General features: G+C 64.6%; 41 protein-coding genes, 1 tRNA gene and 1 pseudogene (1 of these 43 running past the window's edge). 16 read left to right on the top strand and 27 right to left on the bottom strand.

Going from position 1 to position 57,671, the window contains the following annotated elements; genetic code table 11:
- On the bottom strand, positions 1 to 561 hold the 5' end (the start) of the coding sequence (locus tag BLV04_RS11935; RefSeq protein WP_093032044.1) for a sodium:solute symporter family protein. Its footprint begins 1,269 nt before the window's first position; the window shows 561 of its 1,830 coding nt (coding positions 1-561); the start codon lies at positions 559 to 561; its stop codon lies off the left edge, out of view.
- Positions 562 to 731: 170 nt separating this feature from the next.
- Between BLV04_RS11935 and BLV04_RS11930 the strand changes: the two genes are divergently transcribed.
- A complete protein-coding gene (locus tag BLV04_RS11930) occupies positions 732 to 1,097 on the top strand; it encodes an acyl-CoA thioesterase (RefSeq protein WP_093032041.1) in 366 nt (121 codons plus the stop codon).
- 24 nt (positions 1,098 to 1,121) lie between these two features.
- Here BLV04_RS11930 and BLV04_RS11925 read toward each other — a convergent pair whose 3' ends face one another.
- Positions 1,122 to 1,553, bottom strand: coding sequence for an acyl-CoA thioesterase (locus BLV04_RS11925; RefSeq protein ID WP_093032038.1), 432 nt, complete (start codon positions 1,551 to 1,553; stop codon positions 1,122 to 1,124).
- A gap of 24 nt (positions 1,554 to 1,577) precedes the next feature.
- Here BLV04_RS11925 and BLV04_RS11920 point away from each other — a divergent pair, with 24 nt between their 5' ends.
- The 4 genes from BLV04_RS11920 to BLV04_RS11905 all read left to right on the top strand — a co-directional run bounded on the left by BLV04_RS11920 (position 1,578) and on the right by BLV04_RS11905 (position 8,326).
- A complete protein-coding gene (locus BLV04_RS11920; RefSeq protein WP_093032035.1) occupies positions 1,578 to 3,203 on the top strand; it encodes a serine hydrolase in 1,626 nt (541 codons plus the stop codon).
- 197 nt (positions 3,204 to 3,400) lie between these two features.
- Entirely contained in the window at positions 3,401 to 4,045 is a 645-nt protein-coding gene (locus tag BLV04_RS11915; protein WP_093032031.1) for a c-type cytochrome, read from the top strand.
- A complete protein-coding gene (locus tag BLV04_RS11910; RefSeq protein WP_245731862.1) occupies positions 4,042 to 4,752 on the top strand; it encodes a c-type cytochrome in 711 nt (236 codons plus the stop codon). Before BLV04_RS11915 ends, BLV04_RS11910 begins: the two co-directional genes overlap by 4 nt.
- A 127-nt stretch (positions 4,753 to 4,879) precedes the next feature.
- Entirely contained in the window at positions 4,880 to 8,326 is a 3,447-nt protein-coding gene (locus BLV04_RS11905; protein WP_093032028.1) for an acyl-[ACP]--phospholipid O-acyltransferase, read from the top strand.
- Positions 8,327 to 8,623: 297 nt separating this feature from the next.
- On the opposite strand, the gene BLV04_RS11900 is transcribed toward BLV04_RS11905, so the two are convergent.
- Positions 8,624 to 9,910, bottom strand: coding sequence for a Coenzyme F420 hydrogenase/dehydrogenase, beta subunit C-terminal domain (locus BLV04_RS11900; RefSeq protein ID WP_093032025.1), 1,287 nt, complete (start codon positions 9,908 to 9,910; stop codon positions 8,624 to 8,626).
- Between the two features lie 87 nt (positions 9,911 to 9,997).
- Here BLV04_RS11900 and BLV04_RS11895 point away from each other — a divergent pair, with 87 nt between their 5' ends.
- The 6 genes from BLV04_RS11895 (at position 9,998) to BLV04_RS11870 (ending at position 17,964) form a co-directional block, all read left to right on the top strand.
- On the top strand, positions 9,998 to 11,008 hold the full coding sequence (locus BLV04_RS11895; protein ID WP_093032022.1) for an alpha/beta fold hydrolase: 1,011 nt from the start codon (positions 9,998 to 10,000) through the stop codon (positions 11,006 to 11,008).
- A 216-nt stretch (positions 11,009 to 11,224) separates the two neighbouring features.
- Complete coding sequence (bchI, locus tag BLV04_RS11890) at positions 11,225 to 12,250, top strand: magnesium chelatase ATPase subunit I (protein WP_093032019.1); 1,026 nt, start codon at positions 11,225 to 11,227, stop codon at positions 12,248 to 12,250.
- A complete protein-coding gene (locus tag BLV04_RS11885; RefSeq protein WP_093032017.1) occupies positions 12,247 to 14,046 on the top strand; it encodes a magnesium chelatase subunit D in 1,800 nt (599 codons plus the stop codon). The genes bchI and BLV04_RS11885 overlap by 4 nt, the downstream gene beginning before the upstream one ends.
- Positions 14,047 to 14,190: 144 nt before the next feature.
- Positions 14,191 to 15,075, top strand: coding sequence for an alpha/beta fold hydrolase BchO (gene bchO / locus BLV04_RS11880; RefSeq protein ID WP_093032387.1), 885 nt, complete (start codon positions 14,191 to 14,193; stop codon positions 15,073 to 15,075).
- Between the two features lie 311 nt (positions 15,076 to 15,386).
- Positions 15,387 to 16,916: a phytoene desaturase gene (locus BLV04_RS11875; protein ID WP_093032015.1), complete on the top strand. Its 1,530-nt coding sequence runs from the start codon at positions 15,387 to 15,389 to the stop codon at positions 16,914 to 16,916.
- Positions 16,897 to 17,964 (top strand): phytoene/squalene synthase family protein, encoded by a 1,068-nt coding sequence (locus BLV04_RS11870; RefSeq protein WP_093032012.1) that lies wholly within the window; start codon positions 16,897 to 16,899, stop codon positions 17,962 to 17,964. The genes BLV04_RS11875 and BLV04_RS11870 overlap by 20 nt, the downstream gene beginning before the upstream one ends.
- Before the next feature lie 354 nt (positions 17,965 to 18,318).
- Here the strand turns inward: BLV04_RS11870 and BLV04_RS11865 are convergent, their stop codons facing one another.
- The 7 genes from BLV04_RS11865 to BLV04_RS11835 all read right to left on the bottom strand — a co-directional run bounded on the left by BLV04_RS11865 (position 18,319) and on the right by BLV04_RS11835 (position 26,367).
- Positions 18,319 to 19,119, bottom strand: coding sequence for a DUF4412 domain-containing protein (locus BLV04_RS11865; RefSeq protein WP_093032009.1), 801 nt, complete (start codon positions 19,117 to 19,119; stop codon positions 18,319 to 18,321).
- A gap of 106 nt (positions 19,120 to 19,225) precedes the next feature.
- A complete protein-coding gene (locus BLV04_RS11860; protein ID WP_093032006.1) occupies positions 19,226 to 20,569 on the bottom strand; it encodes a phenylacetate--CoA ligase family protein in 1,344 nt (447 codons plus the stop codon).
- Positions 20,570 to 20,741: 172 nt separating this feature from the next.
- Positions 20,742 to 21,182 (bottom strand): ACT domain-containing protein, encoded by a 441-nt coding sequence (locus tag BLV04_RS11855; RefSeq protein ID WP_093032003.1) that lies wholly within the window; start codon positions 21,180 to 21,182, stop codon positions 20,742 to 20,744.
- A 60-nt stretch (positions 21,183 to 21,242) separates the two neighbouring features.
- Positions 21,243 to 22,583, bottom strand: coding sequence for a phenylacetate--CoA ligase family protein (locus BLV04_RS11850; protein WP_093032000.1), 1,341 nt, complete (start codon positions 22,581 to 22,583; stop codon positions 21,243 to 21,245).
- A 201-nt stretch (positions 22,584 to 22,784) separates the two neighbouring features.
- Positions 22,785 to 23,285 (bottom strand): indolepyruvate oxidoreductase subunit beta, encoded by a 501-nt coding sequence (locus BLV04_RS11845; RefSeq protein ID WP_093031997.1) that lies wholly within the window; start codon positions 23,283 to 23,285, stop codon positions 22,785 to 22,787.
- 70 nt (positions 23,286 to 23,355) lie between these two features.
- Positions 23,356 to 24,987, bottom strand: a complete 1,632-nt coding sequence (locus BLV04_RS11840) for a thiamine pyrophosphate-dependent enzyme (protein ID WP_093031994.1) — start codon at positions 24,985 to 24,987, stop codon at positions 23,356 to 23,358.
- A gap of 78 nt (positions 24,988 to 25,065) precedes the next feature.
- Complete coding sequence (locus BLV04_RS11835; RefSeq protein WP_175534605.1) at positions 25,066 to 26,367, bottom strand: META domain-containing protein; 1,302 nt, start codon at positions 26,365 to 26,367, stop codon at positions 25,066 to 25,068.
- Positions 26,368 to 26,628: 261 nt separating this feature from the next.
- On the opposite strand from BLV04_RS11835, the gene BLV04_RS11830 reads away from it, so the two are divergent.
- On the top strand, positions 26,629 to 27,189 hold the full coding sequence (locus tag BLV04_RS11830; RefSeq protein ID WP_093032384.1) for a HugZ family pyridoxamine 5'-phosphate oxidase: 561 nt from the start codon (positions 26,629 to 26,631) through the stop codon (positions 27,187 to 27,189).
- Between the two features lie 36 nt (positions 27,190 to 27,225).
- On the opposite strand, the gene folP is transcribed toward BLV04_RS11830, so the two are convergent.
- Positions 27,226 to 28,065, bottom strand: a complete 840-nt coding sequence (folP, locus tag BLV04_RS11825) for a dihydropteroate synthase (RefSeq protein ID WP_093032382.1) — start codon at positions 28,063 to 28,065, stop codon at positions 27,226 to 27,228.
- Between the two features lie 301 nt (positions 28,066 to 28,366).
- Here folP and BLV04_RS11820 point away from each other — a divergent pair, with 301 nt between their 5' ends.
- The gene (locus BLV04_RS11820; RefSeq protein WP_245731861.1) at positions 28,367 to 28,621 is read left to right on the top strand and encodes a hypothetical protein; all 255 of its coding nucleotides are present in this window, start codon (positions 28,367 to 28,369) and stop codon (positions 28,619 to 28,621) included.
- 408 nt (positions 28,622 to 29,029) lie between these two features.
- On the opposite strand, the gene BLV04_RS25985 is transcribed toward BLV04_RS11820, so the two are convergent.
- Positions 29,030 to 29,773, bottom strand: a complete 744-nt coding sequence (locus BLV04_RS25985; RefSeq protein ID WP_175534604.1) for a pilin — start codon at positions 29,771 to 29,773, stop codon at positions 29,030 to 29,032.
- 440 nt (positions 29,774 to 30,213) lie between these two features.
- A complete protein-coding gene (locus BLV04_RS11810) occupies positions 30,214 to 30,996 on the bottom strand; it encodes an FAD:protein FMN transferase (protein WP_093031985.1) in 783 nt (260 codons plus the stop codon).
- Positions 30,997 to 31,410: 414 nt separating this feature from the next.
- On the opposite strand from BLV04_RS11810, the gene BLV04_RS11805 reads away from it, so the two are divergent.
- Positions 31,411 to 35,163: an efflux RND transporter permease subunit gene (locus BLV04_RS11805; RefSeq protein ID WP_093031982.1), complete on the top strand. Its 3,753-nt coding sequence runs from the start codon at positions 31,411 to 31,413 to the stop codon at positions 35,161 to 35,163.
- Between the two features lie 79 nt (positions 35,164 to 35,242).
- Here BLV04_RS11805 and ruvB read toward each other — a convergent pair whose 3' ends face one another.
- The gene (gene ruvB, locus BLV04_RS11800; RefSeq protein WP_093031979.1) at positions 35,243 to 36,298 is read right to left on the bottom strand and encodes a Holliday junction branch migration DNA helicase RuvB; all 1,056 of its coding nucleotides are present in this window, start codon (positions 36,296 to 36,298) and stop codon (positions 35,243 to 35,245) included.
- Positions 36,298 to 37,785, bottom strand: a complete 1,488-nt coding sequence (locus tag BLV04_RS11795) for an FAD-linked oxidase C-terminal domain-containing protein (protein ID WP_093031976.1) — start codon at positions 37,783 to 37,785, stop codon at positions 36,298 to 36,300. The genes ruvB and BLV04_RS11795 overlap by 1 nt, the downstream gene beginning before the upstream one ends.
- Positions 37,786 to 38,014: 229 nt before the next feature.
- On the opposite strand from BLV04_RS11795, the gene BLV04_RS11790 reads away from it, so the two are divergent.
- Both BLV04_RS11790 and BLV04_RS11785 read left to right on the top strand, forming a co-directional pair.
- A tRNA-Thr gene (locus tag BLV04_RS11790) sits at positions 38,015 to 38,090 on the top strand.
- A gap of 608 nt (positions 38,091 to 38,698) precedes the next feature.
- Positions 38,699 to 39,190 (top strand): Panacea domain-containing protein, encoded by a 492-nt coding sequence (locus tag BLV04_RS11785; RefSeq protein WP_093031972.1) that lies wholly within the window; start codon positions 38,699 to 38,701, stop codon positions 39,188 to 39,190.
- Positions 39,191 to 39,910: 720 nt separating this feature from the next.
- On the opposite strand, the gene BLV04_RS11780 is transcribed toward BLV04_RS11785, so the two are convergent.
- The 12 genes and pseudogenes from BLV04_RS11780 to BLV04_RS24940 all read right to left on the bottom strand — a co-directional run.
- Positions 39,911 to 40,561, bottom strand: a complete 651-nt coding sequence (locus tag BLV04_RS11780; RefSeq protein ID WP_175534603.1) for a hypothetical protein — start codon at positions 40,559 to 40,561, stop codon at positions 39,911 to 39,913.
- A gap of 161 nt (positions 40,562 to 40,722) precedes the next feature.
- Positions 40,723 to 41,310: a hypothetical protein gene (locus BLV04_RS11775; protein ID WP_093031955.1), complete on the bottom strand. Its 588-nt coding sequence runs from the start codon at positions 41,308 to 41,310 to the stop codon at positions 40,723 to 40,725.
- Positions 41,311 to 41,718: 408 nt separating this feature from the next.
- Positions 41,719 to 45,591, bottom strand: a complete 3,873-nt coding sequence (locus BLV04_RS11770) for a DEAD/DEAH box helicase (protein WP_093031952.1) — start codon at positions 45,589 to 45,591, stop codon at positions 41,719 to 41,721.
- Positions 45,592 to 45,602: 11 nt separating this feature from the next.
- On the bottom strand, positions 45,603 to 48,878 hold the full coding sequence (locus BLV04_RS11765) for a DUF1156 domain-containing protein (protein WP_093031949.1): 3,276 nt from the start codon (positions 48,876 to 48,878) through the stop codon (positions 45,603 to 45,605).
- Between the two features lie 130 nt (positions 48,879 to 49,008).
- Positions 49,009 to 49,455, bottom strand: coding sequence for a hypothetical protein (locus tag BLV04_RS11760; RefSeq protein WP_093031946.1), 447 nt, complete (start codon positions 49,453 to 49,455; stop codon positions 49,009 to 49,011).
- Positions 49,452 to 50,384, bottom strand: a complete 933-nt coding sequence (locus BLV04_RS11755; protein WP_139191916.1) for a hypothetical protein — start codon at positions 50,382 to 50,384, stop codon at positions 49,452 to 49,454. Before BLV04_RS11755 ends, BLV04_RS11760 begins: the two co-directional genes overlap by 4 nt.
- Before the next feature lie 22 nt (positions 50,385 to 50,406).
- Positions 50,407 to 51,090: a hypothetical protein gene (locus BLV04_RS11750; protein ID WP_093031940.1), complete on the bottom strand. Its 684-nt coding sequence runs from the start codon at positions 51,088 to 51,090 to the stop codon at positions 50,407 to 50,409.
- A 63-nt stretch (positions 51,091 to 51,153) separates the two neighbouring features.
- The gene (locus BLV04_RS11745; protein WP_093031937.1) at positions 51,154 to 51,771 is read right to left on the bottom strand and encodes a DUF7680 family protein; all 618 of its coding nucleotides are present in this window, start codon (positions 51,769 to 51,771) and stop codon (positions 51,154 to 51,156) included.
- Between the two features lie 7 nt (positions 51,772 to 51,778).
- A complete protein-coding gene (locus BLV04_RS11740) occupies positions 51,779 to 55,033 on the bottom strand; it encodes an ATP-binding protein (protein WP_093031934.1) in 3,255 nt (1,084 codons plus the stop codon).
- A gap of 616 nt (positions 55,034 to 55,649) precedes the next feature.
- Complete coding sequence (locus BLV04_RS11730) at positions 55,650 to 55,889, bottom strand: hypothetical protein (RefSeq protein ID WP_093031928.1); 240 nt, start codon at positions 55,887 to 55,889, stop codon at positions 55,650 to 55,652.
- 175 nt (positions 55,890 to 56,064) lie between these two features.
- Entirely contained in the window at positions 56,065 to 57,231 is a 1,167-nt protein-coding gene (locus BLV04_RS11725; protein ID WP_175534602.1) for an AAA family ATPase, read from the bottom strand.
- Positions 57,228 to 57,671 (bottom strand): annotated as a pseudogene (locus tag BLV04_RS24940) (primase-helicase zinc-binding domain-containing protein); the annotation flags it as partial. The gene BLV04_RS11725 and the pseudogene BLV04_RS24940, both read right to left, overlap by 4 nt.

Here is a 57,671-nt window from a genome sequence, read left to right as displayed (position 1 = left end):
ATACATCACCGCCTTGATCCCGCCTGGGATGACGTAGGCGGCGGTGATGAGCGCGAAGATCAGGAGCGCGACCTCGAAATCGATCCCGAACTGGGTGGCCGCGAAGATGCTGCCCCCGGTCATGACCGCGGCCGCATAGAGCGGCATGAAGAGAAAAATGAGCGCACCGGCGAAGATCTGGATCCCGCGACTCTGGTAACGTCGACCGAGCAGCTCCGGAAAGGTGTGGGCGCCGAGATGATGACCGAGTCGCCGCGTGGGCTCTCCCAGGAAGATAAAGGCGATCAGGATCCCGAACCCGATATTGAGCACGGTGAGCCACAGCAGACTCATGCCGAAGAGCCCGGCCACGCCGCCGAAGCCGACGATGGCGGCGGTCGAGATGAAGGTGGCCCCGTAGGAGACCGCCATGATGATCGGGTGGGCCGAACGCCCGCCGACCAGGAAGTCCGCTGCCGAGCGGGTGCCGCGATAGCCGAGCCAGCCGAGATAGCCGGTCGCGAAGAGGTAGGCCAGAATGACGACGATGTCGACCCAGCCTACGGAAGAATGCCCCGTCATGAATGCCCCTCAGGATCCCGAAGTAGTCGTTGTTGTCTTGTCAGGACGCGCGGGGGCGAAAAATAACCCGGACCTTCGTATTGTTATATAGATCCAGCGCAGTTAAACGGCCGTTTCTGACCCACTCATGACCAATCGATGACCTAGTCGATGACCAGGAGAGCCCGTTCGTGGAGAGTTTCAAAGTCGTTCGCCCCGAGTTTCTGAACCATTACGGCTATCTGTTCGGGGGGTTTTTGCTGAAGTGGGTCGACGAGATCGCCTGGATCGCGGCCAGTCGCGACCATCCCGGCTGCCGCTTCGTCACCATCGCGATGGACCGCGTGGAGTTTCATCGCAGCGTGAAGCAGGGCGCGGTGCTGCGCTTCGACGCGATCGAGAGCTGTCGAGGCAACACTTCGATCAGCTACTCGGTGCACGTCTTCGCCGATGATCTGACCACCGGCAACGAGGAGCCGATCTTCACCACCTGCATCACCTTCGTACGGGTCGACGAGCAGGGACGGAAGATCCCCTTGTCGCCGTCCGGTACCTGAAAGGTCTCGCGGGCGGCCGTCTCCTCACTGCGGGCGGTCCTCGTGCAGGTAGGGCAAGATGGCGTCCCGAATCTCGTCGGACAGGCCCGCAGCGGGCGAGCCGTCGCGATTGATCCGGAGATGGACCGTCTTCGCCGTTGCGGCGAGTGTGCCGTCGTGCGTTTCGAAGCGATAAGTCACGGCGAAGGAGCGGGCGCGGATCTCGTCGATCGCCAGCACGACCTGAACCCGATCACCCTGGCACAGCGGTCGGTGATAGTCTGCCTCGGCGTGCACCAGCGGCAGCAGGATCTCGCCCTCGCGGATGAGGCGATCGAGCGGGAGGCCGACGTGAGCCATGAAGGCCTCGTAGGCATCGTGCGCATGACGGAAGAGGTGGCCGAAAAAGAGCCGTCCGGCCGCGTCCGTGTCGTGCAGGCGGACGCTGAAGGCATAGGCGAAATGGCGTGGATCCATGTCTGACTCCGGAGGCTGGCGGCGATGATCGATCTTAACGTGGACCCGATGAAGGCGCGTCCGTTCGTGCTCGCGGCGCTGATGCTGCTCGCGCCGGTCGGCGTGCCGGCGAGCGAGAACGCGAGCCCGCCGGGCGTGAATCCGTTTGTCGAGTCCAGGCCAGCCGAACCCACCCACCTTGACCCCTCCGCCTTCTCGGATGTCCCGATCCCGGCGGGTCGGGTCGACGCCGCAGTGGCGCAGCTCGACGCGATGGCCGAGGCGGCGCTGGCGACGACCGGTGTGCCGGGTATGGCGATCGCGGTGGTCCATCGTGATCGCGTCGTCTACCTTAAAGGCTTCGGTCGACGCAGCCTGGACGGCGAGGCGCGCGTCGATGCCGAGACGGTCTTTCAACTGGCCTCCTTGTCGAAACCGGTTGCGGCGACGGTGGTCGCGGCCGCGGTCGATCGGTCCATGATTGCCTGGGACGACCCTATCGTCCGCCATCTGCCCGATTTCGCCTTGAGCGATCCGGCGATTACCTTGCGGGTGACTATCGCGGATCTCTTCGCCCACCGCAGCGGGCTTCCCGACCATGCCGGCGACCTCTTGGAGGACATGGGATACGGGCGCGCGGAGATCCTATCGCGCCTACGTTTTTATCCCTTGGCGCCTTTCAGGGCCAGCTATGCCTATACCAACTTCGGATTGACCGCCGCGGCCGAGGCGGTCGCGCGCGCTGCGGGCACGCCCTGGGATGACCTGAGCCGCGACCTGCTCTACGGTCCGCTCGGGATGACCTCGACCAGCTCGCGTTTCGCGGACTTCGCGGCAGCCCCCAATCATGCGATCGGACACATCCGCCGTGACGGCCTCTGGATGGTGACGCCCGAGGTCCGACAGCCCGATGCCCAGTCGCCCGCGGGCGGCGTGAGCAGCTCCGTGACCGATATGGCGCAGTGGATGCGGCTCCTTCTGGCTGAAGGGGCGCTCGACGGCAAGGCGGTCATCGGCTCGGAGGCGCTGGCACGGATCCACTCGCCGAATCTGATGAGCTCTCCTTTGCGCGGGCCGAGCAGCCGCCCGAGCTTCTACGGACTGGGTCTCGGGGTCGGTGTAGACAGTGCAGGCCGTGTCCGCTGGTCTCACTCCGGTGCCTTTCTGCTGGGTGCTGCGACAACGCTCGCCATGCTCCCCTCGGAGTCTCTCGGGATCCTGATCCTCACCAACGGGCAACCCGTCGGTGCGCCCGAGGGAATTGCCGCGAGCTTTCTCGAACTGGTGGAGACCGGCGAGGTCCGGCACGACTGGTCGGCGCTCTACCGCGGCGCGATGGCGGGGTTCTATCAGGTGCACACCCAGTTCGGCGAGGCCCCGGCCACACCCGCTCCGGCACGTCCGCTCGACGCCTATGTCGGCCACTACGCCAACGACCTCTACGGACCGGCTGTCGTGGAAGCGACCGAAGCCGGATTGGTCCTGCGGCTCGGCCCGAGTCCGACGGGGCTTTTGCTGAGCCATTTCGACGGCGACGCCTTCACCTTCCGGCCCATCGGCGAGAACGGGCTCGGTATCAGCGGCGCGGTCTTCGCGTTCGAGGGCGACCGGGCCGTGTTCCTGCAAGTCGAATATCTGGACGAGGAGGGGCTGGGGACGTTCAGGCGCTAAACCGCGTTTCGAGCGATTTGCCTTGTCGCGTATTGATCGTGGGGTTGGCGCAACCGGCGAACCTCCCGGGACGCGGTTGAGGTGACAGATCGTTCTTGTCGGTCGGCTTGGGCGGGTTGCGGGCGCACGATCTCCGACTTGCCGACGCGCGAGTGCCTGCGACATGATTGGAGCACGATCAGATTCGAGGAACCGCAGTGAGATTGGTCGTCATTCAATCGCTCGTCGTCCTGACCGGCTGCGTCGGAATCCTCTGTGCACCATCCCTGTTTGCTCAAACCAAGGGCGATCCGGAGATCGGTGCCGGAATCGCGGCGCGGGTCTGTGTGGCCTGTCATGCCCGGGATGGCACCAGCCCCATGCCCAATACGCCGCGGCTGGCCGGCCAACACGCGGCCTATCTCGTGAAGCAGATGAAGGACTATCGCGAGGGCCGGCGCACCAGCGAGGTGATGGGCAACTTCATCGGCGGACTGACCGACGAGGAGATCCCGCATGTCGCTGCTTACTATGCCGCTCAGGAGGTGATCCCGGGCGTGGTGACCGATCCTTCATTGCTGGAGTTCGGCAGACGCGTTTACGACGACGGCAATCCGGGCAGCGGCATACCGGCCTGCTCCGGGTGCCACGGCGACGAGGGCGAGGGCACGCGTCGCTTCCCGCGGCTCACCGGTCAGGACGTCGGCTACACCCTCGAGCAGATGCGCCGTTATGCCGCCGGCGAGCGGACCAACGACCGAGGACTCATGCAGACCGTGGCGGATCGCATGAGCGAGGCCGAAACACTGGCCGTGGCCCAATACATCGCTAGCCTGATGGTCCTCGACACGGAGGAGGAATGAACGACATGATCATCCGTCTCGTCTGCCTCGGAGCGCTCGCGCTGGCGGCCGGCAGTGCGTCCGCATCTCCGCCGGCGCAACCCCATGCCCCCGGTATCGAGTCGCCCGGCTATGTTTGGAACGCCCCCAACGAGGAGCAGATGATCGCATTGGCCCATCGCGGCGACTCCGAGAACGGCGAGGAGGCCTACGCCGTCTGTCGCGGCTGTCATCAGGCCGATGGCTCGGGTCGCGGCGACGCCATCTATCCGCAGTTGGCCGGCCAACATGCGAGTGTTCTCATCAAGCAGATGATCGACGTGCGCGCCGGGCGTCGCGACAACCCCAAGATGCACCCCTTCGTCGCCGAGTGGGTCGTGTCGTCCGAAGAGGTTGCCGACATCGCCGCCTATCTCTCGCAGCTGCCGATTCCGGCGACCAATCTCAAAGGCGACGGCACGGACCTGGCGCGCGGTGAGGCGCTCTACGAGAAGGACTGCGCGACCTGTCATGGCGCGCAGGGCGAGGGCGATGCCGCGGAGTTTTACCCCCGCGTCGCGCATCAGCACTACAGCTATCTCGACCATGAGTCCAAGCTGATTCGCGACGGCGGACGGCGAAACGCGAATCCCGAGATGGTGAAGGCGATCAAGGGGTACAGCGACGCGGATATCGCGGCGGTCAGCGACTACATGTCCCGCTTACCGATTGAATCGCGCCCGGAGTGATTGGTGGGTAGGGGCGACTTAAGTCGCCCCTCGTACCCTGCTGGTTGTCTTTGTCGTAATCGGATTTCGGACGAACACGATAACGACAACGACAACAATCTCGGTCGACGCCAGGGGGCGCATACGCATGGGTCAGCTCTTCCGCATCACCGGGTTCGTCGCCTATATCGGCATGATCTTTCTCAATGCCTTCGTGGACTTGGGTCATAAGATCATCATCCAGAACACACTCTTCAAGACCTATGACGGCGATGCCCAGATCCTACTCACGGCGATCGTCAATGCGCTGATTCTGCTCCCCTTCGTCCTGCTGTTTACGCCGTCCGGCTTCCTGGCGGACCGCTTCCCCAAACATCTGGTGATGCGCGCGAGCGCCTGGGTGGCGGTCGCGGTCACGCTCGCTATTACGCTTTTCTATTATCTGGGCTGGTTTTGGGCGGCCTTCGGCATGACCTTCCTGCTGGCGGTGCAGAGCGCCTTTTATTCGCCGGCCAAGTACGGCTATATCAAGGAGCTGGTCGGCAAGGAGGCGCTGGCCTCGGCCAACGGCTGGGTCCAGGCGACGACCACGACGGCGATCCTGGCGGGGATCTTCTTCTTTTCGGTCCTGTTCGAGGGCCGCCTGGCCGGCATGAGCTACACCACACCCGACGAGGTGATGGGGATGATGGCGCCGCTCGGCTGGGTGCTGGTCGCGGGATCGCTGATCGAGGTCGTGCTGGCCTACGGCCTGCCCGCGCGCGCGCCCGGTATTGAGATGCGCTTTGCCTTGCCGGATTACGCCAGCGGTCGCTATCTGCGAAACAATCTGCATGCCGCCTGGGACAACCAGGTGATCTGGCTCTCGATCGTGGGGCTTGCGATCTTTTGGTCGATCGCGCAGGTGATCCTCGCCGCCTTCCCGGCGTTTGCGAAGGAGACACTCGGCGAGACCAACACGGTCGTGATCCAGGGGGTCCTCGCCTGCTCGGGGATCGGCATCATCCTGGGCTCGGTCGTCGCCGGACGGATCTCGCGTCACCATATCGAGACCGGCCTGATCCCGGTCGGCGCGCTCGGCGTCTCCGCGGCGCTTTTCGTGTTGCCGGGGCTGGGGTCCGCCTGGGCGCATGGACTGAACTTCCTGCTGCTCGGCGTCCTCGGCGGCGTCTTTCTGGTGCCGCTCAATGCCCTGATCCAATTCAATGCCGGCGAGCAGGGTCTCGGGCGCGTGCTTGCGGCCAACAACTTCATCCAGAACATCGTGATGCTGAGCTTCCTCGGGCTTACGGTCCTGGCGGCCTATCTGCACATCGGTGGTCTGACGGTGATGCTCGCGCTCGCCGTCGTCGCGCTCTGCGGGGCCATCTACACCCTCTATCAGTTACCCCAGTCGATGGTGCGATTCCTGATGGCCCGCGCCATGTCGACCCATTATCGGCTCGACGTCATCGGTCTGAAGAACATGCCGGCCCAAGGCGGCGTGCTGATGCTCGGCAACCACATCAGTTGGGTCGACTGGGCGATGGTACAGATGGCGAGCCCGCGGCCGGTGCGCTTCGTGATGGAGCGGGTGATCTACGAACGCTGGTATCTGCGCTGGTTCCTGGACTTCTTCGGCGTGGTGCCCATCTCGGGCGGGCGCAGCCGCGAGGCGATCGAGACCGTCTCTCGGCTGCTCGACGCCGGCGAGGTGGTCTGCATCTTCCCGGAAGGCACCATCAGCAAGAACGGGCAGCTCTCCGAGTTCAAGCGCGGCTTCGAGAGATCCGCACGCGCCGCCACGTCCGGCGTCATCCTGCCCTTCTATCTGCGCGGTCTTTGGGGGAGCCGCTTCTCCTACGCCAAGGAGAAGCTCAAGGCCAGTCGCCGCGAGGGTCGAACCCGCGACGTGCTGGTCGCATTCGGCCAGCCGCTGGCGCGCGAGGCGAGCGCGGAGCAGGTCAAGCAGGCGGTCTTCGAGCTCTCCGTGACCTCTTGGCAGACCCATATTGCAACCCTCCCGACCCTGTCGGCGGCCTGGCTTTCGGCGGCGAAACGGCGTCTCGGCGAGGTGGCCGTGATCGATTCGGCGGGTACCCGGCTGACCAATCGGCGCCTGCTTACGGCTGTTCTGCTGTTCGCGCGCCGGATCAAGCGTCTCGTCCCCGAGCCGGCGGTCGGCATCCTGCTTCCGGCGAGCAGTGCTGCGGCGATCGCCAATCTGGCGGCGCTGCTCGTCGGCAAGCAGGTGGTCAACCTCAACTACACCGCAAGCAGCGAGGCGCTCTTGGCCGGGATGCGCAACGCCGGCGTGCGCCATGTGATCACCTCGGATCGCTTCCTCGCCAAGCTGCAACAGCGCGGGATCGACCTGGACGCGGCCTTCGCGGAGACGACGCTGCATCCAATGGAGAAGCTGCGCGCCGAGATCGGCAAGGCGGAGGCGCTTACGCTCCTGAGCATCGGCAGCCTCCTGCCCGCCGGCGTTTTGCTTTGGCTGTTCGGATGGCCCGGCCGACCCGACGATACCGCAGCCATCCTCTTCTCCAGCGGCAGCGAGGGCGCGCCCAAGGGTATCGAGCTCAGCCATCGCAACATCATGGCCAACGTCCGGCAAATCTCGGATGTGCTCAACACCGAGCCGGACGATCTCATCCTCGCCAACCTGCCGCCCTTCCATGCCTTCGGCCTCACGGTAACCACCTTCCTGCCGCTGCTCGAGGGCATCCCGATGGTCTGCCATCCCGACCCGACCGACGCGGTCGGCACCGCCAAGGCGATCGCCCGTTATCGTGCGACCGTGTTGTGCAGCACCTCGACCTTCCTGCGGCTCTATATCCGCAATCAGCGCGTTCATCCTCTGATGCTCCAGTCCGTGCGCGTGGTGGTAGCCGGTGCGGAACGCCTTGCCCCGGAGGTGCGCGACGCCTTCGCACTCAAGTTCAACAAGCCCATCTACGAGGGCTACGGTGCGACGGAAACCACGCCGGTCGCCAGCGTCAACGTCCCGGACGCGCTCGAGACCGAGACCTGGAAGATCCAGGCCGGCTCGCGTCCCGGCACCGTGGGCCTGCCGCTGCCCGGCACCAGCTTCCGCATCGTCGACCCCGCGACCCTGGAGACCCTGCCGCCCGGTGAGGACGGGCTCATCCTCATCGGCGGCGTCCAGGTGATGAAGGGTTATCTCAACGCCCCGGAAAAGACCGCGGACGTGGTGGTCGAGCTGGACGGCCAGCGCTGGTACAAGACCGGCGACAAGGGCCATCTGGATCCGGACGGCTTCCTCACCATCGTCGACCGCTACTCGCGCTTCGCCAAGCTGGGCGGAGAGATGATCAGCCTGGGCGCGGTCGAGGATCAGGTGCGCCGCATCCTCGGTCAGCCCGAGCTGGAGTTGGCCGCCGTCAACCTCCCCGACGAGCGCAAGGGCGAGCGCATCCTGCTCCTGGTCGCCGGCGAGATCGACGCCGATGGCCTACGCAAGCAGCTGCTCGATGCCGGGATGAATCCGCTGAACATCCCCGCCGAGGTGCTTCAGGTCGCGGCGATCCCCAAGCTCGGCAGCGGCAAGACGGATTTCGGTGCAGCGAAGCGGCTGGCGCTGGTGGCTTGAGTTGGCGAGCCCCCCCGGGATCGTCGACTTGCAGTCGACCTTTTCCGCCGACCTGAATGCCAGAGGTTCAAGCCGGCGCCGGCGCTGGTGGTCTTAGTCGCCAGCCCGCCTTCAGCGCCGTGCCAGCCTCCACCGTCATCCTGCGGCGGCAGGCATCTCATAACCCTTAACAAGTCCGGACTTTTCCGCATCGTTTGAACGGTCTCGTAACGGCGGAATCGTCGCGCTTCCTCGCCCTTGGAAAAAGGGTGCCGCAGCCTCCTGCACCGAACCCTCCGGCGGGCCGGGACGCCAAGCCTATCCTTCCGACGAAGGCTCCGTCGCCGTCCGTGCGAGCGGCCGGCCGAAGGTCTGCTCGTAAAGCTCGGCGTAGGGCGCAAGCGTCTCGTAGACGTGGTCGGGCACGACGCGCGACTCGAACTTGGGGAACTTGCTGCGGACGTAGTTGAGGTTGCGCAGCAGCTTCATCTCGATGACGGCCCGGGCGAACTCCAAGCCCTTGGGTCCACGGGTGCGCTGGAGCATGGCGACCAGCTTGCGGATCGGCATCGGCGGGCGTTTCTGTCCCGGCGGGTGGCTCAGGCGCTCCATGTAGCGCGGCATTCCGCGGTTGCGGTCGCCGGACTCGGTCAGCTCGCCGATCTCCAGCTCCGGGCGGAGCATCTCGAAGAGCTCCTCGCCCGTGGACGTGCGCACCATCACCCATTGCCAGCCGAGCGGGGCGCCCATGTAGCCGATGGTGATGTCGCTGAGTGTGTTGGCGTAGTCGAAGCAGGAGAGACAGGACGACGGGAAGATGCCGTGCAGCTTGTCCATCGGGAAGTCGATATAGTTCAGGCGCTCGACGTGGCCGTCCTCGTGGCGCATCCAGAGGCTGAAGTCCTGCATGAACTCATGATGGACGACGGTCTCGGGCGACTTGGAGACCTGGGTCAGGAAGTATTCGAGATCCGTATAACTGACGTTGTCGCTGCAGGGGATGCCGATGACGTAGAGGCGCTCCAGACCCAGCTCGGCCTCGGCGGCGCGCAGTTGATGGACCTGGCAGCCGGTGCCGACGACGGCGAGGCGTTTGATGCCTTGGTCGCGAACGGCGTCGATCAGGCTCAGTGCCGGCGAGAGGCAAGGTTTGTTGCCGGCGGTCGCCAGGACCTCTTGCGGGGTGTGGGCCAGGATGGGTTGCGCCTTGAAGCGGGTCCCGGGTGCGGCTGCGGTGGTGATGACGGCGTCGACCTTGTCCTGCTCGAGCAGGCGCGCGCCCAGTGCCGTGACCATGCCTGTCCATTGGGCATTAGGGTTGGGACGGGCCATCCGCGCGGCATACATGGCGCGATAGATCCCGAAGCGGCCTTCTTCGCCGGCTTGACGGGTGCGACCGTGCAGACGCTGCTCGATCCCGCGGGTCTGGTTGCGCACGAAGGTGCAGGTCTGCGACATTAGCAGCTTGAGGCTGCTGTCGCAGAAGCCGCAGTCGCTACACAGACGCGGACGCCCCTTGAGCCGCTCGTCGCTGCTGAGCAACGAGATCTGGTCGAGTCCCTTCGAAGGACCCTCTTCCATCGGCGCAATGTCGGTGCTCGTCATTCGCTTGCCCCCGGGAGGTGGTGCCGGGGCTCATGCGCGGCGACGAGCGCCCCGCTCGTGATTGGGCTCGTCATTGAAGGAACGGACATGCTTCGAATTCTCCTCAGGGTGTTGGCTGGTCTTGTTGTACTTGTCGTTTTGGCGGTCGTTGCCGGGCCTTTTCTGATCTCGGGGAAGCCGAGCGACGGGCTCGCCTCCAACGCGGAGGCGGCGTCGGCAGATAGTCGTTTCGTCGGGATTCCGTTCGCGGGGACTGCGGGGCTTGCGGTCCATTATCTCGAGCAGTCGTCGCCGGTTTCGTCCCGGGCGCCGTCCGACGCGACGGCCTTCCTCCTGCTGCACGGCTTCACCTTCAACGCCTGGACCTGGCAGCCCGTGCTCGATACCTTCGCCGCTCGGGGTCGCGCGGTCGCTTACGATCAGCTCCCCTACGGCCTCAGCGCCAAGCCGATGCGGGCCGCATGGGAAGGTCCCAATCCCTACTCGAAGGATGCCGCCATCACGCAGCTCTTCGCGGTGATGGATGCCCTCGGGCTGGAGCGCGCGGTCCTGGTCGGGAATTCCTCGGGCGGGACGCTCGCTCTGGAGGCGGCTTTGGCACACCCCGAGCGGGTGTCGGCCCTGATCCTGGTGGCGCCTTGGGTCTATGCCACGCGTCCGACCCTGCCCGAGTGGTTGGCCAGTCTGCCGCAAATGCGTCGTCTGAGTCTATTGATCGCGCGCAAGTTGGGCGAGAATGGCGCCCTGCTGGATCTGTCCTACGCCGATTCGAGCAAGGTCACGGAGGCGCGTCGGGCGCAGTTCGGAATTCACACCCGGGTCGCGGGTTGGGATCTCGCCTGGGGCGAGCTGCTGGCCTTGTCGCTCTCGGCGCCGGTGACGGTGAGCGCGCATCTGGCGGAGGTGAAGATCCCCGTGCTGCTGGTCAGCGGAGAGACCGATCGGTTGGTGCCGATCGAGGACAGTCGGCGCGTGGCCGCGGCGCTGCCGGATGCGACCTTCGCCGTGATCGAGGGCTGCGGGCATGTTCCGCAGGAAGAATGTCCGGAGGCGTTCGAAGCTGTCGTCGGCGAGTGGCTGGATGCCCAAGGTTTGTGACGACCGTTCCGAATCCCGCCCCGAGCCGCGCTCTGACCCAGGTGCGCTCGAGTCGATGCGATAAGAGCGCAAATCGCGCTCGATTCGGTCCGAATCGCCTTCTTCTTGACCGACTCCGCTTGACCTGACTGAAGTCGGAGCGCTAGGGTCGCGCCCCGTATCCTTCTGTGCCAAGCACACTGCAACTCAATCTCACTGCAACCAGGTTCGCTGCGTATGCCCATCCCGTTTCCGTTTTCCGCTGTCGTCGCCCAGGAGGAGATGAAGCGCTCCCTGTTGATTGCGGCCATCGATCCCTCGATCGGCGGCGTTCTCGTCTTCGGTGACCGCGGGACGGGTAAGTCCACGGCGATTCGTGGTCTCGCGGCGCTTCTGCCGAAGATGCGTGCGGTCGACTGCGTCTATAACTGCGACCCGGAGGCGGGCGAGGACGCGCTCTGCGCCGAGTGCCGGACCAAACGCGCCAAAGGTCCGCTGAAGAGCCGGATGGTGCCGGTGCCGGTGGTCGACCTGCCGCTCGGCGCGACCGAGGACCGCGTGATCGGCGCGCTGGATCTGGAGCGCGCCCTGACCAAAGGCGAGAAGGCCTTCGAGCCCGGCCTCCTGGCCCGTGCCCATCGCGGCTTCCTCTACATCGACGAGGTCAATCTCCTGGAGGACCATCTCGTCGACTCGCTGCTCGACGTGGCCGCCTCCGGCGAGAACCTGGTCGAGCGCGAGGGTCTGAGTATTCGCCATCCTGCCCGCTTCGTGCTGGTCGGCTCGGGCAACCCGGAGGAGGGAGAGCTGCGCCCGCAGCTCCAGGACCGTTTCGGTCTCTCCGTCGAGGTCAAGACCCCGCAGGATCTGCCCACCCGCATGAAGGTCGTGCGGCTGCGCGACGAGTTCGAGCGCGACCCGCCGGCCTTCGTGCTGAAGTGGAAGCGCCAGGACAGCAAGGTCCGCAACCAGATCCAAAAGGCGCGTGATTTTCTGCCGACCGTCGAGGTTCCGGACGCGACCCTCGAGCAGGCGGGGCGGCTCTGCATCAAGCTGGGTACCGACGGTCTGCGCGGCGAGCTGACCGTCATCCGCGCCGCCCGTGCCTTTGCGGCACTCAAAGGCGATGCCGTCGTGCTGGACGAGCATCTGGTTCAGGTGGCCGCCTCCGCGCTGCGGCATCGGCTGCGCCGCGATCCGCTGGACGAGTCCGGCTCGACCAGCCGGGTCCAGCGGGCCGTCGGGGAGTTGTTCGGGGAATGAGCAGTCCTGCGGCGATGCCTGAGTCGGAGCCCGAGCGGCCGCGCGGCGAGGCCGGGGTTTCGCGCTGGGAGGACGCTGTGCTTGCGGCCGCCCTCATGTCCGTGGACCCGGTCGGGACCGGCGGGGTCGCGCTGCGCTCGCTCGCCGGGCCGGTGCGCGATCAGTGGCTGCAGATCATGCGCGACCTTCAGCCGCCCGGCACGCCGATGCGCCGTATTCCCCTGCATGTCTCCGACGGGCGTCTGCTCGGCGGTCTCGACTTGGCCGCGACCCTGAGCGCCGGCCGACCGGTCGCCGAGCGGGGTCTGCTGGTCGAGGCCAACGGCGGGATCGTCGAGCTGGCGATGGCCGAGCGGATTGCGGCCGGCACCGCGGCGCGTCTGACCATGGCCTTCGATTCGGGCGAGGTGGTGCTCGAGCGTGACGGTCTGGCGATGCGCTCGCCGGCGCGGTTCGCCGTAGTCGCGCTGGACGAGGGCGTCGGCGACGACGAGGGGCTGCTCAACGCACTGCTCGACCGTTTGGCATTCCATCAAGACCTGACACATATTCGGGTTCACGAGGCGGTCGCCTGCGACTACGACGCCGACGAGATCCTCGCCGCGCGTGCCCTGCTTCCCGGGATTCAGGTGAGCGAGGCGCAGATCGAGGCTCTGTGCAGCACCGCGCTGGCCTTGGGTATCCCCTCGCTGCGCGCCTCCATTTTTGCCGCCCGAGCGGCCTGCGCCGCCGCCGCGCTTGAAGGCCGCACCGAGGTGACCGACGAGGACTTGGCCGTCGCCGGCCGACTGGTGCTCGCCCCGCGTGCGACCATGCTGCCGCCGATGGAGCAGCCGCCCGACGAGCCGCCTCCGCCCGAGCCGGAAGAGCCGGATCAGGAGCAGGACAAGGGCGAGGATCAGCAGGAGCCCAAGGAGCTCGAAGATCAAGTGCTCGAAGCAGCCAAGGCGGCGATCCCGGCCGATCTGCTCGCGCAGCTCCAGCTCGGCAAGCTGCGGCGCTCGCGTGCCCGTGCCACCGGCAAGGCCGGTGCGGTCCAGAATGCGCCCCTGCGCGGGCGCCCGGCCGGTGTCCTGCGCGGCGAGCCGCGTGCCGGTCTGCGTCTGAACGTCGTCGAGACATTGCGCGCCGCCGCACCTTGGCAGCGTCTGCGTCGCGAAGAGGTCGCGCGCTTCGGGGGCGAGTCCAATCGCATCGAGATCCGTCAGGACGACTTCCGCATCACCCGCTTCAAGCATCGCTCGGAGACCACGACCATCTTCGTCGTAGATGCCTCGGGGTCTTCGGCACTCCACCGGTTGGCCGAGGCCAAGGGCGCGGTCGAGCTGCTCCTGGCGGACTGCTATGTGCGTCGCGACCGGGTCGCGCTGGTCGCCTTCCGCGGTCAGTTCGCCGAGGTCCTGCTGCCGCCGACACGCTCGCTGGTCCGGGCCAAGCGCTCGCTGGCCAGCCTGCCGGGCGGGGGCGGTACGCCGCTCGCGTCCGGGATCGATCTGGGGATGATGCTCGCGGATTCGGTCAAACGCCGCGGCGGCACGCCGATCCTCATCATCATGACCGACGGTCGCGCCAACGTGGCGCGCGACGGCACCGGCGGGCGCGCGCGGGCCAACGAAGATGCTCTCTCCGCGGCGCGCTTGGTGCGCTCGGTCGAGATCACCTCGTTGGTGATCGACACTTCGCCGCGTCCGCAGCAGCAGGGGCGCGATCTGGCCGTCGAGATGGGTGCGCGATATCTGCCCTTGCCGCATGCCGACGCAACCTCGCTGTCCCATGCCGTGCGCGCCGCAGGATAAGCTCGGGAACGCGCTGATGACCCACAAAGGCCGACAGCCCGGGATCGTCGAGTTGCACTCGACTCTTCGGCAGCGAGGTCGGAGCACAGCGTTGCATGCCACCCCACCGCTCCGTGGCCGGCTCGGCCTTGCGGGCGGCGCATGATGGCCGATACGCCGCGCTGGGACATCGAAGGTCGCGACTGGCCCAATCGCACGGCCAGCCGCTTCGTCGAGGCCGGCGGCCTGCGCTGGCACGTCCAGCAGATGGGCACGGGTCCGACACTCCTCATGCTCCACGGCACGGGTGCCGCGACCCACTCCTGGCGTGCCTTTGCTCCCGAGCTCGCCGATCGCTTTACCGTCGTCGCGCCTGATTTGCCCGGCCACGGGTTCACCAGCGCGTTGCCGTCGAAACGCATGTCATTGCCCGGCATGGCCGCGGCGGTTCACGCCCTTCTTCGCGAGCTCGACTGCACGCCCGATCTCGTTCTCGGGCACTCGGCGGGTGCGGCGATCCTAATCCGGATGACGCTCGATGGCTTCATCCGGCCGCGCGGTCTGGTGAGTCTGAACGGCGCACTGATGCCTTGGCGCGGACTCCCGGCGCATATCTTTTCACCCGCCGCCAAGCTGATGGCCGCGAATGTCTTGGTCGCGCGTCTCTTCGCGCGGCGCGCCGCCGACCGGCGGGTGGTCGAGCGTCTGGTCGAGAGCACCGGCTCGACCTTGGAACCGGCCGGCGTCGACCTTTATCAGCGCCTCGTCCGCCATCCCTCGCATGTCGGCGCCAGCCTCGCCATGATGGCCAACTGGGATTTGGCCGCGCTTGCGCCTGACCTGAGCCGTCTTGAGCCACCGCTCTTTTTGGTCGTCGGGGAAGGTGATCTCACGGTATCCCCGTCCGAGGCCCGCCGCGTGCGGGAACGCCTTCCGAGTGCGGAGGTCATTTCCTTGCCGGGTCTCGGGCACCTCGCCCACGAGGAGCGCCCCGAAGAGGTTGCGGATCTGGTTAAGGGTCTCGCCGACCGGCTGGGTCTCCCGGATTGAAGAACGTGTAGGATGGGTAGAGCGCAGCGAAACCCATCCTTCAAACCGCCATGTTGCCGGGTTTTGGTCCAATACCCTTGGCGCGGGCTGGATGGGTTTCGCTGCGCTCTACCCATCCTACGTGTTTCGGTTGTTTTTGAATTGTTCCCCACGTAAAGGCTCGCGATGAGCCAAGCGGATCGCACCGCGGGTGCGTTGCCGGCTCGACCCGCATCACGAGTTTCGCGTCGACTTGATCCAACAGGGGCTGACAAACGCCCATTCCTGCTATAATGTCAACCAACATTGACATTACTGAAGGTCATGCAGACTTGACACTCCCGGCATCGCAGGTCTCCGAGCACACCTCAGGTCGCAGCAAGCCGCACGCGGTCGTCATCGGCAGTGGCTTCGGCGGGCTGGCCGCCGCGATTCGCCTGGGCGCTCGGGGCTATCAGGTCACCGTACTCGAGCGTCTCGACGCGCCCGGCGGTCGTGCCTATGTCCATAAGATCGACGGCTTCACCTTCGATGCCGGCCCGACCATCATCACCGCGCCCTTTCTGCTCGACGAGCTGTGGGGGCTATGCGGTCGCAGCTTCTCCGAGGAGATCGACATCCGCTTGATGGATCCCTTCTACCGGATCCGTTTCGACGACGGCAAGGTGTTCGACTACAACGGCGACGCGGATGCCGTGAAGGCCCAGATCGCGAAGTTCTCGCCGCGCGACGTCGCGGGCTACGATCGCTTCATGGAACACAGCCAGGCGATCTTCAAGATCGGCTTCGAGCAGTTGGGCCATGTGCCCTTCAACTCCTGGACCGACATGCTCAAGATCGTCCCGGACATGATCACCCTCGGCAGCCATCGCAGCGTCTATGCGATGGTCTCCAAGTACATCAAAGACCCCTACATTCGCCAGGTGCTGTCCTTCCATCCGCTGCTGATCGGCGGCAATCCCTTCTCCGTCACCTCCATCTACACGCTCATCTCCTATCTGGAGCGCAAATGGGGCGTGCACTCGGCCATCGGCGGCACGGGCGCGCTCGTGAAGGGGATGGTCAGCCTCATCGAAGGGCAGGGCGGGACAATTCGCTACGGTGAAGAGGTCGAGCAGATCCTCGTGAAGGACGGCAAGGCGACCGGTGTTCGACTCAAGTCCGGCGAGGCGATCGCGGCCCCGGTCGTGGTCTCCAACGCAGACGCGGCCTGGACCTATCGCTACCTCGTGCCGGCCGAGCATCGCAGCCATTGGACGGATCAAAAGATCGATCGCGCCCAATACTCCAACGGACTCTTCGTTTGGTATTTCGGCACCAAACGCCAATATCCGGAAGTCGCTCACCATACGATCTTGCTCGGCCCACGCTACAAAGGGCTGCTGGACGATATTTTCAAGAACAAGCGGTTGGCCAAGGACTTCAGTCTCTATCTGCATCGCCCGACGGCGACGGATCCCGGTTTGGCACCGGAGGGTTGCGACACCTTCTATGTCCTGGCGCCGGTTCCGCACCTCAAAGGCGATATCGATTGGGAGAAGGAAGCCGAGCCCTATCGCGCGCGGATCGCGAAGTATTTGAGTGAAACCGTCCTGCCGGGGTTGGAAGACGAGATCGTCGCCTCGCTCGTCACGACCCCGCGGGATTTTCAGGACAGGCTTCTGTCCTACAACGGGGCCGGGTTCAGTCTCGAACCCATCCTCTTGCAAAGTGCCTGGTTCAGACCGCACAACGCGAGCGAAGAGGTGAATGGCCTTTACTTGGTCGGTGCGGGGACGCATCCGGGTGCAGGTGTGCCCGGTGTCCTATCGTCGGCCCGTGTCCTCGATACGGTGGTACCCGATGCCTCAACCTATGCTTAAGACCTATCACGCCAGCGCGGCGGACATCGCCGCCTGTCGCCAACTCCTGCGGACCGGCTCGCGTTCATTCTACGCGGCCTCCTTCCTCCTGCCTCAGCGCATCCGCGATCCGGCCATCGCGCTCTACGCCTTCTGTCGCATCGCGGACGATGCGATCGATTGCGCGGGCGACGAGCCCGGCGCGCAGACGCGTGCGCTGGAGGAGCTTCATCATCGGCTCGACCGCATCTACGACGGCGATCCGATCGATGAATACACCGATCGCGCCTTGGCCGACGTGGTCGCCTGCTTCGGTCTCCCGAAGGCGCTGCTGGAGGCCCTGCTCGAAGGGTTCGAGTGGGATGCGGAAGGCCGGCGTTTCGAGGATCTCTCGGGCGTCTACGACTATTCGGCGCGGGTCGCGGGCACGGTCGGTGCCATGATGGCGGCCCTCATGGGCGCGCGCAGCACGCAGCTGGTGGCGCGGGCCTGCGATCTGGGCGTGGCCATGCAGTTGACCAATATCGCCCGCGATGTCGGAGAAGATGCCCGCAACGGCCGTCTCTATCTGCCGCTGTCCTGGATGCGCGAGGCCGGGATCGACCCCGAGGCGTGGCTCGAGAAGCCCGTCTTCAACGATGCACTTGCCGGCGTGATCGAGCGCCTGCTACGCGCCGCCGACACGCTGTATGTGCGCTCGGATGCGGGGATTGCCGGGCTGCCGATGGGTTGCCGTGCAGGCATCAATGCCGCGCGCTATCTCTATGCCGAGATCGGCCGTCAGGTCGAGCGACAGGGTCTGGACTCCATCTCCCGGCGCGCCGTGGTGCCGGGGAGTCGAAAGATGCAGCTCTTGGCACCGATCCTCGGGACTGCCGTACTGACGCCGCGCTATGTCTCCGCTCCGCCGCTCGACGAGACCCGCTTCCTGGTGGACGCCGTGGTCTACTCCGCCCATCGGTCTACCGAAGAAGATGCCGAAGCCCCGGCGGGCTTGGGCGGTCGTGTGATTTGGGTGCTGGAGCTCTTCGAGCAGCTCGAGGAGCGTGAGCGCGCAGTGGCTAACTGACGCGCGTCTCGCGGGATCGGCGCGTCATTCCGGACTCGGGCAAGCTCGAATCCGGGGATAGCGTGCCGGGCGTGCTTCAAGTCTTGACCTGAATTTGGCTTGGATCGGCCCTTCGATCCGAACGCGATCATTCGGGGGGATGAGCGAGGCCAGGCCCCCAGCCGAGCAACCTTGAGGTTGTCGTCGGCCGGGGACCGGGCGCCGAAGGTCTGCGACGCTCGCTCCGTAAGTTTTTGGGGGTTAAGGTGATTTACGGGAACGAGCATCCCGGCTGCGCGAGCCCGGAAGACCTGAGGGCTGTGCGTGCGAATAAATTCGCACCTACACGCCGGTCGTTCCTTTCCTGGAAATCACCTAAGGATGCGCGCTGCCGGGCGGAGGCACCTGCACACTCATGTCGCGCTCGCCGTAGCCCTGCGGGATCTCGAAGATGTCGGCAGGGATGGCCTCCTTGCGGATGACGGTGACCTCCGTCTCGGTCTCCATCGTGGTCCCCATCATCTCCATCTTGGTCTTGGTCAGGATGGGATAGCCCTTGATCTTGCTCATCTCTTCACGCTGGGCCACACCGGCCGGTGAGTTCGCCAGCATCCCGCCGGGACCGGAGAGGCTCATCATGTCGGTGTAGCGGGTCACGTCGAGGTCCACGTCCTCGGTCGCCCAGATCTCCTGATCCACGCCCATCATGCCGGTCTTGGTAACCCGATACTGTTTGGTGTCCCAGTCTCCGATCTTCTTGGTCTCGCCGGTCGCTTCGACCTTCACGGTCATCTCGCCCATCATGGCGCGCATCTGCTCGGCGGCCGGGCCGGTCATGCTGTCCATCACGGACTTGACGTCGATCGGGAGATATTCCTTCTCGGCGTGATTGACGAAGACGATGGTGCCGGCCGTCGGATCCATGATCATGTCGGTGGCATCGGTTCCTTCGTTGACCACCTTCATCTTGTCGTAGGCCAGATAGGTCTTGGACAGATCTTCGCTCGCTGCCTCGCCCATGACACCCGCGCTGCGATTGATCGTCTCGACGTAATAACCCTCCTCGTCCGCGATCGCTGCGGACATCGGCAGCAGTGCGGACAACGCGAGGGCCAGCCCGAGACGACGGGTCATGACCGGCCGACGCCCGATGCTCGAGCCTTGCTGATTCATCATGCTTATTCCTCTGCGGTGACTGGATGGTTTTCGACGCGCCGAATCGACGGCGCACGCGTCCAAACGCGCAAACAGGGTAATCGATGGAGTGCGCGTCGGGATAGGGCTATTCGCCGAGATTGCGTCGGTCGAGCACCCGCTTCGCCTTGCCCACGAAGCGCTCGATGCTGCGCGGCTCGACCAGGTCGACATGGGCGCGGATGCCGGCGACCGTATTGATCTCGCGGCTGATCCGCTCGCAGAGCGCCTGCATGCGGTCCATCCGATCGGAGAAGATCTCGGGGCGGATCTCGACCTTGACATGGACCTCGTCGAGCGTGCCGGGCCGGGAGACCTCGATGAGATAGTGCGGCGTGGTGCCCTCCACACGCAGCAGTGCCTCCTCGATCTGGGAGGGGAAGACGTTGACGCCGCGAATGATGAGCATGTCGTCGGTGCGCCCAGTGACGCGACTCATCCGTGCGGTGCGTCGTCCGCAGGCACAGGGCTCGCGATAGAGACGGGCGATGTCGCGGGTCCGATAACGGATCAGCGGCATCGCCTCGCGTGTGAGCGTGCTGATCACCAGCTCGCCGGGCTCGCCTTCCGGGACCGGCTCCAGGGTCTCCGGATCCAGACACTCGACCAGGAAATGATCTTCCTGGATGTGCATCCCGGTGCGCTCGGGGCACTCGCCGCTGACGCCGGGGCCGATCACCTCGGAGAGCCCGTAATTGTTGAAGGCGGCGATGTCGAGCTGATCCTCGATCTCGCGGCGCATGTCCTCGGTCCAGGGCTCGCCGCCGAAGTGGCCGAAGCGGATCGGCAGAGAGCGCGGATCGATGCCCAGCTCGCGCGCCGAATCCGCAATCGTCAGCGCATAGCTCGGGGTGCAGATCAGGACCTCGGGGTCCAGGTCACGCATGATCTCGATCTGGCGACGCGTGTTGCCCGCCGCCGCCGGGATGATGGCCGCACCGACGCGCTCGATCCCGTAATGCAGTCCGAAACCGCCCGTGAAAAGTCCGTATCCGAAAGCGACCTGCGCCGTGTGCTCGGGCCTAAGCCCGCCGGCGACCAGGAAGCGCGCGCATAGGTTCGACCAGGTTTCGAGATCACGAGCCGTGTAGGCGACGAAGGTGGGCCGCCCGGTCGTACCCGAGGAGCCGTGGATGCGCGCCAATGCCTTGCGTGGAACGGCCAGAAACCCGAACGGGTGTTGACGACGAAGGTCGTCCTTGGTGGTCAGGGGCAAGCGACGCACGTCGGCAAGCGAGCGGATACTGTGCGGCCCGATCTCGCGATGGGCAAAGTGGTCGCGGTAAAAGGGCACTCGCGCGACCCGCGTCACAAGCTCGCGCAGACGCTCCAGCTGCAACGCCTCGATGCCGTCGCGCGGCAGGGTCTCGGCATCCGCATCCCAGATGCGATGCTCGGTCTGCCGGTGGGCCTCATGAGTCTGCGCGGCCATAGTCCTAGATCCGTTGGTGGCTGTTGCATCGGCGCAAAACCTGCCCGTCGACGCCCGATGCCGAATTCAGCTTAATTGATCGAACATCCTGAACCGCGTCGACCACTGCGGCCGCAGGGTCACGCAAGCGCGACGCCAACCGACAACAGTGCATATCCCAAAGGGACGCGGTTCAGCAGGAGACAACGCTCAGCAGCTCATCCCCGTCGACGACATGCAGCCCCTTCTCCAGCAGGACCGCAATCGCCCGGTCCGGATCCTCGAAGCGGAAGATCAGGATCGCCTTGTCGCCGCGCCGCAGCGAGAAGGCGTACATGTACTCGATGTTGAGACCCGCGCCTTCCAGCACCGCCAGCGCCTCGGCCAGCCCGCCCGGCCGGTCGAGCACGTCGACCGCGACCACCTCGGTCAGGTTGACCACCCATCCGGCGTCCTCCAAGACCTGCTTGGCCTTGTCCCATTCACGTACGATCAGACGCAGGATGCCGAACTGAGCGGTGTCCGCGAGCGAGAGCGTCAGGATATTGATGCCTTCCTTCGCGATGGCCTCCAGAGGCGCACCGAGACGTCCAGGGCGGTTTTCCAGAAAGAGCGAGAGTTGTTGCAGTTTCATGGTTTCGAGTCCTCGTGGTGCTCGGTTGGTCTTTTTCAGCCGCCAGCTGGCGGCTGGCGGCTATGCCCCCTCGTTGCGCCGATCGATGACCCGCTTCGCCTTCCCCTCGCTGCGAGCGATGCTGCGCGGCTCGACCAGGCGCAGTCCGACGCGGATGCCGAGGATGTGCTCGATCGCCTTGGCCAGACGCGCGCGCACGTCTTCGAGTGCGCGGATCTTGTCGCTGAAGACCTCGGGCGTGACCTCGACCTCCACCGACATCTGGTCCAGACCTTGATCGCGGGTGAGGATGATCTGGTAGTGCGGGAGGGTGCCCTCGACCGCCAGAAGTGCTGCCTCGACCTGGGAGGGAAAGACGTTCACGCCGCGGATGATGAACATGTCGTCCGAGCGCCGACCGATGCGCCGCATCCGCCGGATGGTGCGTCCGCACTCGCAGGGCTCGCTGATCAGCGAGGTGATGTCGCGGGTGCGGTAGCGGATCATCGGCATCGCCTTCTTGCTCAGCGTGGTGAGCACCAGCTCGCCTTCCTCGCCGTCGGGCAGGGACTCGCCGGTCTCGGGGTCGATGATCTCGGGATAGAAATGATCCTCGAAGATGTGCAGACCCTGTTGGGCCGAGCATTCGCTCGCCACGCCGGGGCCGATGATCTCGGAGAGGCCGTAGATGTCGTAGGCCTTGATGCCGGCAGCGGCCTCGATGTGATCACGCATCCCGTCGGTCCAGGGCTCGGCCCCGAAGATGCCGGCGCGCAAGGGGAGCGAGCGCATGTCCACGCCAAGCTCGGCGGCACGCTCGATCAGATAGGTGAAATAGCTCGGGGTGCAGCAGAGTGCGGAGACGCCGAAGTCGCGGATCAGCATGATCTGGCGGTCACTGTTGCCGCCCGAGATGGGAACGACGGTCGCCCCGAGGGCCTCCGCACCGTAGTGGGCACCGAGTCCGCCGGTGAAGAGCCCGTAGCCGAAGGCGTTCTGCAGGATGTCCCCGCGGTGAAGCCCACAGCAGGCGAGGGTGCGCGCCATGACCTCGGACCAGACCCCGACGTCCTCGCGCGTGTAGGCGACGACGATCGGCTTGCCGGTGGTGCCGGAGGAGGCATGCAGCCGGACCACGTCGCTCATGGGCGTGGCGAAGAGACCGAAAGGATAGGTGTCGCGCAGGTCGGCCTTGACCGTGAAGGGGAGCTGCTGGATGTCTTCGAGCCGTTGGATCGAGTCCGGGGCCAGGCCGCGCTCTTGCATCCGGGCGCGAAAGAGGGCGACGTTGTCGTAGGCGAGCGACACGACCGCGCGAAGCCGTCGCAGCTGCACCTGCTTCAGCGCCGTCTCCGGCAGAAAATCGGGCGCGCTGGCCGGGTGGAAACCGCCCTCGGCGTCGTTCCAGAGCTCTGTCAGCATCTTGGTCCTCGCTTAAACCGCGCCCGGCGCGGTTTGTGATGTTTTGGGATGGGATCGGCCTGGCAGACTCGACGATCGTTGGAGGTGGCGCGGTTTAAGATCTTAAAAAGATCAAATTTTAAACCGCGTCTCCACCGAGGTCGGTGAAATCCCCAAGACCGAATACAACACGAAAATGACGCATGGCGCTCTGGACGCGGTTTAAGGGTGTTGAGCGATCGAGCCTTGGAGCGCGGCCTCGCGACCCAGAGCGAAGGCCTGGTCGTTGACCTTGTGGAGCTTCTCGGCCAGATTGGCGTAGATGGCCGCCATCCAGTGCTCTTGGGAGATGTCCAGCAGCGTGGAGACGGCGCCGAGCAAGGCGACATTGAGGCTCTTTTTGTTCTTGAGCGCCCCTTCCGGCAGCAGGTCCGGACCGATCAGGACCCCGCCGGCGCGCAGCATGGGGCGATTGATCTCGATCTGGGTCGCTTCCAGGACCAATAGCACATCCGCCTCGCCGGCCGGGACCATCGGACTCAGAACCTGCGCGCCGTAGCGCACGTCGCTGCTCACCGAGCCGCCGCGCTGGCTCATGCCGTGCAGCTCGCTCTTCTTCACATCGAATCCGGCGCGAAACGCCGCCTCGGCGAGCATGTCGGAGGCCGTCAAGACCCCCTGGCCGCCGAGTCCGGCGATGACGATATTCTTCACTTTATCCATTGGGGGCTCTCGAATCGGAATTGAGGCGTCGTAGGTCGGGTTAGCGAAGCCTAACCCGACGGGCTCGGGCTCAGCCGCTCACGGCCGCCGCGCAGCTCTGCAGTTGTGCGGACCCGGCCGCGGCCTTGTCGTAGAAGCGGATCTTGGGGGCGGCCAGAACACAGGGCTGGCGGGTGATCAGGAGCGAGGTCTCGGGTTTGGCGAGCAGCTCCGCGATCAGATCCTTGAGCGAGAGGCTCTTGTCCGTGGTCTCGACGACCTGCACGTTCTGTACGCCCATGGCGCGCGCGATGCCCTCGAAGCTCAGCTTGTTGGTCGTGGAGTGATCGAGCAGGCGTCCGGTCCCCGGGTGCTCCTGCAATCCGGTCATGGCGGTCGTGCCGTTGTCGAGGATCATCACCAGATGGCCCGTCGCCGGCGGGTTGTAGACCATCTCGGCGATCCCGGTCAGCCCGGAATGCACGAAGGTCGAGTCCCCGATCACGCTGACCACGCGTCGCGCCTGATCCTCGGGCAGCACATGCCGCAGACCCAGGCCGACGCCGATGCTGGCACCCATGCAGACGCAGGTGTCCATCGCCGAGAAGGGCGGGAGCACGCCGAGGGTGTAGCAGCCGATGTCGCCCGCGACGATGCAGTCGAGGTCCCTGAGCGCCTGGAAGACCTCGCGGTGGGCACAGCCCTGACAGAGTTCGGGCGGCTTGCCCTTGGGCGGGACGGCCTCTGGGCTGGTATCGCCGGCCAGGATGCGGCGCACGCGCGCCACGTCCAGCTCGCCGAAGCGATACATCTCCGGCTTGCCTTCGGCCTGGATGCCGGCGGCGCGAAGGTCGTCGGTCAGGACGGGATCGCCCTCCTCGACGACGACGAGCCGCTCCACCCCCGCGGCGAAGGCGCGGATGCGCTCGATCGGCAGCGGATAGGTCATGCCGACGGTGAGATGGCTCGCCTCCGGGGCCGCCTCGCGCGCATGTACGGCACTGATGCCGGTCGTGACGATCCCGAGCGTGGAGTCGCCGGCGTCCATCCGGATCGGGCCCTCGGCCTCGTTCCAGGCGGCGATCTCGGCGAGCTTGGTGCGCAGGCGATGGTGTGCCGGTTTGGCGTAGGCCGGGATCATGACGCGCGCCGGGATCTTGTGCTCGAAGCGGGGCTCGGCCAGGCCCGCGACCGGTCCGCGCGCAATGACGATGGTCTTGGCGTGGCAGACCCGCGTGGTGAGACGCAGCAGGACCGGGATCTTCCAGCGCTCCGAGATCTCGAACGCCAGCAACGTGAAGTCGTAAGCCTGCTGGGAGTCGAAGGGCTCGAGCGTCGGGATGGCAGCGGCGCGCGAGTAATGCCGGTTGTCCTGCTCGTTCTGGCTGGAGGCCATGCCGGGATCGTCGGCCGAGACGACCACCAAGCCGCCTTCGACGTCGGTGTAGGCCGCGGTGAAGAGGGGATCAGCCGCCACGTTGAGCCCGACATGCTTCATGGTGACCAGCGTGCGCGCCCCGGCGAAGGCCACCCCGAGCGCGACCTCCAACGCTACCTTTTCGTTCGGCGACCACTGCGCATGCCCGCCGAGGCGGTCGAAGGTCTCCAGGATCTCGGTCGAGGGGGTGCCGGGGTAGCCCGTACCCAGGCGCACTCCCGCATGCAGCGCGGCGAGGGCCACCGCGTCGTCACCGCTCAATAGTTGCCGTTCTGCGGTCGTCATCGTCGACTTACTCTCTGTCAGGGCGTCACGAATCCGCCATTATCCGCATCATTGCTGCCCTGCAGCAAGCCGAGTGGATCAATAGTCGCGACGCGCCGACAGGGTCCGCCCGTCGTCGGCCTTCAGGATCAAGGCGCCTGTGGGATCCAATTCGAAGGCTCTGATCCGAGCAAGCAGATCGAGGACCTTGCGCTCCTGGTCCATCAAGGCGGGCGCGCAGGCCATCATGGTCGTCGCCGAGAGCGCGAGTGTCAGGGTCTCGCCGGTCAGGGTGTATTCGCCTTGATAGGCGTTGCAGGAGGCCCGACCCCAAAGACGGCCGTCGGCGCCGAAATTCAGCGTGACGCGGGAACGATCGATGATGCCGCCACCGCCGATGTCCTCGACGATCCACTCGGGTCCTTGGAGCAGTGTGGCGGGATCCCCGCCGCAGCCATCGAGTCTGCGCTCGTCGAGCTGGATCTCGACCGTCGCGGGGTGCGGCATGCCGCTCATGCTGTCCACGCAGGGTCGATCGAAGATGCTGACGACCATGTCGCCGTCTTCGATCAGATTGCGATAGCGGCGTCCGTCCTCGAGCAGCTCCTGCTCGGTCAGCGCGACATTGATCCGGGTCTCCCCCATGTCCGTGTTCAGATCGACCCGCTTGTCCGTGAGCTCAAGGCTCCAAAAAGGCTCGTTGCCGGTGGCGCGAAAGGCGGTCTGCGCGGACTCCACCGGAATGCATTCCGGATAGGCCGTGCCCGCGATTTCGAGCATCCCGCGATCGCCTTTGCTCCAGAAGGAGGTGGACGGATCCGCGAGGGCGACATAGCGGGCGCCGGAGCCCGAGACCGCTTGTCTCAGATCGAAGGCCCGGTCGTCGACCTGAAGACGCATCCGGTCCTCCAGAAAGCCGACGCGGATGGGCTGATCCCCGCAGACGAGCTCGCTCGATAAGGGGGGCGGCTCGTATGGGCGCATCATGACGGTGCCGAGATCGGGCGACTCGACCGACGGATCAAGCGGCACCTCGTCCGTGATCCAGGCCGCCAGCCCGGCAGACAGGACCGCGCCGCGAACCAGATAGGGCTGGTCCGGAAGCAGTGCCGCGCGCTCGACGACGATCTCGAAGGGGATCGGGACCTGTCGGCCGTCCAAAGCACTCCTGTGCTCGGCGACCAAGCGCCCGCCCGGCACGCTCGGGTCGCTGAGCTCGACGATCGCGATTGCGTCCCGCGGCAGGGCGATGCGCGCCTTGTAGCTCAGTGCCCCGGTGATCTGCAGGCTCGATGCGTCATCCCGGCCCTCGGGCGCCGCGGCGAAGACAACCTGCGTGCCGACCATGAGGGTCAGGCATGACACGAGGATCGTGAGCTTTGTGCGACGGATCAGCGACATCGGGCAGTCTCCTGGGCGATAGAATCCGAGCTCGGCCGACCGATCGGCGCTTGACGCGAGTCTCGGTTCGGATGGATCTTTCCGAGCGATGCGGTCCTGCGGCGATGACGGCACCCTCGGCAAGGCGATTCTGCCCGCGATTCCCCGGCTGTTCCAGGGCGGGAGGCACGATCGGCGGTGGACGTCGGGCCGTTCCCGCGACCGACCGGACGGCCCTCGGCCACGCCCGTTCAGCATGCACGCGCGAGTCACACCCAGATCATGTCAAGCGAGCCCAGCATCGATGCACCATCCTCCTCAGCCGACCTCGATGCCGTTTACGAGGAGCTCCAGCTGTTTCGCGCCGCGTTTTCGACGCTATCGATGGCGACCTGCGGTCCGGACGGCGAACCCGACGCGAGCTACGCGCCCTATCTGGAGGTGGACGGTGACTTCTACGTCTTCGTCAGCGCGCTTTCGACCCACACCGCCAATCTGATCGAAACGGGTCGGGTCAGCGTGCTCTTCATCGAGGAGGAGGCAACGGCCGTGCACCCGTTCGTGCGTCGGCGTTTAACCTTCCAATGCCGGGTCGAGGAGGTCGGGCGCGACCGAGACGGGTACGAAGGTGTCCTCGACCTCTTCGAGACCCGTTTCGGCGGTCTGGTCAAGACCCTGCGCGGCTTGGCGGACTTTCATCTCCTGCGACTGCATCCGGAGCGCGGGCGCTATGTGAAGGGTTTCGGAAAGGCGTTCGCCATCGACGATGTCGGACTCGCCCGCATCCGGCATATCCGCGAGAGCGGCCGTCGCACCGTTCCGGGAGACGACTCCGCACTCTGAACGCCGGGGCGCGCTACGCCATCGCGGCTCGGCAGATCAGCCGCGAGCTGCTTGAATCGACCAGGCCACGTCCGCCGCTTGGCGGTTGCCGGCGACATCGTGCACTCGAAAGACCTTCACGCCGGCCAAGACGCCGATGGTCGTCGTCGCACAGGTTGCGGGCATGAGCGCGGCGAGGTCCGGCTCCCGACAAATGGTGCTGAGGAAGCGCTTGCGGCTCGCCCCGAGCAGAACGGGCGGTCCGAGGCGGACCAGCTCGCCCAATCCGGCCATGAGCGCGAGATTGTGCTCTAGCGTTTTGCCGAAACCGATGCCCGGATCGGTCAGGATCTTCTCCTGTGTAATCCCCGTGGCCAACGCCGCTTCGATGCGCTGGACAAGAAAGTCGCGAACCTCCGCGACCACGTCCGCGTAAAGCGGGTTCTGCTGCATTGCATCCGGCATCCCCTGGCGATGCATCAAGACGATCGGCACGTCTCGATCGGCCGCCAAGGCAAGCATGTCCGGATCGTCGCGTCCGGCGGAGGTGTCGTTGATCCAGTCGGCACCCGCGTCGAGCGCGGCCTCGGCGACCCGGGCGGAGGTGGTGTCGATACTGATCGCGGTGCTCCTCGGCACGCATTCGCGCAGCCGCAGGATCACCGGGATCACCCGGCGCTCCTGCTCCGCGGCAGGGACGGGTTGCGCGCCGGGTCGTGTGGATTCCCCGCCGATGTCGATCAGGTCCGCGCCCTCGTCGATCATCGCGAGGGCGTGCTGCACCGCAACGGCGGTTTCCGAGTAGCGCCCGCCGTCGGAAAAACTGTCGGGCGTCACGTTGAGGATGCCCATGACGAGGGGAGGCGTGTCCTGCCCCGACGGCGTGCTGTTCGTCATGCTGTTCATCTGGCGGACTCCGGTCGATTGGCTTTGACGTTGCGCGGGGGATGCGTGCATGATCCCGACGCGCCGCGCGGCGTTGACTCTCGCCGGCGGATCTCCCCGAAGGATAACGCCGACTCGGCCTCGCGCACCTATCGGGATCTCGGACCCGGATCGGGAGGGAGCCCGGGCCGGACGAGCAAACGGAAAGGGTACCGAAATGAGCAGTGTCAGGCTTGGTTTGATCGTCGCCGTCGCGAGCGTCGCGTTGGTCGCGGGCTGCGCTACGGGTGGACAGTCAGGAAACTTGCCGACTGTGACGAACCCATCCGAAGCGGCGAATATCACCCTCTATCGAGACGGTTCGCTGGCGGGTTGGTTCGCGACCATGCGCGTCGAGCTCGACGGCCAGGAGATCTATCGCATCGGCCGCGACGAGGCGTTTTCCTTCACGGTCGATCCGGGTCAGTATCTGCTGATCTATACGCTTGGCTTCAACGAGTGCCGCCGGATCATTTGGGCCGATGCGCGGGAGAATCAGCGGATACGGTTGTCGCCCACATGTACTTAAACTGCGTCCCCTTGGCCACGGTCAAGGCTCAAGCGGGGTTCACCGTTGGTGGATTCCCGGAGGGCTGTGGGGGGCGCGGTTTAAGGAAGTGATACGAATCATTCGGGCGGTATTCGGCTGATTCGAGCGCGGCCGGCGGCGTCGATCATAAACACGGTCCGGCTCAGTTGGGCATTGCATCCTAAGGGCAGGAAACGACGCCGGCAATCGTCGCAAAGCGGCGACACACCGGGATCGACGACTTGCAGTCGTCTCCTTCCGCCGATCTAGCGGCCAGCGAGGTCGGGTTCGACTCGACGATCCTGGAAACCGCGTGGAACGCGCTGCGGTGACGGACGGGGAGAGCGCCCCGTCACGCTAACTCGGTACGCCCCCAAATCATCACCGGCTCGAAACGACGTGTATCTTTTATTTGCAACCCGGCCATCCGGGATAGCAGCACGCGGTTTCGCCTCCACGGTTCCCCGGCTTCGACAGCCATCCGCTTGGGCAGCTGCCGTCGGGTGACCGACAGAAACTACCCTGAGCCTTGAACCCATCAGGACACTCTCCTTCCTTCGGGGGGGGGGATTTAGGGGGCGTCGGGCTCGGCTCCGGTTCTGGCGCGGGTTCGGGTTCCGGCTCGGGCTTCGGCTCGGGTTCCGGCGCTGGATCCGCACCTTCACACTTCTCGCTATCCCGACAAGACGCCGGCATATACCTCGGCTCGATATCCGGGCTGTAACAACACCAATCGATCGCACCGCCGCGCTCCGTCGCGGCCAGCATGACGCTTTTATCCTCGAGCTGCGGGATGGTGCCGTTGAAGGTGACTCGGATATTGCCGCCTTCTTCGATCTTGACGGATTCGACGTACTGGCTCTCGAGTTCTCCCGCCTCGGACAGTCCGGCATCGGCATTGCTCCCAGGCAAGCCGCCGTGGCTGTATGCGGAAACGACGGCGACCTTGGCGGCCGAGGCAAAGCCGAGCCCCTCGCTGACCTTGCTGCGAACCGTATAGTCCTGATAGGCCGGAAGGGCGATGGCGGCGAGGATGCCGATCACGGCGACGACGATCATAATCTCGATCAGAGTGAAGCCCTGGATCGGTGTTTTGCTGCTCATCCCATTCATTCCGTTCATGTTTTGCAGCCTCCTCGTGAAGGCGGGCATCGTTGAGCCGTCCGGCCAAAACAGGTTCGGGCGGTTTGCGCGATCGTCGAGTCGAGCCCGACCTCGCTGGCCGTCAGGCCGCTGGAAGAAGACGACTGCAAGCCGTCGATCCCGGGGTGTGGTCGCTTTGCGAGGATCGCCGACGTTGCTTTTGGCCGGTCGTATGAACAGGGTTCCAGAGCTGTATCGCCGACCCCGCCCGGATCTCGGTTCTTCGGAGCGCTGCTCGGCTCCTCGGGTGCGGCACGACACCGCATCATACTCCAGCAAGAATGTGACCAAGGTCACGGTATCGTGCCGGTTCGGCCGTGGTCCGACGCGATGCGGCGGGTCGGGTCCGGGGTGTGGGCTTTGCCCTCGTTCATCGGATGGACCGAGGATGACGCAAAACGACGTTTCTCGGCCGCGAGCGCGGCGCGCCGATCAGCGCTCGATGCGACTCATTGCGGGTCCTTCGCGCTGACCGATGCTTCAAAGGCGGATGTCGCCGAGTGTGCGTAGTCCTCGCCGGCGCGGCTGACGAAGAAGGCGCCGATGCCGAGCGATTCGGCCAGGCTCACACCGCGTTCGGGTCCGAGGACCAGAAAGGTCGTCGCCAGGGCGTCCGCGACCGGTCGGCCGGTGGCTGGATCGATGGTGTGCGAATCGAGGTGCCCGTCTTGCTCGTAGAAGTTTCGATAATCGCCGGAGGTGGCCATGGCGCCGTCCTTAAGTGCGACGATCCGGTAGACGGTCCGTGATGTCGCGTCCGGGCGCTCGATGGCGATGCGCCATGGCTGATCGCCGGGCTTGGTCCCTTTGGCCTTGAGCTCTCCGCCGATCTCGGCGAGGTAGGCGGTCACGCCGAGCCTGTTCAGCAGGTCTGCGATCTGGTCGACGCCGTAACCTTTGGCGATGGCGGACAGGTCGACATAGAGCTCGGGGTGATCCTTGCGAAGCGCGGGCGGTTGATCGCGCACGTCGAGCTTGTCGTGGCCCACCCGTGCGCGGGTCTCATCGATCGTCTGCTGGTCCGGAACGCGAAACGGGTGGGCATCCGGCCCGAATCCCCAGAGATTCACCAGCGGACCGACGGTGACGTCGAAGGCCCCGCCACTTAGCGCGCTGATGGATTGAGTGCGGGCGACGAGATCGGCCAGCTCCGGGTCGACCGGAAACCAATCCGTCGATAGGCTTGCATTTGCAAGTCGTCTATCCCGGGGTTGCTGGCGCTTCGCGACGATCGCCGGGGTCGCTTCCGGCCGGTGAGGTGAGCAAGGCCCGGCCGTTCCGAGACTGCGGAACGAGCCGGCGAGGGAGGATCAAGTCGCCAGGCAAGGCCGAGGAGCAACGGCCTGGTCGTGTTCCCGGGGCTCCGAAACCAACGGCCCCGTCTCCTGTTCGACGACCAGGATCTCGCGACGGAACAGGAGAGGCAACAGCAGATAAGGCGAAGCAGCGGCGATGCCGACGAGCGTAAGGTTGTCGATATACATGGCAATGAGAAACGATTCAGGCGCGAGTGATATTGCTTCAGTACTTTAGCAAACACTAACGCACTGTCAATGCGCCGCTTGTTGGCACCGAGCTAGTGGGCTAGATTCACTGAACCAATTCAGAAAATAGATCAATGTCATGGATGACGGGAGTAGTGACTCATGGTCGATCCGATCGCCCCGCCTCCTCCCGAATCCGCGCCATCGTCCTGGGCGGACGCGTCTCTACCGCTCGGACTCGCCGGTCGTATTGCCCGTACCTTCATCAATACGCCGGTCACGCCGATGCTCCTGTTCGGCGCGCTCTTCCTTGGGATCCTGGGTCTGCTGTTTACGCCGCGCCAAGAGGATCCGCAGATCTCGGTCCCGATGATCGACATCTTCGTGCAGTATCCGGGCGCCTCCGCCGGGCAGGTCGAGCGTCTGGTGACCGATCCGCTCGAGCGGATCATGAAGGAGATCAAGGGCGTTCGGCATGTCTACTCGGCCACTCAGCGCGGGGTGGCGATGGTGACCGTGCGCTTCGAGGTCGGCGAGGAGATGGGCGCCTCGATCGTCAAGGTCCACGACAAGCTCCAGTCCAACATGGACCGCATGCCTCCCGACGTGCAGATGCCGCTGGTCAAGCCGGTCGGTGTGGACGACGTTCCGGTTGTTACCCTCACGCTTTGGTCCGAGGATGTCGAGGATCATCAGCTGCGCAAGCTGGGTCTCGACCTGCTCCAAGCGGTCGGCTCACTGCCCGATGCCGGCAAGGGCTTCGTGGTCGGCGGGCGGGAGGATCAGATCCGCGTCGAGGTGCTGATGGAGCGCTTGGCCGGACACGGGATTACGCTCGATCGCATCGCGAACACCATTCGCACCGCCAACTCCGAGCAGACCACGGGTGTGAGCGAATCCGGCGACACCGCCTTCAACGTCTATTCGGGCTCCTTCCTGCGCAATGCGGAGGATGTCGGTCGGCTTGTGATCGGCAATCGCGGCGACTATCCGCTCTATCTGCGCGATATCGCCACGGTCGAGCATGTCCCGCAGGACACCAAGCAGATCGTCAACCATTTCACGGGGCCGGCCTACGCGGGCGAGCATCGCGCCGATGGGGCGCAAGCCGTGACCGTGGCGATCGCCAAGAAACAGGGGACCAATGGCGTGACGGTCGCGCGCCAGATCCTCGGCAAGGTCGAGGAGCTCAAAACGACGCTCATCCCCTCGAACGTCCATGTCGAGGTCACGCGCGATTACGGCAAGAGCGCCAACGACAAGGTCAACGAGCTGCTGCAGGCGATGTTTGAGGCGGCGGTGATCGTGGCCATCCTCTGCCTGATCGGCCTGGGTGCGCGCGCGGCCTTTGTGGTCATCACGGTCATCCCGGTGGTGATCCTGCTGACCATCTGGTGGGCCTGGATGGTCGACTACACCATCGATCGGGTCAGTCTCTTCGCGCTCATTTTCGCCATCGGCATCCTGGTCGACGATGCCACCGTCGTCGTGGAGAACATCTTTCGCCATTGGCTCGAAAGCGGCAAGACGACCATCGAGACGGCGGTGCGGGCGGTCGACGAGGTGGGCAACCCGACCATCCTCGCCACCTTCACCATCATCGCGGCGCTCCTGCCGATGGGCTGGGTCAGCGGTCTGATGGGGCCTTACATGCGACCGATTCCGGTGCTCGGCTCATCGGCGATGTTCTTCTCGCTGGTGGCCGCCTTCGTCTTCACGCCTTGGTTCGCGTTGCGGGTTCGTCCGCGGCTGGCGGCGCTGGAAAAGGCGGAGCGACGCGAAGAGCAGACGCGCCGCTGGGTCAGCGCCGTCTATCGGCCCTTGGTGATGCCGCTGATCCGCAATCGCGCGGTCGGCATCGCCTTCCTGGTCGGAACCATCCTCACCACGGCGGGTGTCTGCGTGCTCTTCTACACCCAGACCGTCCCGGTAAAGATGCTGCCCTTCGACAACAAGCCCGAGTTCAGCGTCGTCGTCAACATGCCCGAGGGGACGGCGCTCCCGGTGACCGCGAACGTCGTGCACCGACTCGCCGAGAAGGTGCGCACCATGCCCGAGGTGACCGCCGTCCAGACCTATGTCGGTACGGCGCAGCCCTTCAACTTCAACGGTATGGTGCGTCACTACTACTTGCGCGAGCGACCCTGGGAGGGCGATCTCCTGGTCATGCTCAAGGACAAGAACGAGCGCGCGCTCGGCAGTCATGCCTTGGCCGTGGCCGCGCGCGAGATGCTGACCCCGTTGGCGCATGAGCTGGGTGCCCGGATCGCGGTGGTCGAGATGCCTCCCGGCCCGCCGGTGCTGCAGACCGTCGTCGCCGAGGTCTACGGACCCGATGCCGAGACCCGCCGCCGGGTCGCGGCCGATCTGACCGGGATCTTCGAGCAGGTCGAGGGCATCGTCGATGTGGACAGCTACATGGCCGAGCCCTACAGCTACTGGCGCTTCGAGGTAGATGCCGAGAAGGCGGTGCGGATGGGGATCTCGGTCGACGCCATCAATCGCAACCTCGCCATGGCGATGGGCGGCTTCAAGCTCGGCGACGTCAAGCGCGGCGTCGTTCAGGAGCCGACCTTCATCGTCCTGCAGATCCCGCTCGCCAGCCGGGCCGAGATCGGCAGTCTCGCCAGCCTGCCGATCCAGTCCGAGATGGGCGGGCAGGTTCCGCTCGGCGAGCTGGGGTGCTTCGTCCAGCAGCAGGAGGATCCGGTCATCTACCACAAGGATCTGCGGCCGATGGAATACGTGGTCGGCGAGATGCAGGGCCGCCTCGGCGCGCCGATCTACGGGATGTTGGATGTCGAGGATCGTCTGGAGGACTATCGTGCACCCGACGGCGTGCAGATCAGCGGGATGCCGCGGGGTCTGATCGGACCGCCGTTGACCGATCGCCAATCCGGATTCGAATGGTCCGGCGAGTGGACCGTGACCTACGAGACCTTCCGCGACATGGGGCTCGCCTTCATCGCCGCCTTGATCCTCATCTACGGGCTCATCGTCTGGGAGTTCCGCAACTTCAAGATCGCCGGGCTCATCATGTCGCCCATCCCCTTGACCCTGATCGGCATCGTGCCCGGTCACCTCTTTATGGGCGCCGAGTTCACCGCGACCTCCATGATCGGACTGATCGCGCTCGGCGGCATCATCGTGCGCCAGTCGATCCTGATCGTGGAGTTCGTGAAGCTGGAGGTTGCCAAGGGCAAAACCGTCAAGGACGCGGCGGTCGCAGGTGCCGAGATCCGGATGCGGCCCATCCTCATCACCTCGCTCACCCTGATGGCAGGCGCCTGGGCCATCATCGAGGATCCCATCTTTCAGGGGATGGCCGTCAGCCTGCTGTTCGGCGCCGGTGTCGCGACCCTGATGGCAGTGATCGTCATCCCGCTCGGTTGCATCAGCCTGTGCCGCGAGTTTTATCTCATGGAGACACCAAGCGGAGAACGGGCGCTTTCGGCGAGCTACTGCGAGATCGAGGGTGTTCCGATGCCCGATCCACCTGCACCCCGTGCGGCCCGAGCGCGACCTGCGGGCGGGACACCGCTTTTGCTTCGACTTTGGAGCGCACTGGTCGGCGTCGTCTTCGGCGTGATCGAAGGTGTCGGGAGACTCCTTGGCTGGTTGCGACAGCGCCGATCCGGCAGGTCGGGCCAGGCTTTCGATTCGGCTTCGGGCTCGGTGACGAACGCCGCGGTCGCTCAAACGGACACGGCCTCCGGTGGCTCGGTGGCCGAGTCGCGTGCCGAGCCGGCGCCGCGGGCCGCTTCCGTGAAGCGGTCGTCGGCTGCCGCCCGAAAGCCGGCGCGAGCGCCGAGAAAGGCGGCGACCAAGGCGGTTGCGGACAATGCGACGACTGTGAAGAAGCCGAGGGCCAGGCGCGCGACGAAAAAGACCGCGGACAAGCCTGAAGACTCTTAAACCGCGCCGACTCCAACGGTCGTCACGTCTGCCGGGGCGGATCCCATCCAAAAACACCGCGTACGGCGCCGGGCGCGGTTTAATCCGAGACGACACCGAAAAGGTCCGGGAGGGCGGCACGCTCGGCGACGCTCCGCGGCGGTTTGAGCCCGAGGTGAAGATAAGCCGCCTGCGTGGCGACACGTCCGCGCGGGGTCCGCATCAAGTAGCCTTGTTGAATCAGGAAGGGCTCCAGCACGTCCTCGATGGTGCCGCGCTCCTCGCCGATCGCCGCCGCGAGGCTTTCCACGCCGACCGGCCCGCCGTCGAACTTGTTGATCACGGCATCCAGCAGCCGGCGATCCATATGGTCGAAACCCAGGGCGTCGACCTTGAGCATGCCGAGCGCCTGGTCGGCGACCTCGGCGGTAATGCGCCCGTCGGCACGCACCTGGGCGAAGTCACGTACCCGGCGCAGCAGCCGGTTGGCGATGCGCGGTGTCCCGCGCGAGCGTCGCGCGATCTCGGCGGCGCCCTCGGCCTCGGTCTCGATGGCGAGGATTCGGGCGGAGCGACGGACGATCCAGGCTAGATCCTCCGCGGTGTAAAACTCCAAGCGTTGCACGATGCCGAAGCGGTCGCGCAACGGCGAGGTCAGGAGTCCGGCCCGCGTGGTCGCGCCGACCAGGGTAAAGAACGGCAGATCCAGCTTGATCGACCGCGCGGCCGGGCCGTCGCCGATCATGATATCGAGCTGATAGTCCTCCATCGCCGGATAGAGCACCTCCTCGACCACCGGGCTGAGGCGGTGGATCTCGTCGACGAAGAGCACGTCCCCCGCATCGAGATTGGTCAGGATCGCCGCGAGGTCGCCCGGCTTCTCGAGCACGGGCCCGGAGGTTTGACGCAGATTGACCTGCATCTCGTGCGCGATGATGTGTGCGAGCGTGGTCTTGCCGAGACCCGGCGGGCCGAAGATGAGCACATGATCCAGCGCCTCGCCGCGGCCGCGCGCGGCGCCGATGAAGATCTCCATCTGCTCGCGCACGACCGGCTGTCCGACATAGTCGTCGAGTTTGCGCGGCCGGATGGCCCTGTCGAGTGCCAGCTCGTCGCTGGCCGGGTCGGCGTTGATCAGACGTTCGGGCTTCGCCATCAGTGCGGGTGCCGATGCGTGTGATCCGGAAGCTGACGATATTCCGAGCAACGTCTCGGCGTCGGCACACCCTTGCCCGGATTCAGCAAACCCTTCGGATCGAACGCAGCCTTGACCGCGTGGAACTGCTGCAGCTCCTCGGGACTGAACTGGACGCACATCTGATTGATCTTCTCGATGCCGACCCCGTGCTCGCCCGTGATGGTCCCGCCGACCTCCACACACAGCTCCAGGATGCGTCCGCCCAACTCCTCGGTCCGCTCCAGCTCGCCGGGCTTGTTGGCATCGAAGAGGATCAGCGGGTGCATGTTGCCGTCTCCGGCATGAAAGACATTGGCGACCCGCAGCCCGTACTCGCGCGACATCTCCGCCGTGCGCCGCAGCACCTCCGGCAAGGCGCGTCGCGGGATGGTGCCGTCCATGCAGTAGTAGTCCGGCGAGATCCGACCCACCGCGGGGAAGGCGGCCTTGCGGCCCTTCCAGAACATCAGCCGCTCGGCATCGTCGCGCGAGGTCCGGACCTCGGTCGCGCCGCTGGCCAAGAGCAGATCGCGCACCCGCATGACCTCCTCGGAGACCTCCTGACTGGTCCCGTCGATCTCGCAGATGAGGATGGCCGCCGCGTCCGTCGGATAACCGGCATGCACGAAGTCCTCGGCCGCCTGGATGGCCGGCCCGTCCATCATCTCCAGACCCGCCGGGATGATCCCGGCCGCGATGATGTCGCCGACCGCTTGGCCGGCCTTCTCCACGTCGTCGTAAGCCGCGAGGATGGCTTGGGCGCGCTCCGGCACGGGCAGCAGCTTGACCGTCACCTCGACCGTCACGCCGAGCATCCCCTCGGAGCCGATGAAGAGCGCCAAGAGGTCATAGCCGGGTGCGTCGAGCCCGCTCGATCCCAGCTCGATCAGCTCGCCCTCGATCGTCACCAGCTTGACCGCAAGGACGTTGTGCACCGTCAGCCCGTACTTCAGACAGTGCACTCCGCCCGAATTCTCCGCGACATTGCCCCCGATGGTACAGGCGATCTGGCTCGACGGATCCGGTGCGTAATAGAGCCCATGCGGCGCCGCGGCCTCGCTGATCGCGAGATTGCGTACCCCGGGCTCGACCCGCGCGGTGCGCGCGACCGGGTCCAGGTCCAAGATCCGCGTGAAGCGCGCCAGACTCAGCAACACCCCGTCACCACGCGGCAAGGCACCGCCCGAGAGCCCGGTCCCGGCCCCTCGCGCCACCACCGGCACGTCCCGCGCGTGACACAGCCGCATGATGCGCTGCACCTCCTCGACCGTGCGCGGCAGCACCACCAGCAGGGGCAATTGCCGATAGGCCGAGAGGCCGTCGCACTCGTAGGGTCGCACCTGCTCCTGCTGCTCGAGCACCCCATCCGCCGGCAAAAAGGCCCGCAGCGCGCGGACAAGCTCCGCCCGCGTCGCGGACAGCTCGGGATCATCGAAGTCGATCCGGGTCGGTTGAATCAAACTCATGTCAGTGACCCTGGTCGTAGTGTCATCCTGGGAATAGAAGGAGCCTAGGGCCAGACGGGTTCCGAGTAAACACCGAGAGCGCCTCGGACGGAGCGGCCTCGGATCGGTTTCGCCGGGCCGCTCGCCAGCCGCGCACTCCCTCGTGGGCGCGCGCTCATTGAGCGGCCATCGCGCTTGACTGTAGAATGGCCGGATCGCCCGGTCTTCGGACACAGGCGCATCCTGTCTCGCTGGCGTAGCTCAGTTGGTAGAGCAGCTGATTTGTAATCAGCAGGTCGTCGGTTCGAATCCGTCCGCCAGCTCCATTAAAGACAATGGGTTAGGAGCAATCCGGCCCCTTTCTCTTTTCCAGAAACCCCTTCCGGGTAACGCTCCGGGTAGCAATTCAACATTGTTTGACCTGTTGCGGCGATGTTATGCCGCGTGATGTCTCGACCGGATCGACCAAGCCCGCTACACTCCAAGCATCCCCGCCGGACGCCAGCTCGTAAGACTGGCTAGGACCCTGGTCAGATATGCGTGCCCTTGTGGCCCTTCTCGCAGGAACCGTGGTTCCGCCCACGACGGCGGGGTGACTCCTTACCAAGGGCTCGAACCGTGTCGAACCTTTTGGAGGTGGCGTCTTACCGATATTGCTTGAATCAAAAAGCGGACGGGGGTCATGCTTCCGCTACTGGTAGCTGTGCCCGGTTCGAGTTTTCTTGAAGCGAATCTCGGTGGGTCGGTCTATGATGACTCTACGGCCGCTTGAGGGTCGCGCTTACCTCATTCAAGCGAGAGTCTCGCTGCGTGCGCGGACGCCGCCAGCTAGGTCTGTCCGTTCTCTCGACGAAACTCAGTGCGTGAACGCACCTAGCCCGACTGAGATTGTCGAAGGGTTCGTGCACAACACGTAGGACTTGAGGGCTGCATCATGAAATACCCAGCGATCGATATTGCATTCTGGTTTATCAACTCAATCGACCGCGAATCCGGAGACTCAATAAGCCCGTTAAAGCTTCAGAAATTGCTGTATTTTGCGGAAGCTTGGACCCTTGTTCTGTTGAATCGAGAGCTTCTGCAGGAGAATTTCGAGGCGTGGGCACACGGCCCTGTCGTCCGATCGGTCTACCATGAGTTCAAGGCGTATTCCTGGGCGTCCATACCCCCTCAGGAAAGGGAATCGGAGACCGAAATCGATCCAGACACGGAGAACGTGCTCAGACAGGTGCTCGATGTCTATGGGGAGTTCTCCGCAAAGACGCTCGAGAATATGACGCATGCGGACGCCCCGTGGATCGAAGCCAGAGGATCTCTGTCGCCCGAGGCGCGCTGCACAAATCGGATAAACAAGGCTAGGATGAAGGAGCATTTTCTCGAAAAGTACGGAGACGCGATCAATGGGGAAGCCGGGGAATCTTCCTAAAGAAAAAATTCGCGCGGACGCAATCTCGCCAAAGCTGAGCCCTTTTGAGCGTTGAGCCCTCGGGATAGCTTCCTCTGCGGCTCGCGATAGCCGCGATGACCTTTCGCCGTATGTTGCCTTGAAGTACTTCGACAGTTCTTGGGAGTGTTTCTCGGACTGGGAGAAAGGCGAGCTAAGAAAGTTCTCGGAATTTCTCTCTAGGTTTTCGCAACATAACTGGCAGCAGGTATTTGAGTCTGGAGGGCCGCCACGCGGGAAATCGGGGCTTGGATACACGAAGATCGATCCCGACACTCTTCGCAGTAAAGCCGGTACGAATTTAGCGCAGGTGCGTCAAACGATCTCGGAGGAGATTTCATTTTTTGAGCTCAGAGTAGACAAAGGGATTCGCGTGCATGGCTTCCGATCCCAAAGTGCCTTTTTTCTCGTGCTCCTAGACCGTGGACATAGAGTCTGTCCCTAACGACAGCCTTACGGTTTGCCTGGCCGATCAAGTGGGGTGGTTGTCGAAAGCGGCTGAGCCGCTCCCACATGCGTTGGTGACACTCGGATATTAATGATCTGTTGCTCCGTTGCATCCGATCGGAGCTAACCTGCTCGAACCACGGACACGAAAAACCCCGCTGCTTTGGCGGGGTCTTGTATCTTCCGGTGGTACTTGGGCCTCGACGCAATTATGTCGTCACGTCGGAGCCGACCCGCGTTTCAGACGCGAGACGGTCAGTGGGAACGCTCGGCCGGCCCGAGAACGCCATACCTCGCCTGGATGCCGCGGAACGCCTCGACGAGCTTGACCTTGGCCTCGGGGCTCGCTGCCTCGACGGCTTCCACAATCGCGGCCTGGGTGGCTGCTACGCGCTGCCCGGACATCAATGTCTCGATGATCTTTGAAGCAGCCGTGAGCACGGCAACCTTGGATTTGATCGCGTCTCGCAGGATGCCCGGCCCGAATTCCTCCTTCAGCTCAGCGCCGATGTTGCCGTCTTTGTCCTTCGTGAAGGCCGCGTTGCGCAGGATCAGGCAATCCGCGAGCAGTGAGTCCACCTCAAGCAAGATGTCGATTCCCTTGCGGTTGACGGTCACTGAGCTGGCTAGATGGTTCGCGACGGCGGCGACGGCTTTCTTTTGGCCCGCTTTGGTTTTCACGGCGAGCCTTACCTTCTCGGGGACGGATTCTCGGGCCTCGCGAATCCAGCGATTCCAGGTCGTCTTCGGGACGCCTTCACGCTCGGCCATCAAGGCGGGGTCGCGACCTTTCGCGATCTCTTTGGCGATCTTTCGGACGATCTCGTCCTTGCCTTCCTTCTTCACGCTCATGGTCCTCGGTTCAAGCATTGGTCCAATCATTGGCCCAATGGGCGGACCAGTCAACCGGACCAGTGCCGCGAGCCGCTACCTGGTGCGTTGGGCGATTCTTGGCCGGCTTCTCCCCGGTTTCAGGGGGATGTCCGCCGTCAGTGCTGATCTGAATCCTCTGCCCCACGGCGGGGCGCTGCCGTCTCGGAGGGCTCGGAAGCCGACGCAAGCGAAGGCTACCCGCCGAAATCGCTGCGAATCATCTCTACGTCGTCGTCGGTCAAGTCCGTGTTGTTCGCGAAGAGCGCAAGGATTGTGTCTGCGTCAACGTCCGCGTCTGCCTCCATCGCGTCTATCATGGCCTCGATCTCGGGCGTGCTGAGACGCTTGTACCACGGGTAGTCGTTACCGATCAGGGCCTCAAGCTCGGCGTCGGACAGGTGCGCAAACTGAGCCGACCGGGCGGCGTCCTTCGCGGCGCGCATCTGCTCTTCGGTGCAGCCGCCGTTGAACATCGCTTGAACCATGGCGGCGACCGGATCGGTGGGAGTCTCGGGTTTCATGGCGTTGGTCCGGTTGATTGGCGATGCTGGAATTCTGGCGTTACGCGAGGGGTTGGTCCTTGCAATACCCCCCGGCGGGGGGGAATTGCCCGCGGACGGTGCCCGTCTGCAATGTTGGCGCTGCCTCGCCTTGAAGTCCGCCTCGGTGGCGAAGACGATCCATCCGTCGTCGATCTCGATGATCTCGACCGCTCCCGGATAGGCGGCCCACACTTTGGCGATGGTCGCGTAATCTGCTGCGCTCGCAAAGCGTGTGCTCATTCGTCCTTGCTCCTTGAGGCGATGCCCGGACGGTGTCAGGCTGGCGGGGCTAGATGTTAAACGGGTCAACGGTCATGGAATCTCTCCGGTTGCGAGGTTCACGGCCTTGATTGGCACTTTTGGATTCGCTTTTGTAGTCGCTGAGGCGGGTGCTAGGTGGAGCAGGATGCGCGCGCCGCCCCGGATCTCCGCCGGCCTCGCGCGACGGACAACCATACCGTTGAGCAACAAATGGTGGCCACGCACTATGCAGGCCCTCTTGGTTCAACGCCGTTATTCAGCGCTACGCAACTCTCACCTCGGTTAGCATGGGAAGGCCGCTGACCAGTTTGCCGCGCGAAGTATGTGAGAAGCCCCGAGGGCACCTTACCATTTGCGCGGCCACATCCCCGGCACCTCTGTGTCAAGCTAAGGCCGCATGAGCTTGGCGATCTCCCGCTCCAGTCGAGCGATCATGTCGTCCGTAACCACATCGTCCTTCTTCAGGTGAAGCCCATCCGCCACGCGCGCCGCCGCATCGAACGCGCAGGCGCGAAGAATCTGGGGCGCATCCACGTAACCATCCTCGCCGACCTGCGGCAGGGTTGCCTCGAACAATCCGGCCGGGAAGTGGCGGGCGATCTTCACCGGGATGGGCTTAATCCGGATCAGGTCGCGATCCGCATAAGCCTGCTCCATGCTCGCAAGCTCATGCCAGAAGCGGTCCGCGCCGCCCCCCTTTCGCCGCGCCTGCATCAGACGGTTGGCGACGAGGTGGGCCAGGGCCAGTTGACCGCGGCCGCACCGTTCGTTCTGTGCCTCGATCCTGCCGACAGCCTTGGGGCGTTCGCTGCGCGGCCTCGTCAACGCCGAAAGCCTCCCGAGCGCCTTGGCGGCCGATGCGTCGTCGATAGGCTGGGTGTCGTCGGGGAGCAGGCCGGCCAGGTCGCGCCAACTGCGGACGAACCGGACCGGATCTTCGCCGTTGCCCGCGCTATCCCAGACCGCGTAGCCGACGAGCCGCGAATCAGTCCCCGCGACCTCCGCGTCCAGTCGGCGCATGCATTCGGGCAGATCGAAGCTTGCCAGGTGGGCTAGCAGTGCCTCAAAGGTTGGGTCGCCATAGGTCGCAAAGCCAGGGGTCCCCTCAAGTCCGGGGATGCCCTCGTCGTAGCCCTTGCGCGAGACCGTCAACGCCTTGCTGTCCGGAACGCCCGGAACGTTATTGAGCACGATGCAGCGCATCGCAGGGTCCGGGTGCAGAGTGCAGCCCAAGTCCCGCAGGTAGACTGACGTGGACAAGGCTTCCCAGATGGCATCCAGATCGATGGGCGGCGCCTCATCGGGGTGACCTTGGGCGAGGCGTACATAGGTCTCGTAGAGGTCCTCCGGCGGGATCTCCATGCTTGCCGTGCGGCGCTGGGCAAGCCGGGCCCGCTCTTCGGCACGTTGGGCCAGCACGCCCTCGGACAGGGTGCGCGCTGCCAGTTCCTGAAACTCCTCGGCCGTGACTGGCAGCATGGAAATCTGCTGCGTACCCACCACGCCACCCGCCTTGCTCAGGCGCGCGAGCAACCGCCCGTAGACGATCTCCTCGGCGGAGCCCAGGTAACACAGGTTGCTCACGAAGATGGTCGCGTGGGTCTGGCCGATACGGTCGATGCGCCCGATGCGCTGCTCCACCTTCATCGGGTTCCACGGCAGGTCGAAGTTGACCAGCAGGTCCGCGGTTTGCAGGTTCAACCCTTCCGCCGCCGCATCCGTACAGACCAGCACGTCGATCTCCCCATTCAGGAACCGGTGCTTGATCGCCTCCCTTTCGACCCCGGTCAGGCGCCAGGTACGCGGGTTGACATAGGAGCCGCCCTGGCCCGAGTAGGTTCCGATCAGCATGTGCGGATCGGCCTGTCGCAGCCGCCGGACAATGTCCGTCAGGGTGTCGTAGAAGCGCGTGAAGACCACAGTCTGGTTGATCCGCCCGCCGGCACCGCGACGCTTGTTCAGGTGCTCCAACAGCCGCTGCATCTTCGACGAGGTTCCGCTCAGGTCCCTCAGTCCGGCCAGCATTTCGCTGAGCTTGTTGCGCTCCCAGATCAGATCGTCGGCCGTGCGATCCTTCAGCAGCAGTGCTACTGCCTCTTCGTCGCCCTCGCCCCCTTCGAGCAGGTCGGACAGCGACAACTCGTCCATGTCCAGATCCTCGGCCTGGGCCAGGTGCTTCAGCGCCGCATCGACCTTTTCCCGGCGCCGCCGCAGTGACTCGCGGATCGCGAACAGGCTGGACGCGAACCGCAGCCGCAGGAAGCTCAGGATCATGCCCAGGGCGAAGCTGGCCTTCTTGCCCTGAGTGCCCTTGCCAAGCTGCCCGGCCAGGCCCAGGCAATAGCGCTCCAACTGGTCGTATGCCTGTTGCTCCTGGGTCGTGAACGCAATGGGCTTCAGTGGCAGCACCACGCGCCGCGCCAGATTGGCGGTGAGCTGGCCGCGGCTGCGGTACAGCTCCAGCAGCGGGCGGGTGTGCCGTAGCATCACGCGCGACAGGGGCGCCACCGCAAAGGCCAGCCGGCGGACCCCATCCTCGCCGCCCATTGGCGACTGGCCGGACGCCAGCCAGGCGTCCATGTCGAAGCGCGCGAAGTCGTCGATCACGGCCCCCTGGACGTACCGCCACAACAAGGGGTCTTGCCCTGCGACGGCAGTCACCGCCCGGTGGAGGAAGCTCCATTCCGTTGCGTCCAGCCCTTCGTCGCTGACCAGTTTGCCCAGCAGCCCGTAATAGGCATTCATCAGGCTCGGGTCGAGCTGAAAGTGGCCGACCCGGCGCGTCAGACGGATCAGGTCCGCCACCTCTACCGGGTCCAACTGCATTGGCGTGGCCGTCGCTAGCAACAGGCAGCGGGCTTGGCCGCGCAGCACCTCGTCCAGGGTCCGGTAGAGATTGCCGTAGCGAGGTTCCGCTCGCGCCCCCTGAGTCGCATTCTTGCGCCGGGCGTAATGGGCCTCGTCTACCAGGGCGATGTCGAAGGGCTCCGCCGACTTCAGCTCGGCGCGCCGTCCGGCCCGCGCCAGCAGGCCGTTGGAGACGATGGCCAGGTCCGGCTCATACAGCGACTTAGCCGACCGCTCCTCTGGCACCGGTAGCAGGTACTCATGTCTGGTGGTCACGCCGGTCAGGGCGCGCCCGAACGGCAGGAAGAACTTGGTTGCCATCTCCCGCTGCCACTGCGGCGTCAGGCTGGCAGGCGGGGCGATCAGCACCCGGCGGACCAAACCTGCCAGGTAGAGTCCGCGGATCGCCAGCCCCGCCTCGATGGTCTTGCCGAGGCCCACCTCGTCACACAGCAGCCAGCTATAGGGCCAGGTATCGATCAGGCGTTTGGCGACCACCGCCTGATGGGGCCAGGGCTCTACTGGTGCCGTGACCATGCCCACGTACTCACCGTTAGGGAGCCTTGGCCCGTCTCGCAGCAGTGCAAAGCGCAGCCTCTCCAAGGCCGAGGGCGGCGGCACTTTCAAGGGGATCGCGCTGGAACCATCAACCTCCAGGGGCCGTTCGGTCGCCCCAGCCAACTGGATCAGCCGCTGGCGCACCGCCTCCGGCAGGGTCAACACCCGCAGGCTTGGATTCTCGTTGTTCCAAACCCGTTGGAAGCGGGACTCGGCGTCGTCGGCGCGCTGACGGTTCTCCCCGCCGGTCCAGTCCCGATGTACGTCGATGTTCTCGGCGTTCAGAACCAGCGCAGTTTTGGATTCGTTGAAAGAGCCGGACGCATAGAGCCGGTCGCCTGCCGCATCCCGGAAGACGGCCCATTTCTCGTGGACATAGCCATCGGCCGGGGAGTCGGTCGCAATCGCCGCTCCCGTCTGTGCATGCACCCGGAACGCGACACGGATCTCCAGACGGCCCCGGGCGACCATCCAGGCCAATAGGGCTACACCCCGCTGCTCAGCCTCCGGCCACTGCTCGGATTGGTCCAAGGCACCGTTCAGACAGGCGCCTAGCCGCACCTCGTCGCCGGCCAGGATAGCGGCCACGTCGTCCGCGTCCATGTCAGCGCCCACCACCATGCGTGAGTTCCCTCCCTGGGCCACAAAGGCGGAAAAGCCCTGGGATGCCACCGCCAGCGAGGATGACCGGAAATACCCTGCGACCCGGTCATAGCTCTTCGCCCGGCTCAGGACCGGAATGTAGAAATGATGGAGGATGTCCACCGGCTGGCCACCGGTGGCATGGCTGGACGTGCTGTAGCTCAGTTGCCAGGGGTAGTCGCGCAGGCGGGGAGCGGTGCCGGGATCGGGCATCCAAGCGGTTCCTACAACTGCCGCAGGCCGAACAGCAGGCCCTCCGCCTCCCGGCGGGCGGACTCGTCGGCCATCTCCCGCGCCCAGACGGCGAGCAGATCGGTCACTCGCTCGCCGGAATCGGCCGCCTTGGTCGCGAGATATTGGCGGGCCACCGGCAGCTCGCCGCGGCGGTGGGCAAGCAACAGGCCGTGGAGCCTGTCCCAATCGGTCTGGGGCTGCTCCAGTCGGCGGGGGTCGCGCTCCTCCGGCAGGGCTAGACGGGCCTTGGACCCCTTGCGGGCGAGCGGGGCCGCAAAGCCCCGCTCCTCCGCCTTGGCGCCCTGTGTACGGCGGCCGCTGGCCTCCTGGTTGATGCCGATGGAGCGCTGTCCGGGCTCGATACGGTAGCCCCCGGGCTTCCCCTCCAGGCGGATGTTCATGGATTTGGACAGGCTCAACACCTCGTCGTAAGCGACCTCGCCGAGGCCGTAGATACCATAGAGGGTCAGGGCCATGGCCGTCTCGGGGTCCAGGTCATCCACCTTGAGCCGGCCCTCGGTGATGCGGTGGATCTGGTGCTCGGCCACCACCCGGCTGGCCTCGTTCATGGCGCGGATGGGCGAGACCTGCTCGTCCCCGTCCATGACCGGCCAGTGTTGGGACAGCACATGCAGCGCCCGGCCGTAGGACGCGACCATCTCGTCCACCGGGTTCAGGCGCAGGGGCTCGAACTCCCGCAGGCCGTCCACCACCGCATCGCGGATCTGGTGCTGCACGCCTTGACCTCCGAGGCCGGTCCAGGAGGCTGGGAAGTCCGACTCCAGCGAACGTTTGCGGCACGCAATGAACATGGAACTGGCTGCCGCAGCGACGTTCATTTGATGGGTTGAATACGACCCTTCGGATTCGACAGGAAACGACGCTGTTATGTCCCAACCGGATTCAATCAACGATTGCGTTAAGGCCTCCCACGCATCCTGACCCTTATGGGTGAACATCAGCGTTAGCCTCCCCTCATCCCGAAGGACCCGGCGACACTCCGAAAAGACCTCGCGCATCTTGCACTGGTAGGCAACGCGGGCGGCTCTTGGTCCACCGTGGCGTTCGTTGTTCGCAACCGCCTCGTCACTCTTTTCTGTCAAACGTCTGGAAAACAGTTCAGGGTGAATGTCTTTCAGTGTTCTGCGCTGCCAGACATAGAAAAAGTCCGAAAGCTCGGAGTACTGAACATTGTCGTAGTAGGGTGGGTCCATGCACACTAGATCGACTGATCGGTCTTTCACCCCCGGAAGATAGGCGGCAGTGCCATTGAGGATCGTCAGCATCGGTACAGATTGTGGTTCTGATGCGGCTCGGATGGGGGCGATCAGTTCTGCGATCCCTTGGTAAGAGTCAAGGATTTGACTCAGACCCCAAGCAGCTCCCGAATTTGGACCGGTGAAAACCATCTCGCCGAAGGTCCACTTAATATTGAGGTCGTGGCGCGAATACGTGCCCTTAACAATGCCTCGCGTATACTCCCAGCGTGTTTGTCGGCTGTTGTAATCGATCCCTTTGTCGATAGCGAACTGAAGGTACGTGATAACCGCTCGTCCTTTCGACTCGCCCAGGGCTTCGAGGATCAACGGCTTTAGTGCAATCAGCCCTTCGATTACGGTTAGATGCCCAAGTAATTGTCTTGGCGTGAATAGATCGCACCATCGCTTCATGCCGTATAGGATGCAGCCCCCGTTCTTGGAGCAACTGACAATGTCCTCTGTCGGAATCAACCCATCCGCCTCCCATTCCGGCCATTTGTCCTGTAAGCGTCGTTGGGCCTCGGCGATGGCGGCCAGGTCGCGAGTATTGGGCGGACGGAAGAAACGGACCTTCTCGGTTTTGATCTCACCGGCCCGCTCGCCGGTCTTGTAGCGCTGGGGCTGCCCGTGCTTGTCGAGCTTGGGCTGGAGCCGCACTGCGACTACGGCATAGAGCCGGTCCATCCAAGTGCCGTGGGGCGATTCGCCACGGGCCTGGGCCTTGATTTCGTCGCCTGGGATGCCCTGTTTGCAATGGGGGCAGGTGCCGACGCCGCGGTTCACGAAGGCCCCGTTCGGGTCCTCACCGTTCGGTCCGAGGCCCTCGTGGACCCGGTACGTCTCGAACCGGACCTTGCCACCGGTGGAGCGGCCGTCGGTGATGACGCGCACACCCCAGGGGTCGCCGGCCTCCTTCGACAGCCAGGAAGTGTTCAGCAATGGCGCCTCGCCGCCGCAGTGGGGGCAGGTGACCTGGCGGACGTAGATCAGCCCAGTGTGGTCGTACTCTGGCACATCGAATTGAGGCAACAACTCGGGGCAGCGCTTGAGATGCTCGCGCAGTCGCGCCCGCTCGGATTCCGGGATAGTCGAGAAGGGCGCAAGCCCTTCCATGCCTGCCTCGACAAGGTCGAGGAGCTTCCGGCCCCAGTGCTGGATGTCGGTAGATAACTCCGGTCCGAAGCGTGCCGGATAGTCCAGGGTCGCGTACAGGATCGTCGTCGCAACGGGATTCAGCTCGTTGGCGATGACGTTGTGACCCAGGCGCAGGGCCTCGAAGGGAATCGAGCCGCCTCCGGCGGTCGGATCAAGCACGGTTAGGCCGGATGGACGCGGCTCGACCGGTGTCGCGAAGGCACGTCCGTATCCATACAGGTTCTCAGCATCCCACTTGATCTCCTTGCCAAGGGCCTTCTTGACCGCGGGGGACTTGGCGAACGCGATCCGATCCTTAATGTGTGCCGGATCGCCCATGGTCCGCCGCACCGGTAACCACACCCCCACCATCGGCAAAGGCTCAGGCAAGGGCCTGGACTCCTCCGCCCAGCGCAGCACCACCGGGTCTTTCACCAGGGACGGGTCTGTGGTCCGAATCCGCGCGATCAAGCCGCGGTTCTCCGCACGCCGCGTCTGCTCGTCGCGCAGGGCGTTCAGGACCTTGTCATCGACCTCAAGGGACTCGGAGCCGCCCGCGTCTCGCTCCACCCGCGCCGGCAGGTCGCCGGTCAGGGTCCAGGGTTCGCCGTTGGCCAGGGCCTGTACCCGCTCGATCCCGAGCCGTCGGACGAACAACTCCGGGTCGGCATCCCAGGGGGTCAGGGAGGCGACGATGGCCGCCCGGCTCGGCGTCAGGGGCCGGCGCGCCCACCAGACGTGCAGGTAATAGAGCGGCGGGAGGGCGGAGCTTGCACCCCGCTCGCGTTGGGTCTCAGCGCCGACCTGATGGCAGGGAAAGCCATGCTCGATGAGCCGCTTGTCGTCGAGTACGTCGATCTGGTCCTGGTCCATTGTTCTTGTAGATTCCTTTGGCGGGTGGGTTGGTCGGCCTGTGGTTGCAATCTCGATGGCTCGCCAAAGACCCGGACGGCCCACGCGCCTCTTGGTGGCGCCGCCTATAAAGAGGCAGGCGGGGCGGGATTTAGCCTGCCTTGGCGGGGTAGGTGGCCTGGACGATGTCGGCGATCAGGTCCGCAACCAGGTCATCGTCCATGGGCAGACCATAGACGCCGCAATGGGAGTCATCGTCCAAATCGGGCTCATGGAGCACTGACAGCTCGCACTGGTCTGGACTGTTGGTCCGAACATAACCCCGCAGTGCCCCGACATTGTGGACCGCAAATCGGGCGCTGCTGCGGACCTTGAAGCTGGGTTTCTGTTGGAATGCCGTCCGCAGTGCGTCCAGTTGTTTGGAACGGTCGCTGGGCTCCAGGTACTCCAGCCAGTTGACGGACAGATAGGGCTCAGGCTTACCGTCGAACTTGCGTAACCGAAACACACTCCCGTCGACCCTACCGTCCTCATGAATGCTCGCGCCGCCACAGTAGCGGGCCACATGATCAGCATCGGGGACCTGATCCCCCTTCACTTCGCCTCCTCTTCGGTGGGTTGCTCCGACGCCCATCGGAGAACACCGTAGGGCTCAGCGAGCCGCATGACGCTGTCCAACGTCGCACCGCCAGATGCGCGTATCGTCTTGTAAGGATGCGTCGGGTCTGGGGCGAAGATGACGAAGCGCACGTCCCCACCACTGTCGTCCAGAAACTCGATGGCGAAATGCTGACGAGGGTTGATCCGCCATTGGGCTCGCACATTTCCCGCCGTCGTCAACACGGTGCTCGGGTACGCCAGTTCCGGGTGCGCCGTCAGGAATGCAATCATCGACTTCAGGGATGCCGTCGCCGGTGGCGCCTGCTCCGGCTGTTCTTCCCGGGCGATGGCGAGCAAGCCTTCCAGGCGCTCCGCAAGACGCTGACCGTAACGTATCCCGGGGTGACAGCGGATACTATTGATCAGCTCTGCCGGGGTTGGCGTCGGCGGGGGCGTCGGAATGGTTCGCTGTTGCCGTACCTCATAGAGGCTCTGAAACAAGTCTGCATGGGGCTCCGCTGTATGGTTCAGCCTGTGCAGAATCTTGGCTACTTTTCGGAGTTGCTCGGCACTGAGCGCCAAGGTCGACGGTTCGAGAAGATGCCGCTTGGTGAAAGCCTTGTATATCCAGTCCGCAGCGAAAGCTTCCACAGGAACGGAAATCTCTTGTGCTAAAGAGCGGGTACCAACGCCATCCCTCAGATACCGGTCTCGCTCGATGCCCTTGTTGTATATCGGGTCCGAGCCATTAGGCCAGTCACTCGGAAACGTGCCCAGTGCCAAGCGCGCTCCGGACGGAAAGAATTGTGGCTGCGACCCACATGCCGCGGTGAACACGCGTCCGTCTGTCGACGGATCGAAACCGGTGTGCCTTACCCAATCGGCCTCGCTGGGAAATGTTGCTCGTTGTGTCTGGGTGTTCATCATTTTTCAGTATTCTGCAGGGGGCTCAACTGGCGCCTGCAAAGAGAAGCTCGTCGGCCATCGTACCGAAATGGGCCGCATCGCTTTTTGCCTTGGCGATGTGTGCAAGGACCATGTCATTGGTTGGATAGCCATGGCACTCGCGATGGTAGTTGCCGCTGATATCAACGCCGAAAATCTGCTGTGTCTGCTCCTCCTGCTGGTGCAGAATAACCCTACCTTCCAAGGCAAGGGTCAACCTCGCGTCTTCGTGGGCGTAGGCGAAGGACAACGTGACAGCTTTCAAGTCAAGGGGTTGCTGGTCCCAAGGCCCAGGCTTGATGAACCTGGCCTTTAGGAATTCATTAGGATTCTCGATTTGGGAAAAGCCCCGAAAATTGGTGCCTACCGCGGTGTATTTGACGTGCGGCAGCACCTCAACGTAGCGACGGGCAATACTGATTGCCTTGCTATCTGTTATGTCACTGCACTGGTTGACTTCGGTCACCTGGAACCGGTTTGGCTCTACCTTAAGCATGATGCCGCTCGTATAGGCCACAACGGATATGCCACGGGTGGTAAGGGGCGCAGCGGCCAGCTCCCATTCCCATTCCTCCGGAACGATCTGCTGATACTTAAGAAAGTCAGGGTTTAGAATCGTCGGGTTGCAGTCCTCGCCGACGACGACGATGGAGAATTCGAGTGGGACAATTTTCATCTTGAGATTCAATTCTAAGTGTGCTCGCCGCCATTGGACGGTTGTTCTCGGAACGATGCTCCGGCAACCCTGCCGCTAGGCCCGAAGCCGCTCCAGCATGCGCTCCACCCCTGAGTCCTTGGCCTGCCCGCCCAACATGAGGCGCATACCGGCGACCGCCCAGCGTCGAGCGTCGGGGCTGAAGCTGGTCATGCGCGAGAGCCAGTAGGCGGCCTCCTCGCGGGTGAAGCGCTCGATGCGGCGGGCCATCAGCTCGACGCGGTCCAGGTCGGTGACCCTCTCTTGGAGCCGAAAGATCAGGGCGAGCTTGGCGCCGGACTCCTCGTCCAGCGGCAGGTTGACCCGCAGGCGCAGCCCCTCCTGGGTCAGGTAGCGCTGGATTTCCAATGGCACTCCCGACTCGTCCTGGACGCTCGCGACGATGTTGCGCAGCACCGGCAGACAGCGGTGCAGATTGTCTCCCGCGACATGACCCCGCTCGGCAAGTTTACCCTTGTGACCGGCATCCGCGCCCGAGGTTTCGGCGGCGGCGCCGGCATCGTCCGACCAGGTGCGGCGTTCTTTGAGTACCAGGACAGGGATCGGCGAACTCTTCCATTCGGTAATACGCAGCACGAAGGCGGCCCTGCGCCAACGCGGCTCCAGGTGCGCGCGGTGATGTTCTGCCAGGCTCGGCGTCTTCTTCGCTGCCACTGGGTTGTCAGTCCTGGGTGAGTGCCTGGGCCAGCGGGCAGTCGTCCCGCGGGTCGGTAATGCGGATGCGGGCCTGGGTCCGCTCGTTCTGGGCGACCAGTCCGGCAAGGACCTCGAATAGTTCGCCGAGGCGCTTCATATCCTCCGGCGGGCAATCCTGTAACAGAAGGCGCATGCGACCTCCGCCTGGCAATTGCAGTTCCACAAGGTCCAGCACGTCGAGCTTGGAGTTGGCGCCGCGGCTGTAAAGGCTGCCGATGCGGCCGAGCAGGGGCAGCAATCGAGTTGCGGCCTCGGTGCCCTTTAGCTCCAGGTGCTTGGGGTCGATCTTGACCCAGCCGCGACGCGATGCCTCGGCTGGCGAGACGATGACGTCGTCCTTGCCCACCGAGTGGAGGATCGCCGTTGGGCCGTGCACGAGTTGGATCGGCGTGGCCTCCTGCTCGGGGGTGCCACTGTAGGTCAGGGCCTTGTCCTCGCGGACGACGTTGTCGATCGCGGTCAGGATGTCCGGCTCGGGTATGTCGCCGTGGGCGCCGACCACTTTAGCGATGATCTCGGAGACGTAGGCCGCTGGTTGCTCGCGCATCGCATCCGCTACCCAGGTCTCGACACGCGCCGGGTCCACGTTGACCGCCCCGCCGAGCCAGCCGCGCTGGTTGGCGCCGGGCAGGGTGACGATGGCCCAGCCCGGGGCGCGCAGGTCCAGATCCAGGGGCAAGGTGTCGGCGTCGCGACTGTAGATCGCCTCGGGCGTAACGCTTTGCTCGTCCTGCATGCGGAAAAGGCACCAGGCACTGCGGATGATACCCTCGCGGACGATCTGGTCGAAAACCGTTGCCCCTTCGAGCACCGGCCAGCGGCGATTGACGGCGAAGTTGCTCCGCAGTTGGTCCAGGGTCGGGGTCTGGCCGGTACCGAAGAACAGCTTGCCCAGCAGGTTGAGCCCCTCCTGGGTGCGGGCACGCTCTTCGGTGATCAGTTCGCCGTCCTCGCGCAGCACGCGATGGATCTCGGCGATGATCGAGGCGCCGCCCTCGCCACCGGCGGTGTGAATCTCCTTGCGCACCACATGCCCTGAGGCCGACGGGTACCAGAGCCCGTCGTATTGTTGGGTGATGGTGGTCTGAAGGGCCAGTTCGCGTTCCTTGGTCTTGTCGCCGAAGCCCTCCTCGGCAAGTTGCTGGGGCTTGATGCCGTAGTTCTCCGGCTTGTCCCGCAGGCGACCGCGGGCGATGACATCGCGGGCCAGGTCGTCCAGGCGCTGGTGTGCCTCCTTTGCCTTCACGACGCGATCCTCGTTCCAGATTTCGCCCTGGACATGGACGGTGCGGGGGACCAACAGGAATATGAGGTTCTGCTCAATGCGCGGCCGGTTGGGGCCGACCGTGGTCACGAATGCCTCGGCGTCGATCTCGTCCGCGCCTAGGGCAACCAACGCTAGGTTGGTTCGTCCGGTCTTGTCCTTGATGTGCTCGGGGTGTGTCACATCGTGGGCGACGTGGAAGGTCGGGTCGGTACGGATGATCTTGCGGGCGGCGGCATCGAGAAAGTCCGTGACCTGGTCTTTGGCCAGGCTGCCGCGGATCATGGCCAGCGCCCGATTGATGGACGCGTCGAGACTGGCGTAGTAGCGGCCAAACTGGGCGCTGTGGCGCAGATAGAAGGCCCCGCGGTCGCTGTCTTCGATGGTTTTCAGCGCGGTCTCGACCTGGGAGGGCGATAGACCGGGAAAACTGGTCTCCAGCAAGGCGTCGCGTTCTACGATGCCGAAAAGGGGGGTCCCGAGCCCCTCGTGGCGTCCCACTAGGCTGTGCAGGAAGACCGTCTTCCAGGCGTACTCGTGGAATGGATAGCCCTCGGGATGCGGGTTTTTGCGGTCCGCCTCCTCGGCGCGACTGGCGCCGCCGATAAGGGTGGCGGTGTCCACGCCGCCGATGTCGGTGTTGAGGATCGGCAACAGCTCTCCGCCGCCCGTGCGGCTGATCAACTCGTTGACGATGCGCGCGTCGCGCAGGTTCAGATGGCACGTATGGATCATCGGAACCGGACTGCGTTTCTCCCACAGGCTACGCACGGCCAGCGCCAGCACGCGCAGGACGCCGCGGGTGCCTTGAAAGTTGGCGAGGGTCGCCATCTTCTGGTTCAGAAAATCGACGAAGGTGGGGTGGAAGGGATACAGGTCGCACATCGCGGTGCGAAAGTCCTCCCGGCTTGCCCGGTCTGGCAGCAGGTCGGGAGTCTTCTGGTACATGGCCCAGTAGGCGGCAACGGTTTCAGCGCCGGCTACTTGGTCCACGCTGACGAACAGGCGTTTGGCCAGTACCCGGCTGATTTCGTTTGCCTGGACGGGTACGACCCCGGTGGCATCGCGGGAGACGACGCTAACCACCCCGGCCTGCGCGGTCTGGGCCATGGCGACAGCCTCTTCTGGCGTCACCTCTTCGCCGCGGATTTCGCTCAAGAGTTTGGCAAGCTCGTCGGTCTGGGTGGCGAAAGCATCCGCTTGACTCGCCAGGGTCAGCACCACGGCGATGTTGGAGTGATTACGCGCGTAGCCGTTCAGCGCCATCAGAAACGCAGCCAATTGGTCCGCGCCTTGGGGGTGGGCGGCTGCCAGCCGGGCCGAATATTGGGCCAGCTCGTCCAGCAGCAACAGGGCCTTGCGGTTCTCGAAGATGCAATCCAGGAAGGACTTTCCCGGCGCCGCTCGGGAGTTGGCCTCCGTCTCGACGCTGCGGTAGAGCGCCTCGCCCCCAAGTTGGAACGCGATCTCGCCCCAGAGGGTGTAGGGCACCAGAGCGGCGCCGTGGGGCTTGTGGACTGGGATCTCGTCGCCTGCGATGCCGACCACCTGTACGTCCCCTGGGTCATGCAGGGCTGCGAGGTCGATCACGCTGCCGTCGATGCTCGGGGCTGCGACGTCCGCGAGGTGTCTGCCGCGGAAACCGAGGTGGGTCAGTGCGATGAGGGTATGCGTCTTGCCGCCGCCGAAGGCGGTTTCGAGGCGGTGGATGGCTGGTACGCCGTTGTCTCCTGCCAGGCGAGCCATGGCCTCGGACAGCACCATGCGCATGCCGTCCGTGGAAAAGGTTGCCTCGCGGAAGAACTGCTCTGCATCCGTGTAGAGATTGTTCACGCTGCTCGCTCTGCCCCGATAGTGGTCCATGACCTGGGACAGACTGGCGGTGAAAATCTCAGGGTTGAAGGTGCCGGTGAGTAGATCCGGACGCGGGGTGCAGGTGTTGAGTATCGACTTCATCGATAGATTCCTTCTCGATGTTCCGGGGGACGGCGATTCGCTGGGGCGGTCTGGTCCACATTTCCCCGAAGTTTTCCGCCCTCAGTGCCGAATACGGCGTAGACGAGGCTCACGGAGCCGAAACCCCTGGGTGGGGGATGGGGCGGGCGCCCTCCTCGATCATGCGGTTGACGCGCATTTTCCCACCCCAAGTCGACGCGGCGTGGGTAAGCCCCGGCTTCTTTACCGGCAACGATATAGCGTTGAAAGGCGCGCAGTTACACTGGCGGGACATACAATCGAGCAGCGCGGGGTGGTCGTTGCTGTTGTGGTAGAGCCGAGATCTTCGCAACAAGTCGGCAAGCGAGGATTGCTCGGCGTCGGGGTCTCCCAAGCCAAGGTGGCCATGAGCCGGGTCTAGCTGTCCGGGCAGTTGGCGTTGGTCCATATTGTCGCCCTTGGAACCGTGGACGGTACGGTACGGAGTTGGACGGCAAAAGACAACAGAGCATCGTTGCGACTCCGGTTCTGAGTTGTCGCTAGGCACTGCGCGGCAAGGTGGCAGGGGACTCGGGAAATCGCCGCGAAGCGCTTCCGACCCTCCTTGACACAGCAAGTCAACGGCAAACTGCTACCGTCAGTACGCGCGCCACGAGGCCGCTCTCGGCCTCGGGGTGGCTAGGGTGACCCAGGCGGCGTCCGCCTGGCCGCTTGACAACAAGGCGTCGGCGATGCGCCACGCAACAGCGTCAATGCGGTCTGCCGGGTACTGGCCTGACTCGATGCGCTGCATGATCCTGCCTGCCGCTTCAAGCAATGCGCGGGCCTCCCACATTGCGTCCGGGTCGATCTGTTCGTTCTTGCGGCGGGTGCTCATCGCGAGACCTCCTTATCCTTCCAGAAGGAAAGTCCACACGCGCAGGTAGGTTTCCCATTTTTCCCATTTCTTCCCGTTTTGGGGTGTTTGGGTTCCCATTCTTCCCATTCCCCCTTTAGGGGGATGGGAAGAATGGGAAAGTGGAATGGGATGGGTGGGTGTTGGGTGAGTGTCATCATGGCAGCCACACCCAATCGTCCTGGTAGGATAAATGGCCAGCCGAGACGAGACCCTGAACGGCGAGGCGTGCTCTTTCTCGCGTCCGCTTCTTCTCGACGGGTAGCCGGTCGGCGGCGGCGTCGACTGCTGCGTCATACCGCACGCACGGCCGGAAATCGGGCGCCCCTGATTTGCCGTACTCGCTCGAAGCCTTCAGTGCCTCGCCGATGGCCTCGAGTGCGATCTTCTGATTCCCTCCAGGCGGCTTTCTGTGCCGCGCAACCTCGCCGCTCTTGTGCTCGACCGGCTCGACGATGCAGCTAGTGATGGGATCCCCGTCTTCGTCGGTGCCAATTTCGACCACGTCCAGCCGGAATGGTCGCGGCTCGCTCTCCGGCCCGTCCTTCGCGCGGGTTACCGCCCACTCGCGGTTGTCGTTGTTGTCGCGACTCACTTCTAAGATCGCGTCGACGGCACCGCTGAGGCTCGAATGCCCGCGTAGACCGCGTGACAGCTCCTTGCCGGCGTGATGCACCAGCAGGACGAGACCGCCTAGAGTCGCCTGAAGCCTCTTGGCGGCGGCGATGATGCGGCCCATATCGACGCTGGAATTCTCATCGGCGCCCGGTGATGCGGCGTTGAGCGTGTCGATAACCACGATTCCCGCGTCTGCTCTCGCGGCCTTGATCGCGTTCGCAAGATCGGTGATGTCGTCGGCCAGCAGCAACGAAAGCTGCGCGGTCACGAACTTGAGCCGGTCCTTTCCTGCATCGCCTTTCACCAGCCGGTAAGCCTGCCAACGCTGCGACAGTCCGCCTTCGCCCTCCAGGCCGACGTAAACGATCGGGCATGGTCGAGTGCGGTAACCGAACCACTCGCGCCCCTCGGTGATCGCGGCGGCGGCGTCCAAGACGATGAATGTCTTGCCTGACTTCGGCGGCCCGTAGATGACCGCGATACCCTCGGCGGGCAGCACTCGCTTGATGCGGTACTGCGCGGCCGGGCGGCTCGCCAGCTCGTCAGGCGTCAAGAGGTGGAAGCGAGGCGGCGCGGGCCCTGCGGCTTTCGCCTGCTCGGCGATCGCATCGTTGAGGATGTGAACATTCCCCGACCGCGCAAAGTCGTTGGGATCCTTCTCCCCGTTCGGCCCGCGCGGGAGCTGTGCTCTGATGATCTCGGTCATGCCGCGTCCTCCAGCACAACCAAGCGAGGCGGCGCGAAGTGCTCGGCTACCGTCTGCGCGACGATGTCGAAGTGATGCCCCATGCAGGCGAAGGCCGCAGCGTTGCCCTTGTGGGCATGGAAGACGATCGAAACGGCATCGGCCCATCCCTCGACCACGAACCACGGGGCGCGTTTGCCGAGGGTGCTGCCGCAGATGAATGCGTTGCCCCTGATCGGCCCGAAGCTCTGTTTGACGCCTGCGGGATTGATCGCCTGAACGGCGCACACGGCATCGGTGCGGATGTCGCGCACGGGGATGAGGAGGCAATCGGCGCGCTTGCCGATCTCGATGCCGGATGCGTTACCGCGGCCGGCTCCTGCGGCCCAGTCAATCCCTTTGCTGAGTGCGTATGGGTGCGATCCGACGATGCGATCGGTGCGCGCTGCGGACGCCCAAAG

This window comes from Thiocapsa roseopersicina (genome assembly GCF_900106925.1).
GTDB lineage: Bacteria > Pseudomonadota > Gammaproteobacteria > Chromatiales > Chromatiaceae > Thiocapsa > Thiocapsa roseopersicina.
This window is presented reverse-complemented; position numbering and strand designations above follow the sequence as displayed.

Coding starts and splice junctions, on each gene's coding strand:
- BLV04_RS11925 (WP_093032038.1), bottom strand. CDS start 1,553: ATGGATCCACGCCATTTCGCCTATGCCTTCAGCGTCCGCCTGCACGAC.
- BLV04_RS11920 (WP_093032035.1), top strand. CDS start 1,578: ATGATCGATCTTAACGTGGACCCGATGAAGGCGCGTCCGTTCGTGCTC.
- BLV04_RS11855 (WP_093032003.1), bottom strand. CDS start 21,182: ATGAAACTGCAACAACTCTCGCTCTTTCTGGAAAACCGCCCTGGACGT.
- BLV04_RS11850 (WP_093032000.1), bottom strand. CDS start 22,583: ATGCTGACAGAGCTCTGGAACGACGCCGAGGGCGGTTTCCACCCGGCC.
- BLV04_RS11860 (WP_093032006.1), bottom strand. CDS start 20,569: ATGGCCGCGCAGACTCATGAGGCCCACCGGCAGACCGAGCATCGCATC.
- BLV04_RS11840 (WP_093031994.1), bottom strand. CDS start 24,987: ATGACGACCGCAGAACGGCAACTATTGAGCGGTGACGACGCGGTGGCC.
- BLV04_RS11775 (WP_093031955.1), bottom strand. CDS start 41,310: ATGAGCACACGCTTTGCGAGCGCAGCAGATTACGCGACCATCGCCAAA.
- BLV04_RS11765 (WP_093031949.1), bottom strand. CDS start 48,878: ATGGACCAGGACCAGATCGACGTACTCGACGACAAGCGGCTCATCGAG.
- BLV04_RS11905 (WP_093032028.1), top strand. CDS start 4,880: ATGGGTCAGCTCTTCCGCATCACCGGGTTCGTCGCCTATATCGGCATG.
- BLV04_RS11755 (WP_139191916.1), bottom strand. CDS start 50,384: ATGATGAACACCCAGACACAACGAGCAACATTTCCCAGCGAGGCCGAT.
- BLV04_RS25985 (WP_175534604.1), bottom strand. CDS start 29,773: ATGCCCGCCTTCACGAGGAGGCTGCAAAACATGAACGGAATGAATGGG.
- BLV04_RS11885 (WP_093032017.1), top strand. CDS start 12,247: ATGAGCAGTCCTGCGGCGATGCCTGAGTCGGAGCCCGAGCGGCCGCGC.
- bchO (WP_093032387.1), top strand. CDS start 14,191: ATGGCCGATACGCCGCGCTGGGACATCGAAGGTCGCGACTGGCCCAAT.
- BLV04_RS11845 (WP_093031997.1), bottom strand. CDS start 23,285: ATGGATAAAGTGAAGAATATCGTCATCGCCGGACTCGGCGGCCAGGGG.
- ruvB (WP_093031979.1), bottom strand. CDS start 36,298: ATGGCGAAGCCCGAACGTCTGATCAACGCCGACCCGGCCAGCGACGAG.
- folP (WP_093032382.1), bottom strand. CDS start 28,065: ATGACGAACAGCACGCCGTCGGGGCAGGACACGCCTCCCCTCGTCATG.
- BLV04_RS11895 (WP_093032022.1), top strand. CDS start 9,998: ATGCTTCGAATTCTCCTCAGGGTGTTGGCTGGTCTTGTTGTACTTGTC.
- BLV04_RS11835 (WP_175534605.1), bottom strand. CDS start 26,367: ATGTCGCTGATCCGTCGCACAAAGCTCACGATCCTCGTGTCATGCCTG.
- BLV04_RS11740 (WP_093031934.1), bottom strand. CDS start 55,033: ATGAAGTCGATACTCAACACCTGCACCCCGCGTCCGGATCTACTCACC.
- BLV04_RS11830 (WP_093032384.1), top strand. CDS start 26,629: ATGTCAAGCGAGCCCAGCATCGATGCACCATCCTCCTCAGCCGACCTC.
- BLV04_RS11910 (WP_245731862.1), top strand. CDS start 4,042: ATGAACGACATGATCATCCGTCTCGTCTGCCTCGGAGCGCTCGCGCTG.
- BLV04_RS11730 (WP_093031928.1), bottom strand. CDS start 55,889: ATGAGCACCCGCCGCAAGAACGAACAGATCGACCCGGACGCAATGTGG.
- bchI (WP_093032019.1), top strand. CDS start 11,225: ATGCCCATCCCGTTTCCGTTTTCCGCTGTCGTCGCCCAGGAGGAGATG.
- BLV04_RS11805 (WP_093031982.1), top strand. CDS start 31,411: ATGGTCGATCCGATCGCCCCGCCTCCTCCCGAATCCGCGCCATCGTCC.
- BLV04_RS11865 (WP_093032009.1), bottom strand. CDS start 19,119: ATGATGAATCAGCAAGGCTCGAGCATCGGGCGTCGGCCGGTCATGACC.
- BLV04_RS11900 (WP_093032025.1), bottom strand. CDS start 9,910: ATGACGAGCACCGACATTGCGCCGATGGAAGAGGGTCCTTCGAAGGGA.
- BLV04_RS11770 (WP_093031952.1), bottom strand. CDS start 45,591: ATGCCCGATCCCGGCACCGCTCCCCGCCTGCGCGACTACCCCTGGCAA.
- BLV04_RS11785 (WP_093031972.1), top strand. CDS start 38,699: ATGAAATACCCAGCGATCGATATTGCATTCTGGTTTATCAACTCAATC.
- BLV04_RS11795 (WP_093031976.1), bottom strand. CDS start 37,785: ATGAGTTTGATTCAACCGACCCGGATCGACTTCGATGATCCCGAGCTG.
- BLV04_RS11725 (WP_175534602.1), bottom strand. CDS start 57,231: ATGACCGAGATCATCAGAGCACAGCTCCCGCGCGGGCCGAACGGGGAG.
- BLV04_RS11870 (WP_093032012.1), top strand. CDS start 16,897: ATGCCTCAACCTATGCTTAAGACCTATCACGCCAGCGCGGCGGACATC.